The sequence below is a fragment of the Streptomyces caeni genome (genome assembly GCF_042678285.1).
GTDB classification, from domain to species: Bacteria; Actinomycetota; Actinomycetes; order Streptomycetales; family Streptomycetaceae; genus Streptomyces; species Streptomyces caeni.
Genome location: NZ_JBHUDX010000152.1, coordinates 1 through 54,281, shown reverse-complemented (window position 1 = coordinate 54,281; position 54,281 = coordinate 1). Strand labels below are relative to the sequence as shown.

General features: G+C 71.1%; 40 protein-coding genes, 1 tRNA gene and 2 pseudogenes. 24 read left to right on the top strand and 19 right to left on the bottom strand.

What is annotated here, in order from left to right:
* From ACFSL4_RS36945 to ACFSL4_RS36930, 4 genes and pseudogenes are all read left to right on the top strand, one after another.
* A pseudogene (locus ACFSL4_RS36945) lies at positions 1–1,844 on the top strand (hypothetical protein); the annotation flags it as partial.
* A gap of 11 nt (positions 1,845–1,855) precedes the next feature.
* A complete protein-coding gene (locus ACFSL4_RS36940; protein ID WP_381092492.1) occupies positions 1,856–2,707 on the top strand; it encodes an immunity 49 family protein in 852 nt (283 codons plus the stop codon).
* Between the two features lie 61 nt (positions 2,708–2,768).
* Positions 2,769–5,045: an SF1B family DNA helicase RecD2 gene (recD2, locus tag ACFSL4_RS36935; protein WP_381092491.1), complete on the top strand. Its 2,277-nt coding sequence runs from the start codon at positions 2,769–2,771 to the stop codon at positions 5,043–5,045.
* 245 nt (positions 5,046–5,290) lie between these two features.
* Positions 5,291–6,580, top strand: coding sequence for a citrate synthase (locus ACFSL4_RS36930; protein ID WP_381092490.1), 1,290 nt, complete (start codon positions 5,291–5,293; stop codon positions 6,578–6,580).
* A 602-nt stretch (positions 6,581–7,182) separates the two neighbouring features.
* Here the strand turns inward: ACFSL4_RS36930 and ACFSL4_RS36925 are convergent.
* The 3 genes from ACFSL4_RS36925 to ACFSL4_RS36915 all read right to left on the bottom strand — a co-directional run bounded on the left by ACFSL4_RS36925 (position 7,183) and on the right by ACFSL4_RS36915 (position 10,739).
* Positions 7,183–9,459: a heavy metal translocating P-type ATPase gene (locus ACFSL4_RS36925; RefSeq protein WP_381092489.1), complete on the bottom strand. Its 2,277-nt coding sequence runs from the start codon at positions 9,457–9,459 to the stop codon at positions 7,183–7,185.
* 88 nt (positions 9,460–9,547) lie between these two features.
* Positions 9,548–9,787 carry a heavy-metal-associated domain-containing protein gene (locus ACFSL4_RS36920; protein WP_381092488.1) on the bottom strand — a complete coding sequence of 80 codons (240 nt, stop codon included), beginning with the start codon at positions 9,785–9,787 and terminating at the stop codon, positions 9,548–9,550.
* 244 nt (positions 9,788–10,031) lie between these two features.
* Positions 10,032–10,739, bottom strand: coding sequence for a TetR family transcriptional regulator (locus ACFSL4_RS36915; protein ID WP_381092487.1), 708 nt, complete (start codon positions 10,737–10,739; stop codon positions 10,032–10,034).
* Positions 10,740–10,987: 248 nt separating this feature from the next.
* Between ACFSL4_RS36915 and ACFSL4_RS36910 the strand changes: the two genes are divergently transcribed.
* Together ACFSL4_RS36910 and ACFSL4_RS36905 are read left to right on the top strand one after the other, a co-directional pair.
* A complete protein-coding gene (locus tag ACFSL4_RS36910; RefSeq protein WP_381092486.1) occupies positions 10,988–13,231 on the top strand; it encodes an MMPL family transporter in 2,244 nt (747 codons plus the stop codon).
* A 67-nt stretch (positions 13,232–13,298) separates the two neighbouring features.
* Positions 13,299–14,342 (top strand): zinc-dependent alcohol dehydrogenase family protein, encoded by a 1,044-nt coding sequence (locus ACFSL4_RS36905; protein ID WP_381092485.1) that lies wholly within the window; start codon positions 13,299–13,301, stop codon positions 14,340–14,342.
* 356 nt (positions 14,343–14,698) lie between these two features.
* Here the strand turns inward: ACFSL4_RS36905 and ACFSL4_RS36900 are convergent, their stop codons facing one another.
* From ACFSL4_RS36900 to ACFSL4_RS36885, 4 genes are all read right to left on the bottom strand, one after another.
* A complete protein-coding gene (locus ACFSL4_RS36900) occupies positions 14,699–14,905 on the bottom strand; it encodes a helix-turn-helix transcriptional regulator (RefSeq protein WP_381092484.1) in 207 nt (68 codons plus the stop codon).
* 361 nt (positions 14,906–15,266) lie between these two features.
* Entirely contained in the window at positions 15,267–15,893 is a 627-nt protein-coding gene (locus tag ACFSL4_RS36895) for a chaplin (protein WP_381092483.1), read from the bottom strand.
* A 127-nt stretch (positions 15,894–16,020) separates the two neighbouring features.
* The gene (locus ACFSL4_RS36890; RefSeq protein ID WP_381092495.1) at positions 16,021–16,212 is read right to left on the bottom strand and encodes a chaplin; all 192 of its coding nucleotides are present in this window, start codon (positions 16,210–16,212) and stop codon (positions 16,021–16,023) included.
* Between the two features lie 280 nt (positions 16,213–16,492).
* On the bottom strand, positions 16,493–16,903 hold the full coding sequence (locus ACFSL4_RS36885; RefSeq protein WP_381092482.1) for a rodlin: 411 nt from the start codon (positions 16,901–16,903) through the stop codon (positions 16,493–16,495).
* 257 nt (positions 16,904–17,160) lie between these two features.
* Between ACFSL4_RS36885 and ACFSL4_RS36880 the strand changes: the two genes are divergently transcribed.
* Positions 17,161–17,568 (top strand): rodlin, encoded by a 408-nt coding sequence (locus ACFSL4_RS36880; protein WP_381092494.1) that lies wholly within the window; start codon positions 17,161–17,163, stop codon positions 17,566–17,568.
* Positions 17,569–17,626: 58 nt separating this feature from the next.
* On the opposite strand, the gene ACFSL4_RS36875 is transcribed toward ACFSL4_RS36880, so the two are convergent.
* The 4 genes and pseudogenes from ACFSL4_RS36875 to ACFSL4_RS36860 form a co-directional block, all read right to left on the bottom strand.
* A complete protein-coding gene (locus ACFSL4_RS36875) occupies positions 17,627–19,546 on the bottom strand; it encodes an AMP-dependent synthetase/ligase (RefSeq protein WP_381092481.1) in 1,920 nt (639 codons plus the stop codon).
* Positions 19,547–19,863: 317 nt separating this feature from the next.
* The gene (locus tag ACFSL4_RS36870; RefSeq protein WP_381092480.1) at positions 19,864–20,727 is read right to left on the bottom strand and encodes an ABC transporter permease; all 864 of its coding nucleotides are present in this window, start codon (positions 20,725–20,727) and stop codon (positions 19,864–19,866) included.
* On the bottom strand, positions 20,724–23,426 hold the full coding sequence (locus ACFSL4_RS36865) for an alpha/beta fold hydrolase (protein WP_381092479.1): 2,703 nt from the start codon (positions 23,424–23,426) through the stop codon (positions 20,724–20,726). Before ACFSL4_RS36865 ends, ACFSL4_RS36870 begins: the two co-directional genes overlap by 4 nt.
* Before the next feature lie 166 nt (positions 23,427–23,592).
* Positions 23,593–24,054 (bottom strand): annotated as a pseudogene (locus ACFSL4_RS36860) (amino acid permease); the annotation flags it as partial.
* A gap of 127 nt (positions 24,055–24,181) precedes the next feature.
* Here ACFSL4_RS36860 and ACFSL4_RS36855 point away from each other — a divergent pair.
* Entirely contained in the window at positions 24,182–25,027 is an 846-nt protein-coding gene (locus ACFSL4_RS36855) for an SCO4651 family lipoprotein (protein WP_381092478.1), read from the top strand.
* Between the two features lie 66 nt (positions 25,028–25,093).
* On the opposite strand, the gene mmsA is transcribed toward ACFSL4_RS36855, so the two are convergent.
* From mmsA to iolC, 4 genes are all read right to left on the bottom strand, one after another.
* Positions 25,094–26,596: a CoA-acylating methylmalonate-semialdehyde dehydrogenase gene (gene mmsA, locus ACFSL4_RS36850; RefSeq protein ID WP_381092477.1), complete on the bottom strand. Its 1,503-nt coding sequence runs from the start codon at positions 26,594–26,596 to the stop codon at positions 25,094–25,096.
* 14 nt (positions 26,597–26,610) lie between these two features.
* The gene (iolD, locus tag ACFSL4_RS36845) at positions 26,611–28,494 is read right to left on the bottom strand and encodes a 3D-(3,5/4)-trihydroxycyclohexane-1,2-dione acylhydrolase (decyclizing) (RefSeq protein ID WP_381092476.1); all 1,884 of its coding nucleotides are present in this window, start codon (positions 28,492–28,494) and stop codon (positions 26,611–26,613) included.
* The gene (gene iolB, locus ACFSL4_RS36840) at positions 28,491–29,303 is read right to left on the bottom strand and encodes a 5-deoxy-glucuronate isomerase (protein ID WP_381092475.1); all 813 of its coding nucleotides are present in this window, start codon (positions 29,301–29,303) and stop codon (positions 28,491–28,493) included. The genes iolD and iolB overlap by 4 nt, the downstream gene beginning before the upstream one ends.
* An 81-nt stretch (positions 29,304–29,384) precedes the next feature.
* Entirely contained in the window at positions 29,385–30,428 is a 1,044-nt protein-coding gene (iolC, locus tag ACFSL4_RS36835; RefSeq protein ID WP_381092474.1) for a 5-dehydro-2-deoxygluconokinase, read from the bottom strand.
* Between the two features lie 547 nt (positions 30,429–30,975).
* Here iolC and ACFSL4_RS36830 point away from each other — a divergent pair.
* The 4 genes from ACFSL4_RS36830 to ACFSL4_RS36815 all read left to right on the top strand — a co-directional run bounded on the left by ACFSL4_RS36830 (position 30,976) and on the right by ACFSL4_RS36815 (position 32,674).
* Positions 30,976–31,215, top strand: coding sequence for a chaplin (locus ACFSL4_RS36830; protein WP_381092473.1), 240 nt, complete (start codon positions 30,976–30,978; stop codon positions 31,213–31,215).
* 132 nt (positions 31,216–31,347) lie between these two features.
* Positions 31,348–31,644 carry a hypothetical protein gene (locus tag ACFSL4_RS36825; protein ID WP_381092472.1) on the top strand — a complete coding sequence of 99 codons (297 nt, stop codon included), beginning with the start codon at positions 31,348–31,350 and terminating at the stop codon, positions 31,642–31,644.
* A 115-nt stretch (positions 31,645–31,759) separates the two neighbouring features.
* Positions 31,760–32,257 (top strand): DUF5949 family protein, encoded by a 498-nt coding sequence (locus ACFSL4_RS36820; RefSeq protein WP_381092471.1) that lies wholly within the window; start codon positions 31,760–31,762, stop codon positions 32,255–32,257.
* A gap of 84 nt (positions 32,258–32,341) precedes the next feature.
* Positions 32,342–32,674 carry a hypothetical protein gene (locus ACFSL4_RS36815; RefSeq protein WP_381092470.1) on the top strand — a complete coding sequence of 111 codons (333 nt, stop codon included), beginning with the start codon at positions 32,342–32,344 and terminating at the stop codon, positions 32,672–32,674.
* Positions 32,675–32,782: 108 nt separating this feature from the next.
* On the opposite strand, the gene ACFSL4_RS36810 is transcribed toward ACFSL4_RS36815, so the two are convergent.
* Entirely contained in the window at positions 32,783–36,079 is a 3,297-nt protein-coding gene (locus ACFSL4_RS36810) for a carbohydrate binding domain-containing protein (protein WP_381092469.1), read from the bottom strand.
* Between the two features lie 65 nt (positions 36,080–36,144).
* On the bottom strand, positions 36,145–38,511 hold the full coding sequence (locus ACFSL4_RS36805) for a glycogen debranching protein (RefSeq protein WP_381092468.1): 2,367 nt from the start codon (positions 38,509–38,511) through the stop codon (positions 36,145–36,147).
* 583 nt (positions 38,512–39,094) lie between these two features.
* Between ACFSL4_RS36805 and ACFSL4_RS36800 the strand changes: the two genes are divergently transcribed.
* From ACFSL4_RS36800 to infA, 4 genes are all read left to right on the top strand, one after another.
* Positions 39,095–41,002, top strand: a complete 1,908-nt coding sequence (locus ACFSL4_RS36800) for an ABC transporter ATP-binding protein (RefSeq protein WP_381092493.1) — start codon at positions 39,095–39,097, stop codon at positions 41,000–41,002.
* Positions 41,003–41,421: 419 nt separating this feature from the next.
* Entirely contained in the window at positions 41,422–41,955 is a 534-nt protein-coding gene (locus tag ACFSL4_RS36795; RefSeq protein ID WP_381092467.1) for a hypothetical protein, read from the top strand.
* A gap of 442 nt (positions 41,956–42,397) precedes the next feature.
* Positions 42,398–43,192 (top strand): GNAT family N-acetyltransferase, encoded by a 795-nt coding sequence (locus ACFSL4_RS36790; protein ID WP_381092466.1) that lies wholly within the window; start codon positions 42,398–42,400, stop codon positions 43,190–43,192.
* A complete protein-coding gene (gene infA, locus ACFSL4_RS36785) occupies positions 43,189–43,413 on the top strand; it encodes a translation initiation factor IF-1 (RefSeq protein ID WP_010981942.1) in 225 nt (74 codons plus the stop codon). The genes ACFSL4_RS36790 and infA overlap by 4 nt, the downstream gene beginning before the upstream one ends.
* Before the next feature lie 233 nt (positions 43,414–43,646).
* Here the strand turns inward: infA and ACFSL4_RS36780 are convergent.
* A tRNA-Arg gene (locus ACFSL4_RS36780) sits at positions 43,647–43,719 on the bottom strand.
* Positions 43,720–44,026: 307 nt separating this feature from the next.
* On the opposite strand from ACFSL4_RS36780, the gene ACFSL4_RS36775 reads away from it, so the two are divergent.
* The 5 genes from ACFSL4_RS36775 to ACFSL4_RS36755 all read left to right on the top strand — a co-directional run bounded on the left by ACFSL4_RS36775 (position 44,027) and on the right by ACFSL4_RS36755 (position 51,369).
* The gene (locus ACFSL4_RS36775; RefSeq protein WP_381092464.1) at positions 44,027–45,634 is read left to right on the top strand and encodes a dynamin family protein; all 1,608 of its coding nucleotides are present in this window, start codon (positions 44,027–44,029) and stop codon (positions 45,632–45,634) included.
* Between the two features lie 5 nt (positions 45,635–45,639).
* Positions 45,640–47,892 (top strand): GTPase, encoded by a 2,253-nt coding sequence (locus ACFSL4_RS36770; protein ID WP_381092462.1) that lies wholly within the window; start codon positions 45,640–45,642, stop codon positions 47,890–47,892.
* Positions 47,893–48,308: 416 nt separating this feature from the next.
* The gene (locus tag ACFSL4_RS36765; protein WP_381092460.1) at positions 48,309–48,845 is read left to right on the top strand and encodes a single-stranded DNA-binding protein; all 537 of its coding nucleotides are present in this window, start codon (positions 48,309–48,311) and stop codon (positions 48,843–48,845) included.
* Between the two features lie 272 nt (positions 48,846–49,117).
* A complete protein-coding gene (locus ACFSL4_RS36760) occupies positions 49,118–50,530 on the top strand; it encodes a Cys-Gln thioester bond-forming surface protein (RefSeq protein ID WP_381092458.1) in 1,413 nt (470 codons plus the stop codon).
* A 95-nt stretch (positions 50,531–50,625) separates the two neighbouring features.
* A complete protein-coding gene (locus ACFSL4_RS36755) occupies positions 50,626–51,369 on the top strand; it encodes an aminoglycoside 3'-phosphotransferase (protein ID WP_381092456.1) in 744 nt (247 codons plus the stop codon).
* A gap of 18 nt (positions 51,370–51,387) precedes the next feature.
* Here the strand turns inward: ACFSL4_RS36755 and ACFSL4_RS36750 are convergent, their stop codons facing one another.
* The gene (locus tag ACFSL4_RS36750; RefSeq protein ID WP_381092454.1) at positions 51,388–51,597 is read right to left on the bottom strand and encodes a hypothetical protein; all 210 of its coding nucleotides are present in this window, start codon (positions 51,595–51,597) and stop codon (positions 51,388–51,390) included.
* Positions 51,598–51,920: 323 nt separating this feature from the next.
* On the opposite strand from ACFSL4_RS36750, the gene ettA reads away from it, so the two are divergent.
* From ettA to ACFSL4_RS36735, 3 genes are all read left to right on the top strand, one after another.
* Positions 51,921–53,585 carry an energy-dependent translational throttle protein EttA gene (gene ettA / locus ACFSL4_RS36745; protein WP_381092453.1) on the top strand — a complete coding sequence of 555 codons (1,665 nt, stop codon included), beginning with the start codon at positions 51,921–51,923 and terminating at the stop codon, positions 53,583–53,585.
* Positions 53,586–53,587: 2 nt separating this feature from the next.
* Positions 53,588–54,004: an acyl-CoA thioesterase gene (locus ACFSL4_RS36740; RefSeq protein ID WP_381092451.1), complete on the top strand. Its 417-nt coding sequence runs from the start codon at positions 53,588–53,590 to the stop codon at positions 54,002–54,004.
* Positions 54,001–54,281: DUF8010 domain-containing protein (locus ACFSL4_RS36735; RefSeq protein ID WP_465269778.1), on the top strand; the 281-nt coding region annotated here is incomplete at its 3' end. The genes ACFSL4_RS36740 and ACFSL4_RS36735, both read left to right, overlap by 4 nt.

The following is a 54,281-nucleotide window of genomic DNA, read 5'->3' as shown; positions in this document are numbered from 1 at the left end:
CGGGCGCGGGCCTGTCCAAGATCGGTGACATCACCACAGCCCTCAAGGGCATCGGCAACGTCGAGATCCCCAAGCTGCCGGAGAACGCGATCACGCTGCCCGAGGGCGCGCTGAAGCTGCCGGACGGCACCGTGCACCTGCCCGAGGGCTCGGTGATCCCCGAGGGCGCGGTCAAGCTGCCCGACGGCAACTTCCAGCTGCCGCACGACGCGACGGTGCTGCCGGAGGGCACGACGAAGCTCCCGGCACACGAGGGCGCCCCGGCGCAGTACCTGGACCCGCACGGCAACATCCTCGACGACAGGGGCAACGTCGTGCAGCACGCCGGCGACGCCCCCAAGGAGCCCGGCGGCACCGGCCTCGACCCGGCCTCGGGCTCGGACGTGCCGCACACGCCCTCCCCGGTCAGGGAACCGGCCCTGGTGGGCGCGGGCGCCCACACCGCCGAGCAGGCCGGTCAGCACATCCGCCTCGGCGACGGCCTGGGCGACGGCCTCGGCGACGGCCTGGGCAACGACCTCGGCGACGCGGGCCGCACCGGCGACAACGCGGCGGTCCACGCGGGCGGCGAGAGCGTCCCGACGGTCCACGCGGGCGGGGACGGCCTGCCGGGCGGGCACGCGGGGGACCATCTTCCCGGCGGCAACGCCGACCACCTCCCCGGCGGCCACGCGGGCGACAACCTGCCGACCGGCAGCCTCGACACCCACACACCGGGCGGCACCACGGGCCATACGGCTCACGGCACCGGGGCAGGGGACGGCGTGCACGGTGGTCACGCCAACGACCTCGGCACCGGCGGCAGCAGCCACGACCTGCAGGGAAACGGCGGCACCGACGCCCTGCCCGATCACACGCCCGCCATACCCGGCGGCGGCCACCACGAGCCCCCGTCGACGGGCGGGGGTCACCCAGGAGCCGAGGACGCGGCACACCGCGCGGAGTACGAGGCTGCCCGCGAGAAGCCCGCCGACGAGCGGACGCCCGCGGAAAGGGCGGCCGTCACCCGCGAGCACGTCCGGCTGGCCAACGAGGACCCGGCCTGGCGAGCGGAGCACTACGACAAATGGGGACCCGGCAAGCGCAACAATGCCGAGGAACTGGTCGACGGCCAACTCCTGCCGAAGCTCGTCGAGAAGCCGGGTGGCGGCTGGATGGCCGCCGACGACCTGCCGTATGCGAACCCGGAAAAGTATCACATGGAAGACCTCGTACGAGGCCGGGACACGGTGGATCCGCACGGCCTGCACCACCTCGACGAGGTGTCGAGCAAGCGTGTGGCAGGCATGGACCTGACCAATGCGCAAAAGGCGTTCGACCACAATCCGACCCATGAGACCGTGCACGCGCTCGCCGAGGCGCAGAAGCACTTCGACGCGACGGTCGGCGAGGGCGTGTCCAACAACAGCAAGCTCGGTGAGGCCCTCGGCGAGGAGTCCGCACGCCGACACATGCTCCTGCAGCAGGAGTTCCAAGGGGCCCACGAGATCCACGACCTCCCCGAGACGCCCAACGGCTCGAAGAGGTTCGACCAGCTCTGGCGTGACAGGGACGGCCACCTGATCATCGTCGAGGCGAAGGGCCCCAACGCGCGGCTGGACTGGCGCCAGGGCAACGGGGCGCTCGACAGGGGCACCATGGTGAAGCAGGGAACCATCGAGTACGTCCGCACGATAGTGGCCGACATGGAGGAGCGCGCCCTCGTATCGCCGAACGACGCCAAGTACGCCAAGGAGATCAAGGCAGCCATTCAGAACAAGACCCTGCAGTACGTTCTCGTCCAGGCCACCGAGAACACCGGTCAGTACGCTGGTGCCGAGCTGAAGCACTTCAAGATCTTCTAAGGAGAGACGCGTTGGTCTCGATCATCCCCCGCCATCCCTATCCCACAGGGAACGCGGAAGAGGGCCTCGCCGCGCTCCGGGAGAACGCGCAGGAGCTGATCGACGGTCTGGAAGCGGGCTCCACCAATCTGGGCGATGCCTTGAGCACCTCGCTCATCCTGGCCGAGGCCCACTGCCTGACGGACCCGCGGGCATCGATCTTCCCCACGTGGGATGCCTGGGTCACGGCGATGCAGGTCGGCTCCGCCGTGTTCGCCACCGCGGCCACGGCCGAGGAGCACGTGCAGTGCCGCATCGCGCACAAGGACCGCACACTCCGGGCGACCGGCCCGCAGTGGTACGTCACCCCGGCCGCCTGGCTCACCGCCTTCTACCTGGCCGTGGTGTGCCGAGAGAAGGACAGGATCACGGCCCTGTGCCAGGTGCCCATGTCCCTGCTCCGGGAGAACGGTTCGCGCTTCGAGGAGCACCACTACGCCTGGATCGACACCCTCCGGACCTACTGGCTCGGAGGCTCCGACCTCGTTCCGAAACTGGTGGCTGCGGTCGACGGCACCGACCCGGAAGCCGTCGCCGATCCGGAGACGGTGGGCAAACTGCTCTACCCGCCGATGGAGATGTTCCACCGCTTCATCCGCAAGGACCACCAAGGCTTCAACGGAGCGCTCACCAACGCCCTCCAGTGGCACAAGGAGTACTGGAGCGAGGAGAGCCGGGCCTTCCAGATCTCCGGCCTCGTCGCGCTTGCTCCGCTCGCCGTCGCCTGCATCGCCCATGACGCGGGCATCCCCGTCGAGGTGGAGTCCGAGTACTTGCCCGCCACCCTCCTCGGGCGCAACTGGTGCGGTGAGTTCCCCACGTAGGCCGTGCCTGAACTCCTGCCTCCGCTCCCGCGCTGTCACACTCCGGCGGTAGCGTCGGATCATGGGCAAGGAGGAGAGCCGGGAGGGGCGGGCCGGAGCCGGGGAGTGGCGGCCGGCCGTGCTGGAGGGTGTGCTCGAGCGGATCACGTACGCCAACGAGGAGAACGGATACACGGTCGCCCGCGTCGACACCGGCCGCGGCGCCGGTGATCTGCTCACCGTCGTGGGCGCGCTTCTCGGGGCGCAGGTGGGGGAGTCGCTCAGGATGGAGGGGCGCTGGGGCTCCCACCCCCAGTACGGCAAGCAGTTCACCGTGGAGAACTACACCACCGTCCTGCCGGCCACCGTCCAGGGCATCCGCCGCTATCTCGGCTCCGGTCTGGTCAAGGGCATCGGCCCCGTCTTCGCCGACCGCATCACCCAGCACTTCGGCCTCGACACTCTCAAGATCATCGAGGAGGAGCCCAAGCGGCTGGTCGAGGTCCCCGGACTCGGTCCCAAGCGCACCAAGAGGATCGCCGACGCCTGGGAGGAGCAGAAGGCGATCAAGGAGGTCATGCTCTTCCTCCAGACCGTCCAGGTGTCCACGTCCATCGCCGTGCGCATCTACAAGAAATACGGCGACGCCTCCATCTCCGTCGTCAAGAACCAGCCCTACCGCCTCGCGGCCGACGTCTGGGGTATCGGCTTCCTCACCGCCGACAAGATCGCCCAGTCTGTCGGCATCCCGCACGACAGCCCGGAACGGGTGAAGGCCGGGCTCCAGTACGCGCTGTCCCAGTCCGCCGACCAGGGCCACTGCTACCTCCCCGAGGAGCGGCTCATCGCGGACGCGGTCAAGCTCCTGCAGGTCGACACCGGCCTGGTCATCGAGTGCCTGGCCGAGCTGGGGGCGCCCCCGGAGGACGACTCGGACCCCGGTGTCGTACGGGAGACGGTGCCCGGACCCGATGGCGGAGAGCCGGTCAGCGCCGTCTACCTCGTGCCCTTCCACCGCGCCGAACTCTCCCTGTCCGCCCAGCTGCTGCGCCTTCTGCGCACCGACGAGGACCGGATGCCCGCCTTCCGGGACGTGGCCTGGGACAAGGCGCTGGCCTGGCTCAGGGACCGCACGGGGGCCGATCTGGCGCCCGAGCAGGAGGAGGCCGTACGGCTGGCACTCACCCGGAAGGTCGCCGTGCTGACCGGAGGACCCGGCTGCGGCAAGTCCTTCACCGTGCGGTCCATCGTGGAGCTCGCCGGGGCCAAGCGGGCCAAGGTGGTGCTCGCCGCGCCCACCGGACGGGCCGCCAAGCGCCTGTCCGAGCTGACGGGCGCCGAGGCGTCCACCGTCCACCGGCTGCTGGAGCTGAAGCCGGGCGGTGACGCGGCCTACGACAAGGACCGCCCGCTGGACGCCGACCTGGTCGTCGTCGACGAGGCGTCCATGCTGGACCTGCTGCTGGCCAACAAGCTGGTCAAGGCCGTGCCGCCGGGCGCCCACCTCCTCCTCGTCGGTGACGTGGACCAGCTGCCCAGCGTCGGCGCGGGCGAGGTGCTCAGGGACCTGCTCGCGGACGGGAGCCCCGTCCCCGCCGTGCGTCTCACCCGCGTCTTCCGCCAGGCCCAGCAGTCCGGCGTCGTCACGAACGCGCACCGCATCAACTCGGGGCAGCATCCGCTCACCGACGGCATGAAGGACTTCTTCCTGTTCGTCGAGGACGACACGGAGGCGGCCGGCCGACTTACGGTGGATGTGGCGGCACGGAGGATCCCGGCCCGGTTCGGCCTCGACCCGCGCCGGGATGTGCAGGTGCTCGCGCCCATGCACCGGGGACCCGCCGGAGCGGGCACGCTCAACGGCCTGCTCCAACAGGCGATCACCCCCGCCCGGCCCGACGTGCCGGAGAAGCGGTTCGGAGGCCGCGTCTTCCGTGTCGGCGACAAAGTGACCCAGATCCGGAACAATTACGAGAAGGGGGAGAACGGTGTCTTCAACGGCACCGTGGGCGTGGTCACCTCGCTCGACCCGGTCGACCAGCGCCTCACGGTGCTGACGGACGAGGACGAGGAGGTTCCCTACGAATTCGACGAGCTGGACGAGCTGGCGCACGCGTACGCGGTGACCATTCACCGCTCGCAGGGCAGCGAGTATCCGGCGGTGGTCATTCCGGTGACCACCGGGGCGTGGATGATGCTCCAGCGGAACCTGCTCTACACGGCGGTCACCCGCGCCAAGAAGCTGGTCGTCCTCGTGGGTTCACGCAAGGCGATCGGGCAGGCGGTGCGCACGGTGTCGGCAGGCCGGCGCTGCACGGCCCTGGACTTCAGGCTGTCGCCCAGACCCCTCCGGGGCTGAGCCGGTGCCCTCTTTGGGCCCCTCTGGACCAGTCGCCGAAAAAAATGATCGATCAAATGAGTCGCGAAGGTCACACACCACTTCCGCATCCAGGATGAGGCGGGCAGGATGAGCAGGTTGACGGCACTCAGTGCCGCCGATGAGCCCAATGGTCGACCCCGAGTGCACTCTCCTGCGCCAAATGGGGGATGGTAGAGACAGTCAGGGCACCTCGAAGATGAGGCACTACGTCGGTGAGGGAAGACGTGAGCGACAACTCTGTAGTACTGCGGTACGACGGCAACGAGTACACCTACCCGGTGGTCGACAGCACCGTCGGTGACAAGGGCTTCGACATCGGGAAGCTCCGTGCCCAGACCGGTCTGGTCACCCTGGACAGCGGCTACGGGAACACCGCTGCCTACAAATCCGCCATCACCTACCTCGACGGCGAGAAGGGCATTCTCCGGTACCGCGGCTACCCGATCGAGCAGCTGGCCGAGCGCTCCACCTTCCTGGAGGTCGCCTACCTGCTGATCAACGGCGAGCTGCCGACCGTCGACGAGCTCTCCGCCTTCAGGAACGACATCACACAGCACACCCTGCTGCACGAGGACGTCAAGAACTTCTACAGGGGCTTCCCGCGCGACGCACACCCGATGGCGATGCTGTCCTCGGTGGTCTCCGCGCTGTCCACCTTCTACCAGGACAGCCACAACCCCTTCGACGAGAAGCAGCGCAGCCTCTCCACCATCCGCCTTCTTGCCAAGCTCCCGACGATCGCCGCGTACGCCTACAAGAAGTCGATCGGCCACCCCTTCGTCTACCCGAGCAACGACCTGGGGTACGTGCAGAACTTCCTGCGCATGACCTTCTCGGTCCCCGCGCAGGAGTACGACCTGGACCCGGTCGTCGTCTCCGCGCTCGACAAGCTGCTGATCCTGCACGCGGACCATGAGCAGAACTGTTCGACCTCCACGGTCCGCCTGGTGGGCTCGTCGCAGGCCAACATGTTCGCCTCGATCTCGGCCGGTATCAACGCGTTGTGGGGCCCGCTGCACGGTGGCGCCAACCAGTCCGTGCTGGAGATGCTGGAGGGCATCCGCGACTCCGGCGGCGACGTCGACACCTTCATCCGCAAGGTGAAGAACAGGGAGGACGGCGTCCGCCTGATGGGCTTCGGCCACCGGGTCTACAAGAACTTCGACCCGCGCGCCAAGATCATCAAGGCCGCCGCGCACGATGTGCTCTCCGCTCTCGGCAAGGATGACGAGCTGCTCGACATCGCCCTCAGGCTGGAGGAGCACGCGCTGTCCGACAGCTACTTCGTCGAGCGCAAGCTCTACCCGAACGTGGACTTCTACACCGGCCTGATCTACCGCGCGATGGGCTTCCCGACCGAGATGTTCACGGTCCTGTTCGCGCTCGGCCGCCTGCCGGGCTGGATCGCCCAGTGGCACGAGATGATCAAGGAGCCGGGTTCCCGTATCGGCCGCCCGCGCCAGATCTACACGGGCGTGGTGGAGCGCGACTTCATCCCGGTCGAGGAGCGCTGAGCGCCGTACGCCTCGGATACGTACCCGCTGTCGCGTCCGAGGCGTACGCCGTGGTCGTGACGCGGCGTACGCCATGTGCTCCGCACCTGTGGACGCGATGACGGAAGACAAACGGAAGGCGCCCTGCAGTCGGTCCCCCCACGGGCCGGCGTACAGGGCGCCTTCCCATGTCCCGGTGCGGATTCCCCCCACGGGATCCGGCCGGGCGCCTGCGGGACAGCGCCTGAATCGCTGCGAGCAAAACGAGCAGAACTCGGCAGACCGCTGCGGTGCGGTCTGCCGGGACGCGTACGGACGGGAGGGCCGCTCAAAGCTCCCCGGTGTACGTGCCCCGGCAACGCCGTTTCCCGGGAACGTCCCCCAAGACATCCCCAGATGTCAGTCACGCCCCCCAAGACGCTTCTGACATCGCCAACTTAGACTCACGAACCCTTCCGTTGGTTACGTTCACCTCACTGTGATCTGCGTCTCCTGCATATGTCCTGAAAGTGCGCAAGAGACCGGTACAGCGATCGAGGAACCAGCGTAAGGATGATGCGCGAGCCTTGTGAAGAGCTTATGTGAGGCTCGCGTTGGACTCTAGGGGGACTCTTACACCCGCGTCATGAGAATGCCCTCAGACGGAGGCTGTTCGTCACGACGAACACCGACGAGAAGGCCATCGCCGCGCCCGCGATCATCGGGTTGAGGAGTCCCGCGGCGGCCAGCGGCAGCGCGGCCACGTTGTAGCCGAAGGCCCACACCAGGTTCCCCTTGATCGTGGTGAGCGTCCGCCGAGACAGCCGGATCGCGTCCGCGGCCACGCGCAGGTCCCCGCGCACCAGTGTCAGGTCGCTCGCCTCGATCGCCGCGTCCGTCCCGGTGCCCATGGCCAGGCCGAGATCGGCGGTGGCGAGCGCGGCCGCGTCGTTGACACCGTCCCCAACCATGGCGACGGTCCGGCCCTCGGCCTGCAGCCGCTTGACCACGTCCACCTTCTCCTCCGGCAGCACCTCGGCGATCACCTCGCCGGGGCCGATGCCGACGGCCCGCGCCACCGCCTCGGCCACCGCGCGGTTGTCCCCGGTCAGCAGGTACGGCGTCAGTCCCAGCGCGCGCAGTTCCCGTATGGCCTCGGCGCTCGTCTCCTTGATCGCGTCGGCGACGGTCAGGACCCCGAGTGCCACGCCGTCCCGGGCGACCACGACGGCCGTTCGTCCTTCCGCCTCCGCCTCGGCCTTCGCCCGGGCCATCCCCTCCGGCAGCGTGTCCGGGAACCGGCCCACCGTGACCTCGTGCCCCTCCACGCGCCCGCGCACACCGAGGCCGGGCACGTTCTCGAAGTGCTCCGGCACCGGAAGGTCACCCGCCTGCTCCTGCGCGCCTGCCGCGATGGCCTGGGCGATCGGGTGCTCGGAGGCGTGTTCCAGGGCGCCGGCGAGTCGCAGGACCTGCTTCTCGTCGTCGCCCTCGGCGACGTACACGTCCTGGAGGGCCATCCGGCCGGTGGTGACCGTCCCGGTCTTGTCCAGGACGACGGTGTCGACCCGGCGGGTGGACTCCAGGACCTCCGGTCCTTTGATGAGGATGCCGAGCTGGGCACCCCGCCCCGTGCCGACCATCAGCGCGGTCGGAGTGGCCAGGCCCAGCGCGCACGGGCAGGCGATGATCAGCACCGCGACGGCCGCGGTGAAGGCGGCGACCGTGTCACCGGTGACGCCCAGCCATGTCCCGAACGTGCCGAGCGCGATCAGCAGCACCACGGGCACGAAGATCCCGGAGATGCGGTCGGCGAGGCGCTGCACCGCGGCCTTGCCGTTCTGCGCGTCCTCCACGAGCCGTGCCATGCGCGCGAGCTGGGTGTCCGCGCCGACCCGGGTCGCCTCGACCACCAGCCGGCCCCCGGCGTTCACGGTGGCTCCGGTCACGGTGTCCCCCACGGTCACGTCGACCGGTACCGACTCGCCGGTCAGCATGGAGGCGTCGACCGCCGAGGCGCCCTCGACGACCGTCCCGTCGGTGGCGATCTTCTCGCCGGGCCGTACGACGAACCGGTCGCCCACGGCCAGCTGCGCCACCGGAACGCGTACCTCCCGGCCCTCCCGCAGGACCGCGACATCCTTCGCGCCCAGGTGGAGCAGCGCCTTCAGGGCCGCGCCCGCGCGTCGCTTGGAGCGGGCCTCCAGATAGCGGCCCAGCAGGATGAACGCGACGACGCCGGCGGCCACCTCCAGGTAGATGGCGGATGACCCGTCCGTGCGGGAGACGGTGAGCTCGAAGCCGTGGCGCATGCCGGGCATCCCCGCGTGCCCGAAGAACAGCGCCCACAGTGACCAGCCGAAGGCGGCCAGCGTCCCGACCGAGACGAGTGTGTCCATGGTGGCGGCGCCGTGCCGGGCGTTCGTGAACGCGGCCTGGTGGAAGGGCAGCCCGCCCCAGACGACGACGGGCGCGGCGAGCGTCAGCGACAGCCACTGCCAGTTGTCGAACTGCCAGGCCGGGACCATCGCGAGCAGGACGACGGGCAGGGCGAGCAGGGCGGAGACCGTCAGCCTGTGGCGGAGGGAGTCCGACTCGGGGTCACGTCCGGATGCCGCCGCCTCGTCGGCCGGTGCGGGTTCCGGCTGCGGTGGCGGCGGCTCCTCGGCCGTGTAGCCGGTCTTCTCCACCGTGGCGATCAGGTCGGCCACCACGATCCCGGGGGCGTAGGAGATCTTCGCCTTCTCCGTCGCGAAGTTCACCGTGGCGGTGACCCCGTCCATGCGGTTGAGCTTCTTCTCGACCCGGGCCGCACAGGAGGCGCAGGTCATGCCGCCGATCGCGAGTTCGACCTCGGAGGGCACGGTCTCCTGCGCGGGTGGTGCCGCCGGGGCTGGTACTGGTGCTGCGGTGCTGGTCATGTCCGGACTCCAGACAGTGGGCCGGACCGTACGGAGCCAGTATCAGCTGGTCGGTACGGCCCGGTGCGGAGAGCAGATGCTGGGCGGTTCAGGCCTTGCCGACGAGCTCGAAGCCCGCCTCGTCGACCGCGGCGCGCACGGCCTCCTCGGCGAGCGGCGCAGTGGAGACCACCGTGACCTCGCCGGTGGACGCGACGGCCGTGACGGCCGTGACACCGGCGATCGCGGAGATCTCGCCGGAGACCGAGCCTTCGCAGTGTCCGCAGCTCATCCCGCTCACCTTGTAGACGGTCGTCACGGAACCCGGGGTGTCGGTCTGCGCGGTCATGTTCTTACTCCTCAGGGAGGCGTGTGAGGCTTACGTGAACCAGACTATACCCCTAGGGGGTATGGATCCAAGGGGGGTCGGGGTCGGCCGGAACTGCTCGGGCCCGGTTCGGCCCAGTCTGGCCGATTCTGTCCGAAGCGGTGTGAGGCGGTCCGCTCTGGCCGAGTCGACCGGGCCCGGGGTGGATCGGGGGGCGGACCTGATGGGTCCGGCGTGGGCCGCGGTGGGCCGCGGTGGGCCGGGGTCAGCCGGCGGAGGTGTCCCCGTCCAGGAGCGGCTTGAGGTAGCGGTACATCGCGGTCTTCAGCTCGGTGATGTACACCTGCCGCTCCGCGCCCTCGTGGGTCATGATCAGGTCGAGGCCGGCCTTGAAGAGGGCGAGCAGCATGTTCGCCGTGCGGGTCCGCTCGTCCGGCGGGCCGTCCGGCAGATAGCCCGCGATCATCTCCTCGATGCGGGTGAGGGAGGCGTCGTGCACGGCGTTGCACTCCTGGGCGATGGGTCCGGGGCTGTCGGGGCCGTGCAGCAGGACGCCGAAGGCGGGATTCTCGACGTTGAACGCGATCAGCGGGTCGAGCGCCGCGTCCAGCATCTCCTTCAGCGGGAGTCCGATGTTCTCACCCGCCAGCGCCCTGCCCTGCGACTCCTGCCACTGCCGCAGCAGGTGGTCGCCGAGGCTGATCGCGATCGCTTCCTTGTTGGGGAAGAACTGGTAGAGCGTGCCGGGGGAGACGCCGGCCTCGCGGGCGATCGCGTTGGTGCTCGCGGCGGTGTAGCCGGTGCGGCAGAAGACCGCGGCCGCGGCGTCCAGAAGCTGGGCGATGCGGCGCTCGCCGCGGGCCTGGCGGCGGCGCGGTCTGCCTTCCGGATGCTGTCGCCCGGCCGCCTCCGCGGCCGGCTCTGTGCCCGCCTTCGTGGTCGGCGTCGTGGCCGCCTTCGTGGTCGGCGTCATGGTCGGTTCCGCGGCCGGCCTGGTCGCCGGCTCCTCGACCGGCCCGGTCGCCGGCTCCTCGGCTCGCTGACTCTTCGGCACGCGTTGTCCCCAGCTCTCGGAACGCAATTGACAAACGCGAGCGACCGCTCGCATTCTTGTGGAACGCGAGCGATGACTCGTGTTTGCCAGTCTATGGGCAATGGACGACCCATGCTGCCTGCACGGATGTACGGGATGCGGGGTCTTGCTGAAGGGGACACCGCCTCATGTCCGAAGTCAACAGCGGGGACGGCCGGGAAGACAGCGACGGAGGGGGAAGGCCGGGGCCGGTTGGCTGGACCCGGTTCGTGACCGCGCGGCCCCGGCTGTCGCTGCTCGTGGCGCTGCTGCTCACCGCGTTCGCGGTGGTCGCGGGCAGCGGGGTCGCCGACCGGCTGGGCAGCGGCGGCTGGCAGGACCCGGCCGCCCAGTCCACGTACGCGACCCGGGCGCTGGAGCGGGAGTTCCCCGACTCGCAGCCCAATCTGCTGCTTCTCGTCGACTCCGGGCACAGGGGCGTGGACGATCCGGCGGTCGCCGCGGAGGCGAGGCACCTGGCCGAGCGGCTCGCCTCCGAGCCGGGCGTCACAGGGGTCGGATCCTACTGGCGGTCGGGCGCGCCCGCGCTGCGCGCCGAGGACGGCGGCGAGGCGCTGATCGCGGCGCGCATCACGGGTGAGGAGAAGACCGCGAGCGACACCCTGGACCGCATCGCGCCCCACTACCGGGGCGTGCACGGCCCGGTGCGGGTCACGGTCGGCGGTCCCGTCGCCGTGCGCTCGGAGATGCAGCAGACCATCCGCGAGGACCTGACCCGGGCCGAGCTGATCGCCCTGCCGATCACCCTGGTGCTCCTGGTGATGGTCTTCGGCAGCGCGGTCGCGGCGCTGCTGCCGCTCGGCGTCGGCATCGTCGCCATCCTGGGCACCAACGCCGTGCTGCGCGCGCTCACGGAGCTGACCGATGTCTCCGTCTTCGCGCTGAACCTCACCACGGCCCTCGGCCTCGGCCTCGCCATCGACTACGCGCTGTTCATCGTGCGCAGGTTCCGCGAGGAACTGCCCATGGCCCCCGACCCGCTGGGCGCTGCCGCGGTCACCCTGCGCACGGCGGGGCGCACGGTCCTCTTCTCCGCTCTGACGGTCGCCGTCTCCCTGGCCGCGATGCTGGTCTTCCCGCAGTACTTCCTGCGCTCGTTCGCCTACGCGGGCATCGCGGTGGTGCTGCTGGCCGCCGCGGCGGCACTGGTACTGCTCCCGGCGGCCCTGGTGCTGCTGGGCCACCGGGTGAACGCGCTCGACCTCGGGCGGCTGCTGCAGCGCGGCAGGCCCCGGGAGTCCGGTGGGGGAGCCGGCTGGGGCCGGATGGCGGCCCTGGTCATGCGGCGGGCGCCGGTCTTCGCCGTGGCCACCACCGTCGGCCTGGTGATCCTCGGACTGCCCTTCCTGGGCGTGAAGTTCGGCACGGCGGACGACCGCCAGCTGCCCTCGGACGCCGAGTCGCACGTGGTGCAGCAGCACATACGGGACGGGTTCCCGGGCAGCCCCGGCGGCGGCCTGGAGGTGCTCGCCGAGGGGCGCGCGACCCGTGAGCAGTACGCCGCCTACCGGGACCGGATCGCCGCGCTGCCGGAGGTGCGGCGCGTGGACGGGCCGCTGGTGAAGGGCACGAAGGCGTACTTCACGGTCCAGCCCGAGGGTGAGGCCGTGGACGCGGGCGCCCAGCGGTTGGTCGGTGAACTGCGCGCGACGGCCGCCCCCTTCGACACCTCCGTGACGGGCACGGCGGCGGTCCTGGTCGACTCCAAACACGCGATAGCCGACCGGCTGCCCTGGGCGGCGGCCTTCATCGCCGTGGTCACCCTGCTCCTGGTCTTCCTGCTGACCGGCAGCGTGCTGATACCCGTCCAGGCGGTGCTGCTCAACGCGCTCAGCCTGACGGCCATGTTCGGCGCGGTGGTGTGGGTCTTCCAGGACGGTCACCTTTCGGGCCTGCTCGGCTTCACCAGCCCGGGCTCCATCGAGACGACCCTGCCGGTCCTGATGTTCTGCGTGGCCTTCGGCCTCTCCATGGACTACGGCGTGTTCCTGCTCTCCCGCATCAAGGAGGAGTACGACCGCACGGGCGACCATCGAGAGTCGGTGCGCTTCGGGCTGCAGCGCACCGGGGGGCTGATCACCGCGGCGGCGGTCATCCTGGCGGTGGTGATGGTCGCGATCGGCACCTCCCGGGTGACCAACACCAAGATGCTCGGCCTGGGCATCGCACTGGCGGTCCTGATGGACGCGATGGTCGTGCGCAGCCTGCTGGTCCCGGCGGTGATGCGGCTGACCGGCCGCGCCACCTGGTGGGCCCCGGCGCCGCTACGCGGCTTCCACCGGCGGTTCGGGCTGCGGGAGGAGGAGCCGGTGGCCGCCGTCGAGGTGAGGGAGACGGACCGGGACCGGGACAAGGCAGGGGTGCGCGGCTAGCGTTCCGCCGGAGAGATGATCCCCGGCGGCGCCGGGGATCGTGGGCCCGGGCGAAGGGTGCGGTCGTATGCGTGCGGTGGTGTTCGAGCGGTTCGGCGAGTGGCCCGAGGTCCGCGAGGTGGCGGACCCCCGGCCTGCCGAGGACGGCGTCGTGGTGCGCGTCGAGGCGACGGGACTGTGCCGCAGCGACTGGCACGGCTGGATGGGGCACGACCCGGACGTCGCGCTTCCCCATGTGCCCGGGCACGAACTCGCCGGGGTCGTCGAGGAGGTGGGTGCCCTGGTGACCGGCTGGCGGGCCGGTGACCGGGTCACGGTTCCCTTCGTCTGCGCCTGCGGCACCTGCCCCTCGTGCGCGGCGGGAGACCAGCAGGTGTGTGAGCGGCAGACCCAGCCGGGGTTCACGCACTGGGGGTCCTTCGCCCAGTACGTGGCACTGGAGCGGGCGGACATCAATCTGGTGGCGGTGCCGGACGAGATGTCGTTCCGGACGGCCGCGTCCCTGGGGTGCCGGTTCGCCACGGCGTTCCGCGCGGTCGTCCAGCAGGGCCGGGCGACGGCGGGGGAGTGGGTCGCCGTGCACGGGTGCGGGGGCGTCGGTCTGTCCGCGGTGATGATCGCGGCGGCCTCGGGGGCGAGGGTCGTGGCCGTCGACGTATCACCCCAAGCCCTCGACCTGGCGAGGAAGTTCGGGGCGACGGAGTGCGTGGACGCCAGGCACACCGAGGACACGGCGGCGGCGGTCCGCGCCCTGACGGGCGGCGGCGCCCATGTCTCCCTCGACGCACTCGGTTCCCCGCAGACCTGTGCGGCGTCCGTCAACGGCCTGCGCCGCCGAGGCCGCCACATCCAGGTCGGCCTGCTGCCGTCGCCCACCGGCACGACCCCGGTGCCCATGGCCCCGGTGATCGCCCTGGAACTGGAGATCATCGGCAGCCACGGGATGGCGGCGCACACCTATCCGCCCCTGCTGGACATGGTCCGCTCGGGCGCCCTGCGCCCCGAGCTCCTGGTCACGTCGGCGATCCCGCTGGACGCGGCCCCCGAGGCGCTTGCGGCGATGGGGAAGGCGCCGGGCCGGGGAGTGACGGTCGTCGAACCGTGGAGCTGACCCCGCCGGTCGCGGGACTACCCCGGTGGACGGCCCATTCGTGCTCGAACACGGCCATCAGCGTCTCGGAGCGCAGCCGCTGCGGGGTGAGATCGGTGGACGGCTCGAAGGTGAACCGGATGACCTCGGGATCCGCGAGGATCTCCGCGATCGGCACGGCGTCCTTCTCGGTGAAGGGCCGAAGCAGCGCCTTCTCGCCGGTGGGCACGGGCTTGACGGAGAAGTCGGCGGCGGGAGTTCGAGGCGTCGCGGAGTCCATCCGGGGATTTGTCGGTGCCTGCGGGCCCCCGGGCGACGCCATGACGCGAAGTGGCCCGCCCCGGCAGGGCGGGCCACTCGGCGGGCAGGGGACGTGGTCAGGTGTCCCGGCGGCCGCGGCCGCGGTTGCCCGGGCGGGAGGCGACCCAGGAGCGGACCGTGTCTGCGTACCAGTAGGGTCTGCCGCCCTCCACGTGGTCCGGTGGAGGCAGGAGCCCGTGCTTGCGGTACGACCTCACGGTGTCCGGCTGCACCCGGATGTGCGCGGCGATCTCCTTGTAAGACCAGAGGCGACGGTCGGTCATCAGTAGCACCTCCCCGCGCGCGCCGCGGTGGCGGCCGGGGAAGGCCGTCGTGGGGACCGGGCGCTGCGCTGGCGATCACAAAGCCTGTGCTCCGTCAACGACGGGGAGTGTGCGGTGGACAGGGCCTGTGAACCGGGTGTGACAGAAGGCCCGTGGACGCGGGACATGTGTGACAGAACCCGGTTCTTTGTGACACGGACGTCGAATTCGGCAGCCGCGGCGCCCGCTCCCCCCGCTCGTGGACAGGAACGGCCCAGGGGCGGCGCCCGCGCGGTGGGCGCCGCCCCTGGGCCTCGGCTGGGGGAGACGTATGGGAACGGCGGCGCGGGTGCCGGGCGCGCCGCGCCCGGCACCCGTCGCACTACCGGCGGGCCGTCGCCCGGCTCCGCCGGTACAGGACGAGCCCGCCGGCCAGCATCGCGACGCTGACCGCCGAAGCCGCGATCACGCCCTCACTGCCGGTCTCGGCCAGCGTGGGCGCCATGCGCGAGGGAGCGGTGCCCGGGAGCGTGGCGGCCTGCGGCGCCTTCGGCTGGTGGCCCGGCCTCGTGCGTGGCGGGGTGCTGCTGTTGCCCGACGGGCGGTTCTGCTGCCCGTCGCCGGGCATGCCGGGGCTCGACACGCCGGGTCCGTGGTCATTGCCGCTGCCGGGGCCGTGGCTGTTGCCGGTCTCGGGGCGGTCGTGACTGTCACTCGGACCGGTGGTGCGGGGAGTCTGGGCCGGAACGGTCGTGGATCCCGTGCGGGGACCGTTGGCACAGGCGTTGCCGAAGGCCGGGTTCAGCGCGGCCACCACGTCGACGGTGTTGCCGCAGAGGTTGACCGGCGTGTCCACCGGCACCTGGACGGTGTTGCCGGACGCGACGCCGGGCGATCCGCTCGCGGTGCCGGCGGCACCGGAGTCCGCGTGCACCGGGTTGCCGCACAGGGACAGAATGCCTGTCGCGGCGGCAGCCGCGACCATTCCCCTGCTCAGGGTCTGTCGCAATCTCGTTGTCTTCCTAGAAGTGGGATGAGCCGGAAGGGCCGGCCCCGGAGCCGAAGAGAGCAGTCCAAGGCCGGCCGTGACACAGCCGGGGCTGGTGCGACGGCATCAGCCTTTGACGGCTATGTCGTCAGTAGTTCGCGCACCCGTTGCCGTACGCCGGGTTCAGCAGCCCGACAAGGCTGGCGGTGTTGCCGCACGCGTTGACGGGAATGGCCAGGGGAACCTGGATGACGTTGCCGGAGAGGACGCCCGGGGAACCGGTCGCGGCAGCGTCGGCACCTGCGTCGGCCATGGCCGGGGCGGCCATTCCGAGGGTCATGATGGCACCGGCGACGATGGCAGCGCTCTTCTTGTGCTTCACGTAGTTTCCCTTCGTTGCGGTCGTGCCCCTGTGACGGCCGAAACCGAGCGAGCACAGCTTGAACGCTCGCCGCACGACCTGCAGTCTGTGAAACGAGGAATAGACGGCCGAAGCAACTCCCCTACGAGAGGCGCCGCGCAATTCACTCGAACGCCACGATTGAATTCAGGCGGATGCTGCATACGGGGAAGCGTTCGCACATCGTCGCCGCACGGCGGGCCGGGGACCGCAGAGGACCTCAGCCGTTGCTGGTGCCGTTGGCGGACAGCACCGGAATGCCGTTCGCGATGTTCGAGAGCGGCTCATCCCCCTTGGCCTGGGTGGAGTTCTCGGCACACTGGTGGTTCTGCGCGGCCGACAGGACGGGAACGTCGGCGGCGGAGACCGGCACGACGCCGACGAGCGAACCGGCGTTGGCCTTCGCCGGGAGGCCGACGCAGAGCTTGTTCAGGGAACCCTCGGCGAGGGACGACTGCGGGCTCATGGCGCCGATGGTGGCCGAGTTCCCGTAGGTCTGCGAGGCATCGTTCCCGCTGGTCGACGTGGCGCTGTCGTCGTCTCCGAGGGCAAGCGCCTGGGGGGCGGCCGCCGCTGAGGCGCCGACGACGGAAGCCGCGACCGCCGCCATGGCCATTGCCTTCTTGAACATTTCGCGTTCCTTTCCTGTGCAGAGGCACGTGTTCCTGCTCTGGCGCTCAACCCGTCCTATTGGGATTGGTTTCGAGGATTCACCCGTCCGGGGCGTTCGATGGGGAGTGAATGCGGATACCGCAGCGGGAGCAGAAGGGCAATCCAACCCTTCCCCGGTGTAGGCCATCGGAGTGAATGAGAGCAACCAAGCCTGTGTGCGGCAGTTGTCCAGAGCGCTCCGGTGGACGGGGTTTCTCCAGAAGGGACTAGCAAGTGATGAAGAAGGTTATGGCTGCCGCGGTGGTCGCCGCTTCCGTTCTCGGCGCCTCCGCCGCCGCGGCGGCGCCGGCCCTGGCGCTCGGCGACGACGGTGACGCGACGTCCACCAGCGGCAACAACGCGGCGCAGCAGTACGGCAACTCCAGCACCTCCGGTGACATGAGCCCGCAGCTCGCGCTCGTCCAGGGCTCGCTGAACAAGCCGTGTGTGGGCCTGCCCGGCAAGGTCAACGCCGGTTCGCTGGTCGGCGTCGTGCCGGTCGGGGTCCAGGACATCCCGGTCCTGTCGGCCCCGCAGAACCAGCAGTGCAGCGAGAACTCCACCCAGGCCAAGGGCGACGAGCCGCTCTCGCACCTCCTGGAGGACATTCCGGTTCTGTCGGCCAACGGCACCGGCAACGGCTGAGTCCGGCACCCGAGGAGCGGCCCGCCGAAGTGTTCGGCGGGCCGCTCCTCATGTGTGCTCAGTCGCCGTACAGCGCCTCGATCTCCCGCGCGTACGCGGTCATCACCGCGTGACGCTTGATCTTCAGGGACGGGGTGAGCAGGCCGTTCTCCTCGCTGAACTCGCCCTCGACCAGCGCGAACCTCCGGATGGACTCGGCCCGGGAGACCGCCTGGTTCGCGTAGTCCACGGCTTTCTGCACATCCGCGCGCATCCGGGGATCGCGGACCAGCTCGGACATCGGGGTGCCGGGGGGCAGCTTGCGCACGGCGAGCCAGTGTGCGACCGCCTCGGGGTCGAGGGTGATCAGGGCCGCGACATACGTACGGTTGTCCCCGACGACGATGCACTGGCCGACGGGCGGGCGGCTGCGCAGCCGGTCCTCCAGGACGGCGGGCGAGACGTTCTTGCCGCCCTTGGTGATGAGGATGTCCTTCTTGCGGCCGGTGATGGTGAGGTAGCCGTCCTGGTCGAGGGAGCCGAGATCGCCCGTGGCGAACCAGTCGCCGCTGAGCACGGCGTCCGTGGCGGCCGGATTGTTCCAGTAGGCGCCGAAGACCACGCCCCCCTTGATCAGGACCTCGCCGTCGTCGGCGATGCGGACGGCCGTGCCCGGGACCGGGAGTCCGACCGTGCCGGGGCGCGGCCGCAGGGGCGGGACGATGGTGGCGGCGGCGGTCGTCTCGGTGAGGCCGTAGCCTTCGTAAACGACGATGCCGGCCGCGAAGAAGAACAGGTTGAGGTTGCGGTCGAGTGGGGAGCCGCCGCTGATGGCATAGCGCATGCGGCCGCCGAGCTCCCTGCGGATGCGCCGGTAGACCAGCAGGTCGTACAGGGCCCACGCCGCGTACAGGCCGGGCCCGGGGCCCTTGCCGGTGCCCAGGAACCGGTTCAGGGACGCCTCGCCGAAGCGGACCCCGATGCGGTCGGCGCGGTCGAAGGAGGCGCCGCGTCCGATCTTCTCTGCGGTGGCGCGCCCCGTGTCGTGGATCTTCTCGAAGAGGTAGGGGACGCCGACCAGGAAGGTGGGGCGGAACCGCCGCAGCGCGGGCCGGAGTTCGTCGGGTTTGATGCTCGGGAAGTGACCCAGCTCGATACGGGCCATCAGGCAGGCGATCTGCAGGGTGCGGCCCAGGATGTGGGCGAGCGGGAGGAACAGCAGGGTCGAGGCGACCTGGCCCGTGACCTCCTTGAAGACCGGGTGGAGCAGTTCGACGGTGTTGGCGGCCTCCGCGTGCAGGTTGGCGTGGGTGAGGACGCAGCCCTTGGGCTGTCCGGTGGTGCCGGAGGTGTAGCAGATCGTCGCGACCGTGTCGGGGGTGAGCGCGGTGCGGCGCTTGGTGACCTCTTCGTCGGGAACGTCCCGGCCGAGGCCGGCGAGGAGACCGAGGGCGTCCTCGTCCAGGCGCCAGACGGTCGTGGGCTCCGGGTGGCCGGACGTCGCCGTCGCCACCGTGTGCGCGTTCTCGGCGCTCTCCACGACGAGGAAGCGGGCCCCCGAGTCCCGGACGATCCAGTCGACCTGTTCGGCGGACGAGGTGGCGTAGACGGGAACGGTCTGGCCGCCGGCCGCCCAGATCGCGAAGTCGAGGACGGTCCACTCGTACCGGGTGCGGGACATGACCGCGACCCGGCCGCCCGGTTCCAGGCCCGCCGCGATCAGGCCCTTGGCCGTGGCGGTGACGTCGGCGGCGAAGGCGGCCGCGGTCACCGGCCGCCAGCCGGTGCCCTCCTGGCGGCGCAGCACCACGGCGTCGGGCGCCTCGGCGGCGTTGGTGAAGGGGAGGCCGGCGGTGCTGCCCGTGGCGGCGCGCGGCGCGATCGGGGCGGTGCGGACCTCGCGGACCGTGCCGTTCTCGTCCCTGATCAGCTCGGCCTCGGTGCGGGCGGCCAGATCGCCGCGCCGCTGTGCCCGTTTCAGATCCCTGCGTACGCCCATGACGGCTCCGGTCGCGGCTCGGGTGCGGACATGCGTACTTACTCGAAGGTCAACTTACTCACGAGTTAAGGAAATTCAATGGCACGGACGGAGATTGTTCGGTGGAGGCCGGCCGGGGAGGCCCCTGGGGGGTGTTTCGGAAGTCCCGCACAGCACCCACGGCGCCCGGCACGCTCCCCCAAGCTCTTCGAGCGGGGGGCACCCGCACTCGCCGCACCGGCCGAAACCCCGAGTACGTCCAGTACGAGGGCTTTCGTCCGGCACGCCGAGAGCACGCGCCGGACACCGCGGGCACCGCACAGGACTTTCGAAACACCCTAGGAGACGACGTCCTTGCGCGCGAAACCGCGGAAGGCCAGCGCGAACAGCACGAGCGCGTACGTCGTGGAGACCACCGTGCCCTGGATCATGCCGGACCACTCGGGGCGGGGCTGGACCGCGTCGGCCCAGGCGAACTGCCAGTGCGCGGGCAGGGCGTCGCGCCAGTGGCCGAGGGCGGTGACCGCGTCCAGCACGTTCCCCAGGATCGTGAGGCCGACCGCGCCGCCCACCGCGCCCAGTGGCGCGTCCGTCCGCGTCGACAGCCAGAACGCGAGTCCGGCGGTGACCAGTTGGGACACGAAGACGTACGCCACCACCACGATCAGCCGCTGGGCCGCCGTGCCCGGTGCGAGGGCGCCGCCGGTGGGGATCTCCAGCGGTCCCCAGCCGTAGGCCGCCGTGCCCACCGCGAGCGCGACGACGGGCAGCAGCACCATGGCCGCGAGACTGAGGCCCAGCCCGACCACGAGTTTCGACCACAGCAGCCGGGCGCGCGGGACGGGCGCCGCGAGCAGATACCGCAGCGAGGACCAGCTCGCCTCCGACGCGACGGTGTCCCCGCAGAACAGGGCGACCGGGATGACCAGCAGGAAGCCGGCGGAGACGAAGAGATTGACCGCGGCGAAGTTGGCGCCCGACGCGGTCGCCGTGTCCATGAGCGTGACCTGGCCGTTGCGGGCGCCGGGATCGCCGCCGATCGCGAAGGCGATGGCCAGCACGAACGGCAGCACCGCCAGGACCGCGCCCATGACGAGCGTGCGGCGCCGCTTCATCTGCCGGACGAGCTCGACGCGCAGCGGCAGTGTCCGTCGCGCCCGGTAGCCGTCGGCCGTCTCGGCCCGCTGGGCGAGGGTGCTCACGGGGAGCCTCCGATCAGGGTGAGGAAGGCGTCTTCGAGACGGCGGTGGGGGCCCAGAGACGCCACCGGGACGTCCAGCCGGACGAGTTCGGCCAGCAGCCGCGCGGCAGCGGCGGAGCCGGAGCCGGCCCGCTCCGCGGCGGCGCCGGTGGCCGGGCCGGCGCCGGCGGTCCCCGGCGCCAGACGCACCAGCAGCCCGCCCTCCGTCCGCAGCGCCGACGACACGCCGGGGAGCGCGGCCACCTTCTCCACCAGGGGGTCGGGTATGCCGGCCGCCAGGCCGACGAGCAGTGTGTCGCCGGAGCCGATGATCTCGTGCACCGGACCCGCCTGGACCAGCCGGCCGCGGTCCATGACCACCAGGTGGGTGCAGGACTGCTCGACCTCCGCCAGCAGATGGCTGGAGACGATGACCGTGCGTCCGGCCGCCGCGTACCGGATCACGACCTCGCGCATCTCGCGGATCTGCGGCGGGTCCAGGCCGTTGGTCGGCTCGTCGAGGATCAGCAGGTCCGGCAGGCCGAGCATCGCCTGGGCGATGGCCAGACGCTGGCGCATCCCCTGGGAGTAGGTGCGCACCGCCCGGGCCAGCGCGTCGCCCAGCCCCGCGATCTCCAGGGCCTCGTCCAGGTGCGCGTCCCCGGGCGGGCGGCCCGTGGCCCGCCAGTACAGCTCCAGGTTCTCCCGGCCGGACAGGTGCGGCAGGAAGCCCGCGCCCTCCACGAAGGCCCCGACCCGCGACAGCACCGGGGCGCCCGGCCGGATCGCGTGCCCGAAGACCCGGATCTCGCCGCCGTCCGGCCGGATGAGACCCATCAGCATCCGCAGGGTGGTCGTCTTGCCTGCGCCGTTCGGTCCCAGCAGGCCCAGGACCTGGCCCTTCTCCACACGGAAGGAGAGGTCCCGCACCGCATACCGGTCCGCCGACTTCGCGTACCGCTTGCTCAGGTCCGTGATGTGCAGCGGGACGTCGGCCAGCGCCGGGTCGGGGGCCGGCGCCGTGGTGCGGCGGCGGCCCGCCAGCAGCAGCGCCAGGGCCACCGCCGCGCCGGCCGCCGGCAGCCACCAGACCCAGGAGGGGAGCGGGGCCGCCGCGGTCGTCACGCCCGGTGCCGTGGGCACGGCCAGGCCGCCCTTCAGGGAGACCGTGTACGTGGCCGGCGCAGCCGGGGACGCGTAGCCGAGGTCGGTCGAGGCGAGGACCAACCGTAGCCGGTGGCCCTTCTGCACCTCGTGGTCCACCGCGGGCAGCGTCAGCGTGACGTCCCTGCCCCGCCGGGCTTTCTCCACCCGCACGGGGGCGACCAGCTGGGCGGGCAGCACCTGCGGGGTGCCGCCGGGGCCGACGTCGTACACCTTCCCGAAGAGCACCGCGTCATCGCTCGTCGAGACCACATGGACGGTCACCGTCGGCGAGCCGGTGATCCACAGGGTGTCGCGCACGGGGCCTGAGTCGAAGTGCGCGTACTGCCCGGGGAAGTCGAGGGAGACCCCGAGGCCCAGGGACGCCAGCTGGGACAGGCCGCCGGCGCCGCCGAGGCCGGGGAGCGCGGAGACCGCGGGCGGGCTCGCGCCCGCGGGATTCGCGAAGCTCTGCTCGCGGCCGTCGAGGGCGATGGTCCGCCGTCCGCTCTCCAGGCCGGGGTATCTGTCCCCGCTGGCGCCCCGCAGTTGGGCCGCGCCGTCCGTGGAGTCGATGCCTCCGGTACGGGTGATCCGGAAGGCGGGCCCGGCGTCGATGCCCGTGTCGCCCTTCAGATAGCGGTCGAACCACGCCCGGACGCGCGCCTGGACGCGGCTGGTCTCCATGTCCCCGCCGTCGTGTCCGCCCGCGATCCAGTCGACGTCGACCGGTGCTCCGTTGGCCCGGATCGCACGGGCCGCCGCGTCGGCCTGGCCGAGCGGGAACAGCGAGTCGGACTGGCCCTGGAACAGCAGCGTCGGGACCTTGATGTCCGTGCCGACGGCCGAGGGAGAACGCGCCTGAAGCAGCGCGCGTGCCCGTGCGTCGGGCTTTCCGGACTCCGCGACCCGGTCGTACATCGCGCACAGCTCGGCGGTGAAGTGGGCGCAGCCACCGCCGGAGTTCATGAAGACGCCGGCCCACAGCTTCTTGAACACGCCGTTGGGGAACAGGGCGTCCGCCAGGTTCCAGTAGGTGATCGCCGGGGCGATCGCGTCCACCCGGTGGTCGTGCCCCGCGGCCAGCAGCGCGATCGCTCCGCCGTACGACGCGCCGGTGACGCCCACGCGGGGGTCGCCCGGCTTGTCCAGCAGGACCTCCGGCCGCCGGGCCAGCCAGTCGACGAGCCGCGAGACGTCGGCGACCTCGCCCCGCGGGTCGTTCAGCCCGATCTTCCCCGTCGACTTTCCGAAGCCGCGCGCCGACCACGTCAGCACCGCGTACCCGTCACGTGCGAGCTGCTGCGCCTGGTCGCGGACGTCGTTCTTGCTGCCGCCGAAGCCGTGCGCGAGCAGGACGGCCGGGCGGCGGCCGGCGGAGGCGGAGGTGAAGTACGACGTGTCGATCCGGACCCCGCCGCCCATTTTCATGACTGTGTCGGTGCGGTGCACGGCGGGCGCGTCGTCCGAGGCGACGGCCGTCCATGTGCCGGCACCGGCCGACCCGAGGAGAACCGCGGCCACGGCGGCCACGGTGCCCCGGCGCAGCCCTCGGAGGGCGGGCGGTCGAAGATCCATGCGTCAACGGTACGGGCCGCCGGCGACAACCGAAGCAGCCGCCGGGCTGAACCCCGGCACCTCCCACGGACGTACGGCCCTGCTCCCGCATACCGCGGACGTGGTACGGCCACATGGACCCTGCGGAGGCCCGGTGGACCCGGTCTCCCTCCCCCCGGTGGACGGCTCAGCCCTGCGCGTCCTCCGGGACCGACACCAGCCGGCGGGTCTCGCGGCGCGGGCGGAGGCAGAGGATCCGGTACAGGGTGGCGACCGCCGTGATGCCGCCGGTCCACAGCAGGTAGCCCGTCTCCTGCCGGCTGAGCACATGGGCCAGGACCGCGATCAGCACGATCGGCATCGTGGGCCACAGCGGCATCCGCCACGCGGGGGCGTGGCGGTGCGCGCCGCGCCGGGCCGGCAGGGCGGCGACCGCGACGAGCAGGTGCATGCCGGTCACCGAGACGCCCGTGACGCCGTAGAGGGTGTCCAGGTCGACGAAGCACAGGAGCGCGCCCGGAACGCCGACGAGGAGGGTGGCGACCCACGACGAGCCGAAGCGGCCGAACTTGGTGAGGCCGTTGTTGACCGGCTCGGGCCATGCCTTGTCGCGGGCCGAGGCGAACAGCACGCGGGAGTTCTGGATCACCGATTTCGTCCGGAGTCCGGACACCGCCGGCGCCCTGGACCCGGCGACTCGCCCGGCCGGGGCCGGTGTCGGCGGCCCCCGCTAGAGTCGCTCCTCACAACCGAATCACAGCAATGGGGTGGGACAGATGAGACTGCGGCACACCGCGACCTGGGTGGGGGTCACGGCGGCGGCGCTGCTGGCGACGTCCGCGTGCGGTGCTGAGAGCGCCAGGTCGGCGGCCACGGCCGTCGGCAACGCGGACAAGATCATGGCGGCGCTCGCTCGGGCCACCGACCGGACCGAGAACGTGGGATCGGCGGAAGTGAGGATGTCCACCGTGATGGGCGACGGCAGCCCGATCACCATGGAGGGCACCTACTCATGGGGCCACGGCTACGCGTTCGACGTCGAGATGGACACCCGGGCCGTGCAGATGCAGCGGCTCCAGGACGCCGCGAAGATCCGCATGCTGTTCGTGGACGGCGCCTACTACTACGACGTCGACCCGCAGCCCTCCGGCCCGCTCAAGGGCAAGGAGTGGATGAAGGTCGACGCGTCGGCGGTGTTCGGCGAGAAGGGCGCCCAGGCGCTCACGGGAAACACGGGCGGCGGCAGCCCGGCGGCCTCCATGCGGGGCCTGAAGTACGCGAACGACGTCGACGACCTCGGCAAGGAGACCGTCGACGGGCAGAGCGCGACCCACTACCGGGCCGTGATCGACCGGGAGCACCTGGGCAGGTTCAAGGACGCCTACGGCAACGGCGACAACCTCTTCGGGTCCCTCACCGGCGGCAGCGACTCGATCACCATGGACGTCTGGGTCGGGCCCAAGGACCTCCCGGTCCGCATCAAGCAGCGGTTCGGCAGGGTGACGGTGACCATGGACTTCGAGAAGTTCGGCGCCACGTCCACGGTCAAGGCCCCGCCCGCCGCGCAGACCGGTGACGTCACTGAGGAGCTGAAGAAGGCCGCCGGGCGGCAGCAGGGCTGAACCGGGGCCGGCACGGCGGTGCCCCGCCCCCGTGTGCGGGAGGCGGGGCACCGGTGCCGTGCGGCCTCAGTGGTTGCGGGGGAACCCGAGGTCCACGCCCGTCGGGGCGTCGGCCGGGTCGGGCCAGCGGGTGGTGACGACCTTGCCGCGGGTGTAGAAGTGCGTGCCGTCGTTGCCGTAGATGTGGTGGTCGCCGAAGAGCGAGTCCTTCCAGCCGCCGAAGGAGTGGTAGCCCACCGGGACCGGGATCGGCACGTTCACGCCGACCATGCCCGCCTCGATCTCCAGTTGGAAGCGGCGGGCCGCGCCGCCGTCGCGGGTGAAGATCGCGGTGCCGTTGCCGAACGGGGAGGCGTTGATGAGCGCGACGCCCTCGTCGTAGGTCTCCGCGCGCAGCACGCACAGCACCGGGCCGAAGATCTCGTCCTGGTACGCCTTGGCCGTGGTCGGCACCTTGTCCAGGAGCGAGATGCCGATCCAGTGGCCGTCCTCGTAGCCCTCGACGGTGTAGCCGGTGCCGTCGAGGACGACCTCGGCGCCCTCCGCCGCCGCCCCCGCCACGTACGACGCCACCTTGTCGCGGTGTGCCTTGGTGATCAGCGGGCCCATCTCGGAGGCCGGGTCGTCGCCCGGGCCGATCTTGATCTTCTCGGCGCGCTCGCGGATCTTCTCCACCAGCGCGTCGCCGACGGAGCCGACCGCCACGACCGCCGAGATGGCCATGCAGCGCTCGCCCGCCGAGCCGTACGCGGCCGACACCGCGGCGTCCGCCGCCGCGTCCAGGTCGGCGTCCGGCAGGACCAGCATGTGGTTCTTCGCGCCGCCCAGGGCCTGGACGCGCTTGCCGTTGGCGGAGGCCGTGGTGTGGATGTAGCGGGCGATCGGGGTCGAGCCGACGAAGGAGACGGCCTTGACGTCCGGGTGCTCCAGGAGCCGGTCGACGGCCACCTTGTCGCCGTGGACGACGTTGAGGACGCCGTCGGGCAGGCCGGCCTCGGCGAACAGCTCGGCGAGGCGGACCGACGCCGACGGGTCCTTCTCGGAGGGCTTCAGCACGAACGTGTTGCCGCACGCGATGGCGAGCGGGAACATCCACATCGGCACCATCGCCGGGAAGTTGAACGGTGTGATGCCCGCGACCACACCCAGCGGCTGCCGGATCGCGGCCACGTCCACGCGGCTGGCCACCTGAGTGGACAGCTCGCCCTTCAGCTGGACGGTGATGCCGCACGCCAGGTCGACGATCTCCAGGCCGCGCGCCACCTCACCGAGTGCGTCGCTGTGCACCTTGCCGTGCTCGGCGGTGATCAGCCCGGCGATCTCGTCGCGGTGCTCGTCGAGCAGCGCCCGGAACCGGAACATGACGGTCGTGCGCTGGGCGAGGGAGGACTGCCCCCAGGTGCGGTACGCCTCCTTGGCCGCCGCGACGGCCGCGTCGACCTCCTCCACGGCCGCGAACGCGACCTTCGTGGTGACCTCGCCGGTCGCCGGGTCCGTCACCGGCCCGTACGTGCCCGACGCGCCCTCGGCGGTCTTGCCGCCGATCCAGTGGTTGACGATCTTCGTCATGACCGAGAACTCCTTCACAGATGGCGGCGTCGGGTCGAGACGTGCCGTTCGTACAGCTCGCGGGCCTTCACCGCCGACGGTCGGGTCGCGGTCTCGGCCACGGGAACATCCCACCAGGCTTGCGCGGGAGGCGCGCCCGACACAGTGTCTGCGGTTTCGGTCTCCACGTAGACACATGTGGGAGTGTCCGCGTCGCGCGCCTCGGCGAGGGCGGCGCGCAGCGCGTGCACGGTCTTCGCGCGCAGCACCCGCATGCCCAGGCTGGCCGCGTTGGCGGCGAGGTCGACGGGCAGCGGCGGGCCCGTGTGGGTGCCGTCGTCGGACCGGAACCGGTAGGCCGTGCCGAACCGCTCGCCGCCCACGGACTCCGACAGGCCGCCGATGGACGCGTAGCCGTGGTTCTGCACCAGCACGATCTTGATCGCGATGCCCTCCTGCACGGCGGTGACGATCTCCGTCGGCATCATCAGATAGGTGCCGTCGCCGACCAGCGCCCACACCGGGCGGTCGGGAGCGGCCATCCTCACCCCGATGGCGGCCGGGATCTCGTAGCCCATGCACGAGTACCCGTACTCGAGGTGGTACTGGTCGCGGGAGCGGGTCCGCCACAGCTTGTGCAGATCGCCGGGGAGCGAGCCGGCGGCGTTGACGATGATGTCGGACTCGTCCACCAGGGCGTCCAGGGCGCCGATGACCTGGGGCTGCGTCGGCCGTACGTCCGGTTCGTCGGCCTCGAAGCAGGCGTCGACCCGCTGCTCCCAGCGCTCCTTGTCCTCGGTGTACTCGGTGATGTACCCGGGCCCGGCGCGGTACCCGTGCGGCTCCAGTGCCCGCGTCAGCAGCTTTAGGCCGCTGCGCGCGTCGGCGACCAGCGGCAGCCCGGCGAGCTTGTGGCCGTCGGACGGGGCGATGTTGAGGTTGAGGAAGCGGACGCCCTCGCCGGCGAAGAGGGTGCCGGAGGCGGTGGTGAAGTCGGTGTACCGGGTACCCACGCCGATCACCAGGTCGGCGGTGCGGGCGAGTTCGTCGGCGGCCGCGGTGCCGGTGTGGCCGATGCCGCCGACGTCCTGCGGGTGGTCCCAGCGCAGCGAACCCTTGCCGGCCTGCGTGGAGGCCACGGGTATGCGGGTGGCCTCGGCGAACGCGGCGAGGGCGTCCTCGGCGCGGCTGTGGTGGACGCCGCCGCCGGCCACCACGAGCGGGCGCCGCGCGGCACGGATCGCCCGGACCGCCGCGGCCAGCTCCACGGGGTCGGGGCCCGGGCGGCGCACCGTCCAGATCCGCTCGGCGAAGAACTCCTCGGGCCAGTCGTACGCCTCGGCCTGCACGTCCTGCGGCAGCGCGAGCGTGACCGCGCCCGTGTCCACCGGGTCGCTCAGCACGCGCATCGCCTGCAGCGCGGCCGGGATCAGCGCCTCGGGGCGGGTGATCCGGTCGAAGTACTTCGACACCGGGCGCAGACAGTCGTTGACGGACACGTCGCCGACGTGCGGGACCTCCAGCTGCTGGAGCACCGGGTCCGCGGGGCGGGTGGCGAAGACGTCGCCGGGCAGCAGCAGCACCGGCAGGTGGTTGATCGTGGCGAGGGCGGCGCCGGTGACCAGGTTGGTCGCCCCGGGGCCGATGGACGTCGTGACGGCGTGCGTGGACAGCCGGTTCGACTGCCGGGCGTAGCCCACCGCCGCGTGCACCATCGACTGCTCGTTGCGTCCCTGGTGGTACGGCATGAGGCCGGCGTACTCGACCAGTGCCTGCCCGAGGCCCGCGACGTTGCCGTGGCCGAAGATGCCCCAGGTGGCACCGATCAGACGTCGGCGCACCCCGTCGCGCTCGGTGTGCTGGGCGGCCAGGAAGCGTACGAGCGCCTGAGCGACCGTGAGCCTCGTCGTTGAGGTCATCGGTATCCCTCCGTGTGATCCGGGTGGAAGCAGATCCGCCACTGGCGCTCCTCGCCCGGCCCGGCCATGACGTTCAGGTAGTACATGGTGTGTCCGGGCTGGGCGATGGAAGGGCCGTGCCAGCCGTCGGGGACGAGGACGGCATCACCGGTGCGGACCTCGGCGAGGACGTCGGATCCGCCCTCACGCGAGGGGAATACGCGCTGGTATCCGAAACCGTTCGGGCCCTCGATCTCGAAGTAGTAGATCTCCTCCAGCTCCGTCTCCTCGCCCGGCCGTGTCTCGTCGTGCTTGTGGGGCGGGTACGACGACCAGTTGCCGCCGGGGGTGATGACCTCGACGGCGATGAGCCGGTCGCACTCGAAGGCGTCCGCGGAGGCGAAGTTGCGTACCCGGCGGGCGCAGGTGCCGCTGCCGCGGTCTTCGACGGGGACCTCCGGCGCGGGGCCGTAGCGGGCGGGGAGTCGGCGCTCGCACTTCGCTCCTGCCAGGGCGAAGCGGCCTCCCGCACCGGAGGCGATCTGTGCCCGGGCGTCGCGGGGCACGTACACGAAGTCGGAAGTCCCCGCGAACACGGTTTCCCTGCCCAGGAGTTGGAACACTTTGTCCTCTGTGCGCACGGTACCGGCGCCTTCGAGGGGAAGCACGATCCACTCGCTGTCGCCGGTGGCGAACGTGTGTGTGCCCCCCGGCGGGAGCTTGAGGATCCGCAGACTGCTGTGGGTCCAGCCGGCCCGCTCCGGGTCGATGTCGAGGGTGTACCGCGCGTTCGCGGCGGTGCCCCTGGGGACGTACAGCTCCGTACTCATGCGGTCCTCACAGTCCGGTTCTCACAGTCCGGTTCTCACAGCGGTCATCCGGCAGGCGCCGTCCCGGCCGCCGCACCGCCCTCACCGCACGGCTCCCGCCGTGAGTGCGGCCTCGACCTCGTCGGCCGTGGGCATCGCGGACGAGCACTCCAGACGGGAGGCGACCAGGGCGCCCGCCGCGTTCGCGTACCGCATGATCCGCCCCAGCTCCCAGCCGGCGAGCAGCCCGTGGCACAGGGAGCCGCCGAAGGCGTCGCCCGCGCCGAGGCCGTTGACGACCTCGACCGGGAGTGGGGGCACCTGGACCGGCTCGCCTCCGCTGCCGGCCGCGAGGACGCCCTCCGGCCCCTGCTTGACGACCGCGAGCCGCACGCCGGCGTCCAGCAGCGCGCGGGCGGCGGCGTGCGGCTCGCGCTCACCCGTGGCGATCTCCACCTCGTCGACGTTGCCGACGGCGACGGTGGTGTGGCGCAGGGCCTCGGCGTAGAACCGGCGGGCGGTGTCCGGTCCCCGGCGGGAGCCGCGCATGCCGTCTCGCCGGTCGTCGTGCCAGAACATGGGCCGCCAGTCGAGGTCGAAGACCGTCGTACCGGCCTTGGCCCGGTGGGCGAGGGCGGCGAGCGTGGCAGTGCGGCTGGGCTCCTCGCTCAGTCCCGTGCCCGTCACCCAGAAGATGCGTGCGGCGCGGATGGCGTCCAGGTCCAGCTCGTGGGCGTCGATCTCCAGGTCCGGCGCCTTGGGCTGCCGGTAGAAGTACAGCGGGAAGTGGTCCGGCGGGAAGACCTCGCAGAACGTGACCGGCGTCGGCAGCCCCGGGACCGGTGCGACCCAGCGGTCGTCCACGCCGAAGCCGCGCAGCGCCTCGTGGAGGTAGGTGCCGAAGGGATCGTCGCCCGTGCGCGTGATCACCGCCGTACGGCGGCCGAGGCGGGCGGCGGCGACCGCGACGTTCGCGGCCGAACCCCCCAGGAACTTCCCGAAGGACGTCACCTGCGGCAGGGGCACGCCCGTCTGCAGCGGATAGAGGTCCACGCCGATCCGGCCCATGGTGATCAGGTCGTACGGGGCACCGGTGCCGCCGGACTCGCCGGCGGCGTGCGGTGTGGTCTCCTCGAACTCCTCCATCGAGTTCCCTTCACGTCGGCTGTCCCCAGGTCTAGTCGCGCCGAGGGAGCCCTGTCAACATTTTGTCCGGACATATGGACGAGACCTGTCGTGTGCCCCGGACGATTGCGGCCGCCGGGCTTCCGGCCCGTCCTGGTGGCGTGCGCCACGGGTCGTTTCCGGTGTGCGCGGGGGAGGGCGGACGGCGAGGGGGATGGCGTCCCGGGCCGGGCGCGGGCCGGGCGGCAGCTGGGAGCTACCGTCGCACCGTGGCGCGTAATGGCGGGTGAGGAGACGAGCCTGGTGCCGCCGCCGCACCGCGGCGCGTATTTCTCCAGCGCCGGCAGGACCGCCCGGCGTCACGCCGGGCGTCGGCGGTCGCTTCGCCGGACGCGGACCGGCGGGCCGGGCCCGGCGCAGCGGGTCCGGCCCGTCCGTGTGGACGCGGTTCCGCCGATTGCGGGACATCACTCCATCGGAGGCGCAACTCGGTCACAGGCTGCGCAGTTGACTCAACGTCGGGCATTCCGCCCGGTTGTTGTGAACGATCCCCAAGGAGTACCTCTCCATGTCGCGTATCGCGAAGGGCCTGGCCCTGACCTCCGTTGCCGTCGCGGCCGTGGCGGGCGCCGCCGGCGTCGCCGCCGCCGACAGCGGCGCAAGCGCCACCGCCGACGGCTCCCCGGGCATCCTGTCGGGCAGCTCCCTGCAGGTCCCGGCCCACGTCCCGGTCGGTGTGTGCGGGGACACGATCGACGCCGTCGGTCTGCTGAACCCGGCGTTCGGCAACGGCTGCGTCAACAACTGACGTCCCAGCGGACCTTCTGCCGGCCGTTCTCCCGCCGGGGGGCGGCCGGTCGGCGTAGCAGGGGGCGGCGGTCGCCGCGGCGTTCGCGCGCCCATTTCTGTGGTGACGGCAGTCGCCGAAGAAAGGAACACTATGAAGCCCTTCAAGGCGGCCGCCGCCGTCGCCGGGTCCCTGGCCGTGGCCGGGATCGCCGCTCCCGCTGTCGCGCAGGATGCCTCCGGTCTCACGCCCTCCAGCCTCAACGGTGCCCTGGACACGCTCACCCACCAGCAGACCCTCGACGTACGCCCCGTCCAGCACCAGTCCGACGCCCTCGACACCGAGAACGAGGGCTCCGTCCTCCACACCGTGAAGGGCGCGGCGGCCGCCCTCAACCGCGACGGCGGGCCCACCCGGCTGCTCGGCGGCCTTCCCCTCCAGCAGGGGTGAACCGCCGCACCGGCCGCCGCCCCCGGTCCCTCGTTCGTGTGGTCGCCGCCGGCCCCGTCCCCCGGCCGGGGGAAACTCGCCCGGCGGAGTCCCGGGCCGCCGATACGGTTCCGCCGTGACCACAACCCCCAGCGCAACGCGCTCCTTCCGCGCCGCGGACCTCGGCACGCTCGTCGTCGTCGCCTGGAGCGGCGAAGCCCCCGGCGGGGACATGCCCTACCTGCTCGCCTACTCCCTCGGCGACGGCGCGAGCGGTCCCGCGGGATGCACGGCGGCCATCGGGGCACTGCTGCGTGCCAACGGCCTGAACGCGGGCGAGGAGGTCGTCGACGGCTCCCAGCGCCCCAGCCTGCCTGTGACGCTGCTGGCCGAGGCGGGCCAGGCCGTCCTCACCATGCCGTATGTGAACGCGCAGTGCGGTGTGCCGCCGGAGTGGACGGCCGCGGTCCGTGCACGCGGCCACGCCTACTTCCTGTTCGCCACCCGCCCCTGGCCCGAGGCCGTGCCCGGCAGGCCCGTCCAGCCCGAGCGGCTGGCGGCGTTCGCGGGCGCGGAGGAGACCCTGACCACCGCGGCGCACGTGCTCCTGCCGGTCCGGAGCCTGCGCGGCTGACGGACGGGGCGGGCCGTTCACGTCCCGCCGCGCGCGAGGTGGACCCTTGACCCGTCCTCGCGCCCGCGCAATACCGCAATCGAAATGGGCGACGGGGGTATTTGCCTATGCGAGTCGCCGGAGTCAGGACGTACGACGTGGTCGGAATGGAAGGTCACCGGGCCGGTCTGGCTCCCGCTGTACGACGTCGACTTCTGGGCGCTGCCCCACCTGGACGGCAAGGGGCTCAAGGCCGAGGATCTCTTACCGGTTCTGCGCACTTCGCCGGAGGTCATGCGGGAGCGGGACCGGGTCACGCCGGACACCGTGCGGATCCAGTCCCTGGACGACGAACTGCACAAGGCCGTCGCCGCGCTCGACATGACGCCGTCACGCTTCGAGTTCGCCCCGTCTGACCCCCGTCTCCCGCCCGTCTGACCCCCCGTCTCCCGCCCGCCGGTCCCCCGGCGGACCGGCGGGCGGGCACGCGCCACGACGGAGGCCCGCAGGGGGATGACCGGTGGCGGCGGTGCCGCTACTTCAGAGCTACTTCAGATAGGGCCCGTCCGCGCCGATCTTGCCGGGTGCCGCGTTGATGCCGCCCTGGTCGAGGACGTAGACGCGGAGGTTGCCCTTGCCGGAGGCGGGGATGGTGAGGGTGCCGTCGGTGACGGTGACGGTCTGGCCTGTGACGGCCTCCTTGTAGGTGCCGTTGAGGACGCCGGTGAAGGTGGCGGCGGTGCCGACGGCGACCAGGGCGTAACTGTCGATGCCGCTCGCCGTGTCGGTGTAGCGGCGTTTGAACGCCATGTCTCCGGTGACGCCCTCGGTGGAGTACTGGCCCATCTGCAGGGCGGGTATCGCCCGGCGGATCCGGTTGAGCCGCTGGAGGTGCTCGGCCAGGGGCTGCCGCAGGGTGGTGGCGACGGCGCCGGAGGCGCTGGAGACCTCGGAGAAGTCGGCGGCGGTGACGTCTCCGGCGAGGTGCTCGCCGTAGTAGGCGCGGCCGGTGCCGGCGAGCGGGCAGGTGGGCCCGCAGTCGATCTGCTTGCCGGCCTGGAACTCGATCTCGGACCCGTAGTAGAGGGTGGGGATGCCGCGGAAGCTCCACATCAGGGACATGTTCTCCGCCCAGGCGTCGGCGCCCCCGTTGTAGCGGGTACTCGACTTGTTGGGGCCGTAGTCGTGGCTGTCGACGTACACGACGTTGTAGGTGGCGTCGTTGGTGGAGTCGTCGGAGTCCTTGCCGTTGTTGAAGGCGTTGGACGCGTACGTGAAGTTGTTGTGCATCCGCATGTCGATGATGTTCATGCCGCTGAACCGGCTGTGATCCGGAGTGTGGTAGGCGTTGCCGTTCAGGAAGGCGTTGGTCGACACGGGCTGGCCCGCCGGGCCCAGGTCCTCCTCGTAGGTGTACTGGTCGAGAGCGGCCTGGACATCGTCGTCGGTGTACTGTCTGCGTTCCTTCCAGGTGTAGAACTGGGCGGAGTGGTTGACCGAGCCGTGGTTCCACTTGTCGTTGACGAAGGCCGCGACCTCGCCGAAGACGAAGAAGTCCGCTGCCTTGTCCGCGCCGAACGCGCGGGTGACCTCCTCCTGGATCGCGGGCAGGAACCGGCGGTTCCAGGTGATGCGGGGGACGTGTACGGCGGTGTCGATCCGGAAGCCGTCCACGCCCATGTCGATGTACTTGTCGTAGGCGCCGATCAGGTACTGCTGGACGGCCGGGTTCTCGGTGTTGAAGTCGGCCAGGTCCTCGTGGATCCAGCAGGATCGGGAGTCCTCTCCTTCCCAGTTGCCCAGCCAGCACTGGTGGTAGTACGCGGAGGGGAACATCTTGCTGGTGGGGGAGGGCCACTGGCAGTTGTAGAGGGTGTAGCCCTCGGGGCTGGTCTGGCCCGTGGGTTTGCCCCAGTTCAGGCATGTGTTGCCGGTGGGTTCGGCGGTCGACCACAGATCGCCGTTGTAGTACGACTTGCCGGAGACGGGCTCGACGCTCAGGCCGTCGTAGTCGAAGTCGGCGTTCGGCTGGTCGTAGTACCAGGACCACTGGGAGTCGCGCACGCCGTAGACCTTGGGGACGAACAGTCCTTTGGCGCCCCAGCGGGAGGAGTGGTTGTAGACCACGTCCTGGTAGATCTTCATGCCCTTGGCGTGGGCGGCGTTGATCAGGTCCTGGTAGGAGGCACCCGCCGACTCCAGCCGGGGGTCGACCCGGTAGAAGTCCCAGCCGTGATAGCCGTGGTAGTCGTAGTCCGAGCGGTTGAGGACGACCGGGGTGATCCAGACCGCGGAGAAGCCGAGCGCCTTGATGTAGTCGAGCTTCTGGACCAGGCCCTTGAAGTCACCGCGGAACATGGGGTCGTCGTTGGCCGCGTTGCCGGACTTCACGTGCTGGCTGCCGCCGCGGTTGTTCGAACTGTCGCCGTCGAAGAAGCGCGCCGTGAGGACGAAGTAGATCGGGTCCTTGCGCGGATCGCCCCCGAGCGGGGTGCCGGCGGCGGGCGGCGGCGGTGCGTCGCCGGTCGTGGCGCACGCGGCCGTGCCCGCCCCCGACATGTTGCCGGCAGCGTCCAGGGCACGCACGGTCCAGCAGTAGGAGGTGTTTGCCTCCAGGCCGCTCTGGGAGGCGACGGTGGAGGAGGTGTCGGCGACGGAGGTGCCGTGAGTGCCGCCGGTGCGGGTGACCTGGTAGCCGGTGACGGCCACGTCGTCGGTGGCGGCGTCCCAGGTGACCACGGCCGAGGTGCCGGTGGTGGTGGCCTTCACCCCGGTGGGCACGGACGGCGCAGTGGTGTCGGGCGGGGTGGCGGCGCACGGGTCGGCGGCGTTCGCCTTGACGACCTTGTCCTGGACGGTTGAGTCACCCTCGCCCAGCAGGTAGTTGGCGCCGTTGTTGTTGTCCCAGGTGCCGTTGCCGTTGTTGAAGGTGGCCTGCCATGTGGTGGCGGTGCCCAGGTCGACGGTCTTCTTCACCCAGCCGGTGCAGGCCGGTTCCATGCCGACGCCGGGCGCGGCGGTCCAACCGCCGCCGGTGGGCGCCCAGTGCAGGTTGACGGTGGTCCAGCCGACCGTCGCGGTGGAGTACCAGACCGTGGCGGAGTTCCCGGTCGTCGGTGGTGCCGCACCGCAGGGGTCGCTGTGGGCCACGACCCCGTCCTTGACGGTGACGGTGCCCGTGCCGAGCCGGTAGTCGGCGCCGCCGTTGTTGTCCCAGGTGCCGTTGCCGTTGTTGAAGGTGGCCTGCCACGTGGTGGCGGTGCCCAGGTCGACGGTCAGCTTGACCCAGTCGGTGCATGCGGCGGTCATCGGGGTGCCGGGCGCGGTGGTCCAGCCGCCGCCGGTGGGCGCCCAGTGCAGGTAGTACGCCGGCCAGTTCCGTGTCGCCGTGTAGTAGTACACCGTCGCGGAGGCCGGCTGGGCGGTGGTGCACGGGTCGGTGGTGGTCACCGTGCCGTCGGCCACGGCCGATGTGCCGCTGCCGAGGGCATAGTTGGCGCCGCCGTTGTTGTCCCAGGTGCCGGAGCCGTTGTTGAAGGTGACGGCCAGCGAGTCGGCCGAGCCCAGGCTGACGGTCTTCTTGTACCAGCCGGCGCAGGCGGCATCCATGGGCACGCCGGGTGGCGTCGTCCAACTGCCGCCCGTGGGGGCGTAGTGGATGTTCACCGATGTCCAGCCGGCGGCCGGCCGGTAGTAGACCGTCGCGCTGGCCGCCGCCCGCGCGGCCACGGCGGGCAGCAGCGCCGCCAGCAGGCCGAGTGCGGTGGCGAACAGGGCGGCAAGCGGCCGGTGCCGGCGGGTGCGCCGTCTGCCGGGTGGGGGCTGATGGGACAGGGTGATCACGGTGGCTCCTCCGGTGGGGTGCCGCAGCGAGGGCGCGGCCGGTCAGATGGGTGGAGCGGCGGCTGTCACTTGGCGATCAGGACGAGGACGGCCCGGCCGTGCAGCCGGTAGGCGGTTCCGGAGCCGCCGATGAGGCTTTCCGCGCCGGGCTGGGCGACCTGGTCGGCGCCCTCGGCCCAGGTGGAGGTGTCGGTGACGCGGTACCAGCTCTTGCCGGGGCCGGGGGAGGGAAGGGTGAAGTCGACGTCGCCGGACCAGCCGTTGTAGCCGACGTAGATCGCGCTGCTCGGGTCGCCCAGTTCCGTGCCGTCGTAGCGCCAGGCCAGGGCGTGGTTGTTCGGGTCGCCCCAATAGGTGCCGTCCGGGGCGTTTCCGGCGGGGGTGAACCAGTCGAGCTGCCCCATGCCGTTGCCGTTGCCGTCGGAGGCGCTGTAGAAGGTGGCCGGGCGCAGCGCCGGGTGGGCCTTGCGGAAGGCGATCAGGCGCTGGGCGTAGGTGCGGAAGGTGCTCTGGTCGGCGGTGAGGGACGTGGTGAGCCAGTTCGCGGAGGAGTCCAGGTTGTAGGGGTTGTTGTTGCAGTTGAGGGAGCGCAGGTACTCGTCGCCGCCGGTCGTCATCGGAGTGCCGGCCGAGAGCATCAGGAGGGCCAGGCCGTTGCGTGCGGCCTTGCGCTGGTCGGCGGCGACCCCGCCCTGGTCCCAGGAGAGGTTGTGGTCGGAGCCGCCGTCGGACGGGCCGTAGGGCCAGCTCTGGCTGTTGTTCTTCGTGTTGCAGCGGTAGAGGTCGGCGAGGGTGAAACCATCGTGCGCGACCACGAAGTTGACGGAGTTCCAGGGGGCGCGGCCGCTGGCCTGGTACAGGTCGGAGGAGCCGGCGATACGGGTGGCCAGGTCGCTCGGGGTGACGTTCTCCACGCCCATCGCGTTCTGGTCGCGGCGTACGGTGTCGCGGAACTTGTCGTTCCATTCGGACCATCCGGCCGGGAAGTTGCCGACCTGGTAGGTGCCGCTGCCCAGGGCCCACGGTTCGGCGATCCAGTCGGTGCCCGTCCCGCCGTTCGCCGGGCGGGGCGGCATCAGGGCGGTGATGCGGTTGAGCGCGGTGCCGGGGTCGGTGCGGCTGTACTGGAAGCAGCCGTGCTGGCAGGTGTTGCCGAGGACGGGCGCGAGGTCGAAGCGGAAGCCGTCCACGCCGAGCGTGTCCTTCCAGTACGCCAGGGAGTCGGTGATCAGGTTCCGGGTGATCGGGTTGTAGGTGTTGACGTTGCCGCCGACGCCGGTGTTGTCCCAGGGGCCCTGCATGTCGCTGGTGAGCGAGTAGTAGGTGGGGTTGTCCAGGCCGCGCAGGGAGAACAGGCTGTAGGTGTTCTTGTCGTTCGCGTTCCAGGGGCCGCCCTCGCCGGTGTGGTTGTAGACGACGTCGGTGAACACCTTGATCCCGGCGTCGTGGAACGCCTTCACCATCTCCTGGAACTCGCGGGTGGGCCCCCCGGCGCTCCGGTCGGAGGAGTAGCGGCGGTCCGGGGCGAAGTAGTCCAGCGTGTTGTAGCCCCAGTAGTTGTCCCCGGCGGTGGTGGCGGGGTCGACGTCGTTGGCGTCGTTCTGGGTCTCCTGCACGGGCAGGAACTCCACCGCGGTCACGCCGAGGGCCGCGAGGCCGGCGGCCTTCGTCGCGGCGCCCTTGTAGGTGCCCCGGTAGGCGGCGGGCACCGACGGGTCGTTCTCGGTCAGGCCCCGCACGTGCACCTCGTAGACGATGTCGTCCTTCAGGGCCCGGGTGGGCTTGGTCCCCGTGCTGGCGCCGCCGTCGGGCAGGACGATGCCCTTGGGCGCCTGCGGGGCGCTGTCGACCGCCCGGTACTGCGGGCCCGTGCCGTACACCGAGCCGTCGCTGTGGGCGGGCGTGACGGGGTCGTGGCTCAGTTCCCGTGCGTAGGGGTCGGTCAGGAGTTTGTTGGGGTCGAACCGGTTGCCGGCGGCGTCCACGTCGGTGATGAATCCGGCGGTCGAACCCTTGGTCCAGGCGGGGTCGTAGGGCCAGTTGGGGCCCCAGGCCCGGTAGCCGTAGTAGACCGGGCCGGTGATGCCGTACTGGCCGCGAAGCGTGGACACGGGCACGGTCACCGACCAGACGCCGGTGCCGGAGTCCTGGACGAGGGGAAGGGCCGCGGCCTCCTGGACCCCGGTCGCCTCCTGGTACAGGTACAGCGCCACGCGCGTGGCGCGCGAGGAATAGACACGGAACTCCACGTTCGCGCCGGTCGCGTCGTAGTGGGCGCCGAGTGGGCCACTGGTGGCGGCGGCGACGGGGCTGACGAGGGGCGCGGGGACCGTGAGGCCGGTGAGCGCGGCCGCGACCACGAGGCCGACCGTCGCCGCACGACGGCCGAGACGGTGTTCTCTCCGGGTGCGGGCAGGTCCGGGCGAAGACATGGCGACTCCAGGAGGCAGAGGTGGGGGAGAGCCTCGGCGTTGTCCCGGACGCCGACGCCCGAAAGGCGTTGCAGAATCTTGCCGAAAAGTAATGCAACACTGAACGGCCGTAAAGACGTTGCGCACGGTTCGGCGCCGCGGACGCCTGCGGGCCGCCGTGACGGCGCGCCTTCTTCGGCCGCTTCGGCGGTGAGCGCGCTCGGTCGTCGCCTCCCGCCTCGCGGCCGGGCACGTCCCACACATCCGCTTCGTGGTGGTCGCCGACCAGCCGCTGGGCGGCACGACGCACCTGGGTCCGGACGCGGTGAGCGCGCGGACCCTGACCCGGGTGGTGACCGGGCGGCAGTTTCAGACCTTATTCATCTGTTCGGACGGCCGACCGTCCGGACGACGTGGCGCTCTGGGAGCCGCCGGTGGCGGGGCGTGCGGAGGGGCCTTCCGAGGCACACGCCGAATGACTGAACCCCTCCGCGGACATTGAATACGCGACACCTCGACCTGCGGGCCAACCAGTCCCATGGCCGTGATTGAGGTCTCCCTTGACCTCAAGAGAGCTTGAGGTCATACCGTCTCTCTCATGAGCATGGAGAGCACAGCCTGGATGCAGCTGCACAGCGTCATGAACGCGCAGCAGGAGCGCCGCCCCTTCGCCCGCGCGACGCTGCGGCGCATCGGCGCCTTCGCCCGACCGCACCGCCGCCGCATCTGGCAGTTCGTGGTGCTCAGCGTGGCGACCGCGCTGCTCGCCGTCGCCACGCCGGTGCTCGCGGGGCGCGTCGTCGACGCCATCGTGTCCGGCGGTGACCAGAGCACCGTCGTACGCCTTGCCGTGCTCATCGCCCTCATCGCGCTTGCCGAGGCGGCGTTCGGGATCCTCGGCCGCTGGTTGTCGTCGACGCTCGGCGAGGGACTCATCCTCGATCTGCGGACGGCTGTGTTCGATCATGTGCAGCGCATGCCGGTCGCGTTCTTCACACGTACGCGTACGGGTGCGCTCGTCAGTCGTCTGAACAACGACGTGATCGGAGCGCAGCGCGCCTTCAGCAACACCCTCTCCGGAGTCGTCAGCAACCTGGTGACCCTGCTGCTCACTCTCGCCGTGATGCTCACCCTGTCCTGGCAGATCACGCTGCTCGCGCTGGCGCTGTTGCCGGTGTTCGTGATCCCCGCGCGGCGGATGGGCAGCCGGATGGCGAAGCTCCAGCGCGAGGCCGCCAACCTCAACGCGTCGATGGGGACCCGGATGACCGAGCGGTTCTCGGCGCCCGGCGCCACCCTGGTCAAGCTCTTCGGACGGCCCGAGGACGAGTCCGTCGAGTTCGCGGCGCGGGCCCGGCGGGTGCGGGACATCGGGGTGCGTACGGCGATGGCGCAGTCGGCGTTCATCACCGCCCTGACGCTGGTCTCCGCCCTGGCGCTCGCGCTCGTCTACGGGCTGGGCGGCTGGTTCGCGCTGCGCGGCACCCTGCAGCCGGGCGCCGTCGTGTCCCTCGCGCTGCTGCTGACCCGGCTCTACGCGCCGCTCACGTCACTTGCGGGGGCGCGCGTCGAGGTCATGAGCGCCCTCGTCAGCTTTGAACGTGTCTTCGAGGTGCTCGACCTCAAGCCGCTGATTGAGGAGAAGCCGGACGCCCGCGCCGTGCCGGAGGGACCGGTTGCCGTGGAGTTCGAGGACGTCCGCTTCGGCTACCCGTCCGCCGACAAGGTCTCCCTGGCCTCGCTGGAGGAGGTCGCCGCCCTGGACACCCGCGGTGGCGCCGAGGTCCTCCACGGCATCAGCTTCCGCGCCGAACCCGGCCAGACCGTCGCCCTGGTCGGCTCGTCCGGCGCCGGAAAGTCGACCATCGCGCAGCTGCTGCCGCGGCTGTACGACACCGACGAGGGAGCCGTCCGCATCGGCGGCGTCGACGTACGCGAACTGAGCGCCGAGTCGATGCGGGCCACCCTCGGCATGGTTACGCAGGACGGGCACCTCTTCCACGACTCCGTACGCGAGAACCTGCTGCTCGCCCGGCCCGGGGCCACCGAGGACGAACTGTGGGACGTGCTGCGCCGCGCCCGCCTCGACGACCTCGTACGCTCCCTGCCCGACGGCCTCGACACCGTGGTCGGCGAGCGCGGCTACCGGCTCTCCGGCGGCGAACGCCAGCGCATGACCGTCGCCCGACTGCTGCTGGCCCGCCAGCGCGTCGTCATACTCGACGAGGCCACGGCCCACCTGGACAACACCTCGGAAGCGGCCGTCCAGGAGGCACTCGCGGAGGCCCTGGAGGGGCGGACCGCCGTCGTCATCGCCCACCGGCTGTCGACGGTCCGGGCCGCCGACGTGATCCTCGTCGTCGAAGCCGGACGGATCGTGGAGCGTGGCACGCACGAGGAACTGCTCGCGGCGGACGGGCGGTACGCCGAGCTGTACCGGACGCAGTTCGAGAAGCCCGCGCCCGGGACGAGCGTGACGGAGATCGCGGGCGCGGGACAGGCGGTGGCGTAGGAGGACCCCAAGACATGGCTGGTCGTGCGCACAGCGCTGACCTGCGTATTTGCGCCGTGGTGAGGGTGGAGGGGCGGTCTCGGGCCGGTGCCGGTCGACCCGGTGACGGGTCGGTGAAGTGCCACCGAGCCCTCGTTGGTGTCCTTGCGCGGTTTCGAACCCTCGGCGGTACTTGTGTCTCCTCCGGGGAGGGACCCGGCGATGCTTCCGGATCCGGCCGTGTTCCCGTGCCACCAGTTCGGTTCGGCGCCTGTACTGCGCAGGTCCGCTCGGCAGCTGATCACATCGACCGTCAAGGCGCCTACGTGCCACGTCAGTCTCCGATCAGGGCCTTGCGACCCGATGAGTTCTACGACCGCGCACGTGCGGCCGCGGATGGTGGGCTTCGGCTTCCGCTGGCGCGGATGGCCAGTTGGGACATGAGCCCGTTCGAGCCTGAAGGACGTCGCGTCGCGCCGCTGCGTCCGCCCGTTCCACCCGAACCGGAACGGCACGGCGAGGAGCCGGCGAACTGTGACGTGTGCCGTGCCCGAGACGAAGGCATCTGGTTCAACGAACGCCGGCGACTGGTCCGGGTGACGGGCGTCGGTGTGCCGCTGGTGCTGATGCTGTACTCCCGCGACCACCACGACATGGCGGATCTGCCCGGCGAGATGGCCGCCGAACTGGGGGTGCCCATCACTCACATCGTGCGCCGTGTGCAAGCGCTGGCGCATATCTCCCGAGCCCACGTCTACCGGATCGGGGACGGGGCTGCGCACCTGCACATCTGGTTCTTCGCCCGGCCCGAGGGGCAGGCCCACCTGTACGGGTCGTGGATGCCCGTGTGGGACGACCTCCTGCCGGAGCACCCGGCGGACGCAGCCGACGCAGACGCGGCGGCCGTTGCTGACGCATCGGTCGCCTCGTACGGCGGTGGTCACTCGGCCGCGGACGAACGGACGAACAGATGAACGGACGAGCTCTGTGCACGATCTCGAAAGCCATGGTCTGTTGTCGGCTCCGAGTGAGCGGGCCCCCTCGAACAGGCAGCGGCCCAGACCTCGTGCCGTCCGGCCGAACAGCCCAGCGCCACCAGACATGTTGACCGGCATACTTCCGCACCGACCTTCGCCGCCCGTACGACGTACGAGTCTCGTCGGCTTGGGGCCTCATCTGCTGGAGACGCCCCAGGAAGGCCGGTTCGTGATCGCGTCACGCGCTCATGAAAAATGGGTTTGAGCGAGGCGGCGCCCCGCTGCTACTTTCGTGGCGGACCGTGAAGTCGTCGTATGGAGGTGAGCCCCGTGAACACAGTCACCCATGGGTGCTCCCCCAACCCGTCACGGTCCGGCGGCTGACGTCCGGTGTCGCCAGGAGCGCCTGAGATCGAGGCACTCCTGGAAGGAGACTCCGATGAACACGAAGCCTTTCACATCTGGCCTGAGCGGGAACGCGCTGGTGATCACGCGCGTCGCGGACAGGCAATGGCATGCACTGGATGACGACCTGGTGGTCGGCCGAGGGCATGCGGAGCACCGGCCCGACGGACGCTTGTTCATCAGCATCGACGCCTGGCAGGAGGCCGCCTTCGACCGGCTCGCCGAGGCGATGCTGGCACAACTGCCGGCGCCGGTGTACACGGTGGTCGACGAAGCCGACGCCGAGCTGACGGCCGGCTGGCGGCGGGCCGGGTTCGCGATCCGGCGCCGTGAGTGGGAATACGCCGTGCCGACCGACCCGCGGGTCACAGGGCTCGAAGCGGTCCTGCCGCCTTCGGGCGTGACGATCGTGCCCGCCGGTCAGGTGGACGAGGGTCTGCTGCGGGCAGTGGACCGCGCGATCCGTGACGAAGTCGAGGCGGGCGTCGGGTGGCAGTCGATGCCCGCGGAGGTGATTCCCCACCCCGAAGGCGACACCATCGTCGACCCGTCGAAGTACGCGGTGGCCGCGGCGCCGGACCGCTACCTGGGGCTGATCCGGGTGGTGACGGTAATTCGGCCGCGCATCGGGCTGGTCGCGGTCCGGGCCGGCGAGCAGCGCCGCGGCATCGCGCGGGCGCTGCTGGCCCACGCGCTTGGGACGTTGCACCGCTCCGGGTTCGCCGCGGCCTGGACCGAGGTCCACGAGTCCAACCGAGCGGCCTCGGCGCTGTTCGAGGGCATCGGCGCCCGGCCGATGAGCAGCAACCTGGAGCTGGTGCTGCGATGACGAAGAACAAGAACGTCATCGAAGTCGAGGGCAAGGTCGTCGAGTGCCTGCGCAGCGCCATGTTCACCGTGGAGCTCGAGAACGGCCACCAGGTGCTCGCGCACATCAGCGGGAAGATCCGCAAGAACTACATCAAGATCATGCTGGAGGACCGGGTGCTGGTGGAGCTCCCGCCGTACGACCTGACGCGCGGCCGGATCGTGTTCCGGTACCGGAACTAGCGGCGGTCGGCACCTTCCGCGGTGGCTGATCCTGGGGCCCCTGTCACGGCGTTTGCGTGACCGGGGCCCCGACGACGGCTCGCAGGGCCGCGGCGGCCACCGATCCAGCCGACGGCGCCGCAAGCCCCGGAGCCTCCCCTTGACCGGCGAGGGGGCCTCCGGGGCTTCGCCATTCCTCTCGAAACCGGCTCCGAGCAGAAAAACGCCCTCCCCAAGGGAGGGCTGAGGCTGGGCGCCCCCGGCAGGACTCGAACCTGCGGCCAAGCGCTTAGAAGGCGCCTGCTCTATCCACTGAGCTACGGGGGCCAGTGTGGCGGCCTGTCTGGTGCCCGGGTGTGGGCTGATCCGTGACCTTGCCGGGGACAAGGATAGGACGCCAGGACCCTTGCCCCTGATGCTTCCCCTCCGTGGCTCGATGTGGAGGTTCGGTGAAGCGGTCCTGATAATCGCAGGCAGGTGCGAATCGCGCATCGCTTTTCGCGCCCGGCGGCCCCGGGTGTTGTGTACTCGTTATGCCTGCGCCCCAGTCATCCCTTCCATCCCCTGTGTCCGGTCGGCGCGCAGACATGCCCATATGCTTCAGAAAACATCCAAAATTGGGCATTCTTCGCATGTGGTGACCTTGGATGTACGGCCTCAGCTGCTCGACGCACTCTCCGACCTCCGCGACCGTGTCGCCGCCGCACGCTTCCCGCTGCCCCTCGCGGGGGCCGCACGCGCGCGTGCCGGCCGCGACGAACTCCTCGCGCAGCTCGACGACTACCTGGTGCCCCGGCTGAAGGAGCCCGAAGCACCCTTGCTGGCCGTTGTGGGCGGATCCACCGGGGCCGGCAAGTCGACCCTCGTCAACTCCCTTGTGGGGCGCAAGGTCAGCGAGGCCGGCGTGCTGCGGCCCACGACCCGTACGCCCGTACTCGTCTGCCATCCCGAGGACCACCAGTGGTTCAGCGGCATGCGCGTCCTGCCGGGGCTCACGCGCGTGTGGGTGCCCCGCCAGGACACCGGCGAGGATCCGCCCGCCCTGGCGGGACGGGAGGAGCGGCTGCTGCGCATCGAGACCGCCGACACGCTCCCGCGCGGCCTGGCCCTCCTCGACGCGCCCGACATCGACTCCCTGGTCGCGGACAACCGGGTCCTCGCCGCCGAGCTGATCTGCGCCGCCGACATCTGGGTGCTGGTCACGACCGCCGCCCGGTACGCCGACGCCGTGCCGTGGCACCTGCTGCGGACCGCGAAGGAGCACCGTGCGACCTTGATCACGGTGCTCGACCGCGTGCCCCACCAGGTCGTCTCCGAGGTGTCGCGCCAGTACGGCGCCCTGCTCACCAAGGCCGGCCTCGGCGATGTGCCCCGCTTCACCGTGCCCGAGTTGCCCGAGTCCGCCTGGGGTGGAGGGCTGCTGCCCGCCACCGCCGTCGCTCCTCTGCGCGCATGGCTCACCTACCAGGCACAGGACCCCGCCGTCCGGGAGGCCGCCGTGGTCCGTACGGCACACGGAGTCCTCGACTCCCTGACCTCCCGCGTGAGCGAACTGGCCGGTGCCGCCGCGGCGCAGTACGCCGCCGCGCTGCGGCTCACCGCAGCCGTCGACACGGCGTACGACGGTGAGTGCGCGCGCGTGCACACGCGTCTGCGGGCCGGTGCCGTTCTTGCCGGCGATGCCCTGAAACGGTGGCACGGCTATCCGCTGGACTGCGGTGACGGCGAACTGCTGGACGCCCTTGTCGAGAACCTGGGCGCCCTGCTGCTGTGCGCAGTCACGGCCGCCGACGAGCGCGTCGACGAGGCATGGCGCCGCGAGCCGGCGGCGGCCACCCCGGCGCTGATGGACCAAGATCCGGCGCTGGACGGCGCCGAGCACCGCATCGGGCTGGCGGTACGGCGCTGGCGGCGCGTCCTGGAGGAGTACGCCGAGGAATCGGTGCGCGACCTCGACAGGAGCGTCGCCCCGGACGCCGAGACGGTGGCCGCCCTCGCCGTCGCGGCCCTCCTCGGCGCAGAGCGGGCGCAAGGGGCCGGTGAAGTCCTCGCCGAGCGGATCGGTGCGCAGGAGGCACAGCGGCTGCGTGAGCGCGGCGCGCGGCTGCTCTCGGAGTACGTCGACCGGGTGCTGCGCACCGAACGCGAGCGCTGTCTCGCTCCCCTCGATGCCTTCGACGTCCATGCCGACCTCCAGGCCGAACTGATCGCCGTGCTGTCCGTACTGCAGAAGGAGAGGTGACCGCGGTGAACGCCATCACCGGCCACACGGATCACGAGGAGGGCGGGCACCCGAGCGGGCACTGGTACCGCGGGGTCTCCGGCGAAGGTGAGGCCCATGTGAACGACGAGGTTGGTGAGCACCATGGGGCCGATGTGAACGACGAGGCCCGGATGGGCCACCTGCGCGCCCACAGTGACACGGACGCGGCCACGGCCCTGTTGCCGGATGTGCCGGATGTGCCGGACACGTCCGGAGCGGCGCGTTCCGGGGAGGGGACCACACACCCGCGTGGGCACGACACGGAGAGCGCGGCCAACGCGGGCAGCGAGAAAAGCGCGGAGAGCGTGGCCAACGGGGGAAGCGCGGTGAGCGGGGAGAGCGGCGAGAGCGCGGTGAGCGGTAAGACCAGCGGTAAGACCACGGAGCCTTCGGAGAACGGGGAGATCGGGCACACGAGGGGGAGCGGCGAGACCAGGGGGCCGGGGCAGGCCGAAGACAGCCGGCAGCACGATGCCCCGCACCCGCGCGCGCAGCGCGACGATCCGGCCGAGCGCGCCGAACCCGGAGTCGTCTGGGACGACGGGCTGATCGCCAGGCGCGCGTCCGAGGCGGGACTCGCCCAGGGGGCGGCCGGTGCCCACGACCCCCGTGGCGCGGTCGTACCGCAGTCCATGCCCCTCGCCTACGACGGAGCCCTCAGATCGCGGCTGGACGCGCTGCGCGAGCTGGTGGGCCTGTCGCGCACGCGGTTGGACAGCCGCACGCTCGCCGAGGCGGGCCGGGTCCTGGACGAGGCTGCCGCGCGGCGCAGACACTCCGGGGAGCACACCGTGGTCGCCATCGCGGGCGCCACCGGCAGCGGCAAGTCGGCCCTCTTCAACGCGCTCGCCGGAGTCACCATTTCGGAGACCGGAGTACGCCGGCCCACCACCGCCGCCCCGATCGTGTGCAGTTGGAGCGACGGCGCGGCCACGCTCATCGACCGGCTCGGCATCCCCGGGCGGCTGCGTCGGCGCCCTGTGCACAGCCCCGACGGCGACCCGCAACTGCGCGGGCTCGTCCTGGTCGATCTGCCCGACCACGATTCCGCGGCCGTGCAGCACCGGGAGCAGGTCGACCGCATCCTGGCCCTCGTCGACGCGGTGATCTGGGTCGTGGATCCCGAGAAGTACGCCGACGCCGTACTCCACGAGCGGTACCTGCGACCCCTGGCCGGACACGCCGAGGTCATGTTTGTTGTGCTGAACCAGGTGGACCGGTTGCCCGGGGAGGCCGCGGACCAGGTGCTGGACGACCTACGACGGCTGCTCGACGGGGACGGCATCGCGCTCGGCGAGTTCGGCGAGCCCGGCGCGACCGTGCTCGCGCTGTCCGCGCTCACCGGGGACGGTGTGGACGAACTGCGCGAGGCGCTCGGACAGTTCGTGGCCGAGCGCGGCGCGGCGGCGCGCCGCATCTCCGCCGATGTGGACGCCGCCGCGGCCCGGCTACGGCCCGTCTACGGGACCGGGCCGTTCACCGGACTCGGTGAGGAGGCGCGCGAGGAGTTCGCGGGGCGGCTCGCGGACGCGGTGGGCGCGACCGCCGTCGGCGAGGCCGCCGAACGTGCGTGGCTGCGCAACGCCGACCGTGTGTGCGGTACGCCCTGGATGGGGCTGTGGCGGTGGTTCCGGGAGCGGCGTGAACCGTCCACGGGGCGGCTGCCGGTGCGCGTTCCGGCGGACGGCGAGGCGACCGAGCGGCAGCGTGTCGAGCAGGCCGTGCGGACGGTGGCGGACCGGGCCGCGGCCGGACTGCCGGCGCCCTGGGCGCAGGCGGTGCGCGAGGCGGCGGCGCGTGGCGCGCAGGGGCTGCCGGAGGCGTTGGACGAACTGTCGGTGCGCGCCGCCATGCCGCATGGGCGGCCGCCCCGGCCCGGTTGGTGGCCCTTCGCCGTGCTCGCCCAGACGCTGATGACACTGCTTCAAGTCGTCGGCGGCCTGTGGCTGCTGGGGCGGGTCGGCGGGTTCACGCCGCCGGACCTTGGCGTGGCGGCGTCGCTGACGGCGGTCGGTGTCGTCGGGGGACCGGCCGTCCAGTGGGGCTGCCGGATCGCCGCGCGCGGGCCGTCCCAGCGGTACGGACTTGAGGCGGAACGCCGGCTGCGGGAGGCGGCCGCCGGGTGCGGAAGGGCCCGGGTGCTGGATCCGGTGGCGGCGGAGCTGCTGCGGTACCGGGAGGTGCGGGAACAGTACGCGAGGGTCACCGGGACCGGTGTGGGGGCGGGGATGGGGTGAGCCCCGGAGGGGGCAGGATCACCGGAGGGCCTGGAGGACCGGACGGGGACGGCCGGAGGGCGGGAAGGCCTGGACGGAGGCGGCCGGAGGGCGGGAAGGCCCGGACGGAGGCGGCCGGAGGATGCGCTTCCGGGATGGGAGATGCCCATGAGATGCCCATTCCGGGGCGTCAATGCGAGGCGGAGCGACTCGTTCGGGTGGCGGAGTTGTCCACAACCGGGCGGTAGCCCACAGCGCTCGGCGGGCTCGGCCCGACGGAGGCAGTCTGATCCCACGGCGATCGCGGTGAACGCGGTCGTCGTACGGAGGCGGCAGCACGCGGCATGGCGTGCCCGCCACGGCAGACGCAGCCGTACGGGACGGGCCCGTACGCGTTCCGTCCCGGCGCGGAAGTCGGGGTGAGGGAGGGGTTTCGCATGAACGAGACGACGGTGTGCGTGGTCGGGAACGTCGCCACACAGCCGGTGTACCGGGATTCGCCGACGGGTCCCACGGCACGCTTCCGGCTGGCGGTGACGGCGCGGTATCTGAACCGCGAGAAGAACGAGTGGACGGACGGGCACACGAACTTCTTCACGGTGTGGGCCCGGCGCTCGCTGGCCACGAACGTCGCCGCGTCCGTGGCGGTGGGCGATCCGCTCGTCGTCCAGGGGCGGTTGAAGGTGCGCACCGAGCAACGGGACGGGCAGGGCTGGCTGTCCGCGGACCTCGACGCGGTGGCTATCGGCCACGATCTGTCGCGCGGCACGTCGGCCTTCCGCCGTTCCTCAAGGCCCGAGGTGCACTCCGGGGCACAGCCCGGCGCGACACCGCAGTCCGAGCCGAACTGGGAGACGGAGACGGAACCGGCGCGTCGGCCACGGACGACGGGCGAGCCCGGCGCCGAAGCCCCTTCCCAGCCGCATTCCCGCTTTCGACACCAACCCGGCCCACAAGCAGTCGGGGTGACGTGACATCAGTCCCACTACCCCCTCCATGCGGAAGTGTCGCCTATCGGGGAGTCTGTCGCCCGCTGCCCGAACGATCCCCGTGGATTTATCGATAAGTGCAGCCTGCAAACTGTGCGGGCGATAACGATTCCGAGTCGGATCGGTTATCCGGCGATATGACTGGGGAGAGGGGTGCATCGCGTCCCTAGGATGCCGGGCATGGCTCTCGGGGCTCCTGATTCCGCTGGTGGGACCGCATCCCACCTCGCAACGGGCCCTGCTCGAAGGGGAATTCTGTGTTTTCTTCGTTCTCTGCGTCGTCCGCGCGCAGGCGAGGGGCCGCCGCCCGCCTCGCCGCCGCGACGCTGGTGTCCGGACTCGTCGCGGCGGCCCTGCTGGCCACCGCGGGCGCGGCGGCCGCCGACGACACCCCGCAGAGCGAGGGGGGAGCGACCGCGACGATAGGCGCCCTCAAGACCTACGGGGCCGCCGTCATCCACGACGGCGGCAGGGACGAGCAGGTGCCCGCGGGGCTGTTCGAGATGTCCGTGGACTACGGCGGCAACCTGCAGACCTACTGCATCGATGTCCACAACCCGACCCAGAAGGACGCCAAGTACCAGGAGACGACGTGGAGCGGTACATCCCTCAACGGCAACAAGAACGCGGGTAAGATCCGCTGGATCCTGCAGAACTCCTACCCGCAGGTCAACGACCTGGCGGCGCTGGCGGACGAGGCGGGCGCCAGGGGCCTCACCGAGCAGGACGCGGCGGCCGGTACCCAGGTGGCGATCTGGCGCTACTCGGACGGCGTCGACGTGGACGCGGTCAATCCCCAGGCGGAGAAGCTCGCGGACTACCTGGAGAAGAACGCGCGGAACCTTCCGGAGCCCGCCGCGTCCCTGACCCTCGACCCGCCCGCCGTCTCGGGGCACCCCGGCGAGCGGCTCGGCCCGGTCACGGTGCACACGAACGCGGACGGCGTGACGGTGACGCCGCCGACGGACGCCATGGCGAGCGGGGTGAAGGTCGTCGATGCGGCCGGCAAGGAGATCACGTCCGCGGTCGACGGCAGCAGGATCTACTTCCAGGTGCCTCGGAAGGCGCAGGACGGTTCGGCCGAGCTGATCGTGCAGGCGTCGACCACCGTGCCGGTCGGCCGGGCCTTCGTCTCGGAGAGCCGCAGCCAGACGCAGATCCTCGCCGGCTCCAGCGAGTCGACCGTCTCGGCGACGGCGACGGCGAACTGGGCGGCGACGGGCGCGATACCCGCGCTGTCGGCCGAGAAGAACTGCGCCAGGAGCGGCGTGGACATCACCACGGTGAACAAGGGCGACGAGGCGTTCACGTTCGCGCTCATGGGGACCGAGCACATCGTCCCCGCCGGAAAGTCGCAGACGGTGACGGTCCCGTTGCAGGAGGACCAGGCCTACGACTTCACGATCAAGGTGCCCGGCGGCTACGCGAAGCGTTTCACGGGCGTCCTCGACTGCAAGACCGCGTCCAGCGCGGGCGGCCTGAAGGCGCAGACGGTCAGCGAGCCCGCCCCGGCGCTGGCGGGCGGTCCGACGGCCCCCGACGACAACCTCGCCGAGACGGGCGGCTCCAGCGTGACTCCGATCATCGCGGGCACGGCCATCGGCCTGGTCGTGATCGGCGGTGCGGCCCTTCTGCTGATCGGCCGGAAGCAGACCCCGACGCGCGACTGAGCACCCGGACCCCGCCTGCTGGGCGGCGGCGCGTGGTCCCCGGGCGCGGAGTAAACCGCCGGCCCGCCGGGTGACGCCGAGGAGAGTATGAGCGCATGGCCTTGTCCGGACCGCCGCCTCCCACCGTGCCGGTACCGGCACGGATCGCCGCCCTGGCCGGTGACCGGCCGTTGCTGCCCGTGTGGCGGAACGAGCTGGGCGGATTGACCTTCCGGATCGGCGACGGGGACGGCCGGCTGTTCGCCAAGTGGGCTCCGGCGGGCTCCCGGCTGGACCTGGCCGGCGAGGCCGAACGCCTGCGATGGGCCGGCCGCTTCACGACCGTGCCCCGTGTGCGGGACCAGGGGGCGGACCAGGACGGAGCCTGGCTCGTCACCCATGAGCTGCCGGGTGAGAACGCCGTCACTCCTCGGTGGACGGCGGACCCGGCGACGGCCGCGCGTGCGCTGGGGGCGGGTCTGCGCGCCCTGCACGAGCGGCTTCCCGTGGCCGAGTGCCCCTTCAGCTGGTCTGTCGACTCCCGCCTGGAACGCGCTCGCCGCGCAGGCATCACATCGCCGGCGGACCTTTCCGCACCGCCGCCGGTCGACCGTCTGGTCGTGTGCCACGGCGACCCCTGTGCGCCGAACACGCTGCTCCGCGAGGACGGCACCTGGTCCGGCCATGTCGACATGGGCGCCCTCGGTGTCGCCGACCGCTGGGCCGACCTGGCCGTCGCCACCTGGAGCACGGAGTGGAACTACGGGCCGGGCTGGGAGGACACCCTCCTCGACGCCTACGGAGTCGCCCCCGACCCCGAGCGGACGGACTTCTACCGCCGCCTGTGGTGGGCGACTTGACGTACCGCGCCACCCGGATCAACGGGAGGCCCGGCGCCGCCGCTCGTACACCGTCCCTGCGCCCGCTGCCACGGCACCGGGGACGACGAAGGCGACAGCGTCCCGGGGCACGACGTCGGACCGGCCGAGGACCGCGTCCATCACCAGGACCACGGTGGTTCCGCTGACGGTCACCACAAGAAAGAAACCCAGGAAGTACTGCCACAGCGGCAGTTGCGGTCGGCTCACGGAGAGCATCATGTCCCGCCGTCACCTCTGCTGCTCCGGCAGCCGGGCCTGGCGCCGAATGATCAGGCCGGGCTCCGGTGTTCCACAGACTCCCGCCACGACCCGCGCCGGGTGCTCGGCGGCGATGTCGCACCGGGACACGGCGCCCCGATCACGCCATCACGCACTGTTGCCTTTCAGGCACGCGGACGAGCGACCGGCGCCGACAGCGAAACCCCAGGTCAGAGCCGCCCGACCATACGGGTTTCCGTCCAGGGGTGGCGGTCGGGCAAGATGGGGTGTATCTGCCCACTGCCAGATTTCAAGCTGCCGGACGGTTTCTCTTGGCTGAGTTCATTTACACCATGCGCAAGGCGCGCAAGGCGCACGGCGACAAGGTGATTCTCGACGACGTCACCCTGAACTTCCTCCCGGGTGCCAAGATCGGCGTCGTCGGTCCGAACGGCGCCGGCAAGTCGACCGTCCTCAAGATCATGGCGGGTCTGGAACAGCCGTCGAACGGTGACGCGTTCCTGACGCCGGGCTACACCGTCGGCATCCTGCTCCAGGAGCCCCCGCTGAACGAGGAGAAGACCGTCCTGGAGAACGTCCAGGAGGGCGTCGCCGAGATCAAGGGCAAGCTCGACCGGTTCAACGAGATCGCCGAGCAGATGGCGGTCGAGTACACCGACGCGCTCATGGACGAGATGGGCAAGCTCCAGGAGCAGCTCGACCACGCGGGCGCGTGGGACCTGGACGCGCAGCTGGAGCAGGCCATGGACGCCCTGGGCTGCCCGCCCGGCGACTGGCCCGTCACCACCCTCTCCGGCGGTGAGCGCCGCCGCGTCGCGCTGTGCAAGCTGCTGCTGGAGCAGCCCGACCTGCTGCTGCTCGACGAGCCCACCAACCACCTCGACGCCGAGTCGGTGAACTGGCTGGAGCAGCACCTCGCCAAGTACGAGGGCACCGTCGTCGCCGTCACCCACGACCGGTACTTCCTGGACAACGTCGCCGGGTGGATCTGCGAGGTGGACCGCGGCCGTCTCCACGGCTACGAGGGCAACTACTCCAAGTACCTGGAGACCAAGGCCGCCCGTCTCAAGGTCGAGGGCCAGAAGGACGCCAAGCGCCAGAAGCGCCTGAAGGAAGAGCTCGAGTGGGTCCGCTCCAACGCCAAGGGGCGGCAGGCCAAGTCCAAGGCGCGTCTGGCCCGCTACGAGGAGATGGCGGCCGAGGCCGAGAAGATGCGGAAGCTGGACTTCGAGGAGATCCAGATCCCGCCGGGGCCGCGCCTGGGCAACGTCGTGGTCGAGGTGGACAAGATCAGCAAGGCGTTCGGGGAGAAGGTCCTCGTCGACGAGCTGTCCTTCACGCTGCCGCGCAACGGCATCGTCGGCGTGATCGGGCCGAACGGCGCGGGCAAGACCACGCTGTTCAAGATGATCCAGGGCCTGGAGCACCCCGACTCCGGTTCGATCAAGGTCGGCGACACCGTCAAGATCTCGTACGTCGACCAGGGCCGCGAGAACATCGACCCGCACAAGACGCTGTGGGAGGTCGTCTCCGACGGGCTCGACTACATCAACGTCGGCCAGGTCGAGATGCCCTCGCGGGCGTATGTCTCCGCGTTCGGCTTCAAGGGCCCCGACCAGCAGAAGCCGGCCGGTGTCCTCTCCGGTGGTGAGCGCAACCGCCTCAACCTCGCGCTCACCCTCAAGCAGGGCGGCAACCTGCTGCTCCTCGACGAGCCGACCAACGACCTGGACGTGGAGACGCTGTCCTCGCTCGAGAACGCGCTCCTGGAGTTCCCGGGCTGTGCCGTGGTCATCTCCCACGACCGGTGGTTCCTGGACCGCGTCGCCACCCACATCCTCGCCTACGAGGGCGACTCCAAGTGGTTCTGGTTCGAGGGCAACTTCGAGTCGTACGAGAAGAACAAGATCGAGCGCCTCGGCCCGGACGCGGCCCGTCCGCACCGTGCCACCTACAAGAAGCTGACCCGGGGCTGATCTTGCGGCACATCTACCGCTGCCCGCTGCGCTGGGCGGACATGGACGCATACGGCCACGTCAACAACGTGGTGTTCCTCCGGTACCTGGAAGAGGCCCGTATCGACTTCCTGTTCCGCCCGGACAAGCAGTTCAAGCAGGGGTCCGTGGTGGCACGCCACGAGATCGACTACAAGCAGCAGCTGGTCCACCGGCACGCGCCGGTGGACATCGAGCTGTGGGTCACGGAGATCAAGGCGGCGTCCTTCACCCTCGCCTACGAGGTCAAGGACAAGGACCCGGAACGGATCTACGTCCGGGCCTCGACGGTGATCGTGCCGTTCGACTTCGAGGCCCAGCGGCTGCGCCGGATCACGTCCGAGGAGCGGGAGTTCCTCGCGGAGTACATGGACGACGAGGAGGAGGCCGTCGCGGTATGACGGTGCTCCACCTCTCCGACGACAGGGAGGCGGCGGACCTGGCCGCCTTCCTGGCCCGGCTGGTCCACTACGACCGCGGCGCCGCGGTGCGGCTGCAGACGACCGGGACGGCGCTGGCGGTCTTCGGGCGGCCGCCCTCGTTCGAGGTGCTCGCGATCCGCGCGGTGCGGCTCGCCAAGCCGTACGAGGACGGGCTGGAGGCCCGGCTCGACCGGACCGTGTCGGCCGGTGAGTTCCTGGAGTCCGTCGACGAGCCGGCGGCCACCGCCGCCGTGCC

What these genes read in the sequence shown, in the direction of transcription:
- ACFSL4_RS36765 (WP_381092460.1), top strand. Translation starts at nt 48,309, where the DNA reads ATGAACGAGACGACGGTGTGCGTGGTCGGGAACGTCGCCACACAGCCG.
- ACFSL4_RS36905 (WP_381092485.1), top strand. Translation starts at nt 13,299, where the DNA reads ATGCGTGCGGTGGTGTTCGAGCGGTTCGGCGAGTGGCCCGAGGTCCGC.
- ACFSL4_RS36825 (WP_381092472.1), top strand. Translation starts at nt 31,348, where the DNA reads ATGAAGCCCTTCAAGGCGGCCGCCGCCGTCGCCGGGTCCCTGGCCGTG.
- ACFSL4_RS36790 (WP_381092466.1), top strand. Translation starts at nt 42,398, where the DNA reads ATGAACACGAAGCCTTTCACATCTGGCCTGAGCGGGAACGCGCTGGTG.
- ACFSL4_RS36915 (WP_381092487.1), bottom strand. Translation starts at nt 10,739, where the DNA reads ATGACGCCGACCACGAAGGCGGCCACGACGCCGACCACGAAGGCGGGC.
- iolC (WP_381092474.1), bottom strand. Translation starts at nt 30,428, where the DNA reads ATGGAGGAGTTCGAGGAGACCACACCGCACGCCGCCGGCGAGTCCGGC.
- ACFSL4_RS36795 (WP_381092467.1), top strand. Translation starts at nt 41,422, where the DNA reads ATGAGCCCGTTCGAGCCTGAAGGACGTCGCGTCGCGCCGCTGCGTCCG.
- ACFSL4_RS36885 (WP_381092482.1), bottom strand. Translation starts at nt 16,903, where the DNA reads ATGTTCAAGAAGGCAATGGCCATGGCGGCGGTCGCGGCTTCCGTCGTC.
- iolB (WP_381092475.1), bottom strand. Translation starts at nt 29,303, where the DNA reads ATGAGTACGGAGCTGTACGTCCCCAGGGGCACCGCCGCGAACGCGCGG.
- ACFSL4_RS36755 (WP_381092456.1), top strand. Translation starts at nt 50,626, where the DNA reads ATGGCCTTGTCCGGACCGCCGCCTCCCACCGTGCCGGTACCGGCACGG.
- ACFSL4_RS36910 (WP_381092486.1), top strand. Translation starts at nt 10,988, where the DNA reads ATGTCCGAAGTCAACAGCGGGGACGGCCGGGAAGACAGCGACGGAGGG.
- ACFSL4_RS36865 (WP_381092479.1), bottom strand. Translation starts at nt 23,426, where the DNA reads ATGGATCTTCGACCGCCCGCCCTCCGAGGGCTGCGCCGGGGCACCGTG.
- ACFSL4_RS36925 (WP_381092489.1), bottom strand. Translation starts at nt 9,459, where the DNA reads ATGACCAGCACCGCAGCACCAGTACCAGCCCCGGCGGCACCACCCGCG.
- ACFSL4_RS36900 (WP_381092484.1), bottom strand. Translation starts at nt 14,905, where the DNA reads ATGACCGACCGTCGCCTCTGGTCTTACAAGGAGATCGCCGCGCACATC.
- mmsA (WP_381092477.1), bottom strand. Translation starts at nt 26,596, where the DNA reads ATGACGAAGATCGTCAACCACTGGATCGGCGGCAAGACCGCCGAGGGC.
- ACFSL4_RS36875 (WP_381092481.1), bottom strand. Translation starts at nt 19,546, where the DNA reads ATGGGCGTACGCAGGGATCTGAAACGGGCACAGCGGCGCGGCGATCTG.
- ACFSL4_RS36805 (WP_381092468.1), bottom strand. Translation starts at nt 38,511, where the DNA reads ATGTCTTCGCCCGGACCTGCCCGCACCCGGAGAGAACACCGTCTCGGC.
- ACFSL4_RS36890 (WP_381092495.1), bottom strand. Translation starts at nt 16,212, where the DNA reads ATGACCCTCGGAATGGCCGCCCCGGCCATGGCCGACGCAGGTGCCGAC.
- ACFSL4_RS36815 (WP_381092470.1), top strand. Translation starts at nt 32,342, where the DNA reads ATGGGCGACGGGGGTATTTGCCTATGCGAGTCGCCGGAGTCAGGACGT.
- ACFSL4_RS36880 (WP_381092494.1), top strand. Translation starts at nt 17,161, where the DNA reads ATGAAGAAGGTTATGGCTGCCGCGGTGGTCGCCGCTTCCGTTCTCGGC.
- ACFSL4_RS36800 (WP_381092493.1), top strand. Translation starts at nt 39,095, where the DNA reads ATGGAGAGCACAGCCTGGATGCAGCTGCACAGCGTCATGAACGCGCAG.
- ACFSL4_RS36830 (WP_381092473.1), top strand. Translation starts at nt 30,976, where the DNA reads ATGTCGCGTATCGCGAAGGGCCTGGCCCTGACCTCCGTTGCCGTCGCG.
- recD2 (WP_381092491.1), top strand. Translation starts at nt 2,769, where the DNA reads ATGGGCAAGGAGGAGAGCCGGGAGGGGCGGGCCGGAGCCGGGGAGTGG.
- infA (WP_010981942.1), top strand. Translation starts at nt 43,189, where the DNA reads ATGACGAAGAACAAGAACGTCATCGAAGTCGAGGGCAAGGTCGTCGAG.
- iolD (WP_381092476.1), bottom strand. Translation starts at nt 28,494, where the DNA reads ATGACCTCAACGACGAGGCTCACGGTCGCTCAGGCGCTCGTACGCTTC.
- ACFSL4_RS36920 (WP_381092488.1), bottom strand. Translation starts at nt 9,787, where the DNA reads ATGACCGCGCAGACCGACACCCCGGGTTCCGTGACGACCGTCTACAAG.
- ACFSL4_RS36855 (WP_381092478.1), top strand. Translation starts at nt 24,182, where the DNA reads ATGAGACTGCGGCACACCGCGACCTGGGTGGGGGTCACGGCGGCGGCG.